Source organism: Agrobacterium sp. Ap1, from assembly GCF_017313375.1.
Taxonomy (GTDB): domain Bacteria; phylum Pseudomonadota; class Alphaproteobacteria; order Rhizobiales; family Rhizobiaceae; genus Neorhizobium; species Neorhizobium cellulosilyticum.
In genome coordinates this window covers 452,106-506,778 of sequence record NZ_JAFLMY010000002.1, presented here as the reverse complement: position 1 = coordinate 506,778, position 54,673 = coordinate 452,106, and the positions used below count along the sequence as shown (strand labels likewise).

The window sequence follows — 54,673 nt, the reverse complement described above, 5'->3', positions numbered from 1 at the left end:
AAAGACGAGATCAGCAGGACTTCGAACCAGACATAGAGGTTGAAGATATCGCCGGTCAGAAAGGCGCCGGAGACGCCGGCCATCAGCAGCAGCAGGAAGGCGAAGAAGCCGTGGCGCAATCCGCTCGCATCGATATCGCGCAGCGAATAAACCGCTGCCGAGAGAGCCGCGAGCGCCGAAACGAGCGCCATGACGGCTCCGAACATGTCGGCGGTGAAGGATATGCCGAAAGGCGGCAACCAGCCGCCCATGGTCATGGTGACCGGCCCGCTTGATGAAACCTGCCAGAGCAGGAGCGCGTCAATGAGGACGAGCAAGGCCAGCGCTGCGATGGCAATGACCGCATGAAGGCGGACCGACTTGCGGATCATCATCAGAGCCGCACCTGCAAGAATCATCAGCGCAGTCGGCAGGATGACGAGCCAGTCGGCGAGCGCCGGGACCGTCGTGACCATGGCGGCGGCAAGATCTACGGTGGTTGATGGTGAGGCCATCAGGGCTGGCCTCCCTGTATCGGCAAATGTCGGCGGGGAGCGAGTTGGGGCACATACATCAAATCAATACCCCGTCGGCGGAAGCGGTTCATCGCGTGGTTCTGCGAGCCGCATTTCGTCGGTGCTATCGGTGCCAAGTTCCTCGAAGGCGCGCCAGGTCAGCACCAGAAGGAAGGCGAAGAAGGAAAACGAGATGACGATCGCCGTCAGGATCAGCGCCTGCGGCAGAGGGTTGGCGGCGACGGAACCGAGCGTCGACGCATCTGCGGGGATGATAGGAGGAATTTCGCGGGTGATGCGGCCGGCGGTAAACAGGAGGAGATTGACGCCGTTACCAAGGAGCACGATGCCGAGCAGGATGCGAATGGTGAATTTCGACAGCATGAGATAGACGGCAGCGGCGAAGAACAGGCCTATGAGCCCGACGAACAGGATTTCCATCAGCCGCCCCCCTCGCCTTCGCCTGCGCCGCCATCCGGCTCGGTCTCAAGTGCCACGGCAATGGCGGTAACCGAACCGACCACGACGAGATAAACGCCGATATCGAAGGACATGACCGTCGAGAGCGGCACTTCTGCGCCGAGAATATCCGGATAGATCCACAGCCCGCTCATGAAGGGAACGCCGGCTGCGATCGAAACGAGGCCGGAGATGGCCGCAAGGACCAGGCCGGCACCGGCGATCGCCATCGGATGAAACCGGATTGCCCGCTGCACCGCACCCGGTCCATGCGCGATGCCGAAAATTGCCAGCCCCGAGGCCGCGATCAGCCCGCCGATAAAACCGCCGCCCGGCTCGTTATGGCCGCGCAGCAGGACGAAGACCGAGAAAAGCAGCATCAGGGCGGTGATGACGGGCGCGACCGTGCGCAGGATAAGGGTATTCATGAGGCGCGCCTCTCTGCCCGCAACTTGATCAGCGCCAGAACCGCAAGGCCGGTGACCATCACCACGGCGATCTCGCCCAATGTGTCGGTGCCGCGGAAATCGACGATGATGACGTTGACCACATTGGCGCCGTGGGCGATCGCCTTTGAATAGGTGTTGAAGAAATCCGTCATGAACGGATCGAAGGGCGTGCCGACCGCCTTCAGCAGCATCAGCGCGAAACCGAGGCCGCAGGCAATTGCGATCGTCCCGTCCAGCAGGATCTGCCCTGGCGGGCGGTGATCGGTGACCGACAGCCTGAGCCGCGTCATCACCAGGGTCAGGATGACGACCGACAGCGTTTCCACCATAAACTGTGTGAAGGAGAGATCCGGCGCACCGAACAGCAGAAAGATCACCGCGACCGCAAATCCCTGGATGCCGAGTGAAACGATCGCGGTCAGGCGGTCGGCGGCGCGCAAGACGGTGACGATGCCGAGTGCTGCAATGACGAAAAAAGCGATTTCCTGCACGAGGGCTCCGGCCGGCCATGACGGCATGGCGGGGAGTTCGTCAAAAAGGAAAAGCGGCACAAGCAGGGTTGCCGCCACGGCGATGAAAGTTGCGGTGATATAGATTTCCAGCCGACCCGGCTGGATGATGCGGACGAGGCGCGCGGAAAAACGGACAAGGCCGCTGACAAACTGATCGAACCAGCGATCCGGGCCGGGGCCGAGGCCTTCCAGCATCTGCGCAGCCAGAGCGCGAGCCCGGTCGAGCCCCAGATAGATAAGGATGCCGAGCGCCACGGTGAGCAGCGACAGGCCGAATGGCAAGCCCAAATGCGGCATCGTGCCGATCGTGATCACCGTCGGTTCGTCGATGACCGCGCTTGCCATGGGCGATGTCAGGTAAGCGTGAAGCAGCGGCGAAAATATGCCGAAGACGAGGCCGAGCGCGGCCAATATCACGGGGCCGAGCCAGAGCGCGACCGGTGCCTCATGCGGCGTCAGCGGTGTTTGATTGCCTTTTCCGACAAAGGGTTTCAGGCCGACGGCAAGGGCGATGGCAAACATCAGCGCATTGCCGACAAGCGCCGCAGCCGTGAAGAAGACGGCGCGCGGATTGCCGGTGGCAAGGGCTGCGTAGATTTCTTCCTTGGCTAGAAAACCGGCGAAAAGCGGCAGCCCTCCCATCGAGCAGGCCGCCAGAAATGCTGCTGCGAAGGTGATCGGCATGGCGCGGCGAAGACCGCCCAGAAGCGGCAGCTCTCTCGTACCCGTCCCGTGATCGACCGCGCCCGCAACCATGAACAGGGCGCCCTTGAAGAGCGAATGAGCAACGAGATAGAGCACCGCCGCCTCGATGGCATGCGGCGAGCCGAAACCGGTCAGCATGGTGAGCAGGCCGAGCGAGGCCATGGTCGTATAGGCGAGCATCAGCTTGAGATCGGTCTGGCGAATGCCGATCAGCGCTCCCGCAACCAGCGTTACGCCGCCGAAAAAGGGAAGCAGGATTTCCCAGGCCGGCGTGCCGCCCAGAACAGGATTGAGCCGCATCAGCAGGTAGACGCCGGCCTTTACCATGGTTGCCGAATGAAGATAGGCGGAGACGGGTGTGGGCGCCTCCATGGCGTTCGGCAGCCAGAAGTGGAACGGGAACTGCGCCGATTTGGTGAAGGCACCGCCGAGCACGAGAAACAGGGCCGGCAGATAGAAAGGGCTCATCCGAAGCGCATCGCCGAGATGGACGAGCAGCGACAGTTGGGTCACACCGGTGACGTTCCAGAGAAAAACGAGGCCAGCCAGCAGCGACAGTCCGCCTGCCCCGGTGACCACCAGCGCCTGCAGCGCGGCACGCCTTGCGGCCTCCCGCTCATGATCGAAACCGATCAGCAGGAAGGAGGCGATCGAGGTCAGCTCCCAATAGACGAAGAGCATCAGGAAACTATCAGAGACGACGAGGCCCAGCATCGCACCCATGAACAGGAGGATGAAGGACAAGAACCTTCCCAGATGCCGGTGCCCCTTCAGGTAACCGCCGGAATAGATCACGATCAGGGTGCCGATGCCGGTGATCAGCAGCGCGAAGGTCAACGACAGGCCATCGATGAACCAGGAGAACGACAGGTTGAGGCTGGGCGCCCACGCATATCCGCCGGTCGCGACCTCACCAGCCGAGATTTCCGGCAGAAAACCGCAGAAATGCAGAAAGGACAGTGCAGGCGCGAGCGCAACGATCCAGGCGGCCCTGTCGCCGAGGCGCGAAACGAGGAATGGTGCCAGAATGGCGGCAAGGAACGGCAGGAAGAGCGCAATAAACGTCCATGCCGGCGCTGCTGCGGCCATAATCTCTCCTACCCCCACCCGGTCGATCATCGAACGCGTGTGATCGTCTTAAGTGAAACGGACGATTGCCTCAAGCTCAACCGGGCACAAGGCTGTGACATGCATCTTTATTCACAGCATCACGACGCCTATCTAGGGAGCAAACGAAAGGAACGGCCATGTCCTCGACCAGCACCCCAAAGACCTCAAAGAGCGACGCCGAGTGGCGTGAAGAACTGACGCCGGAACAGTATTACATTCTGCGGCAGGCGGGCACCGAACGCGCCTTTACCGGCCCCTACTGGAATTCCAAGGAAAAGGGCGTTTACAGCTGTGCCGGCTGCGGCGAAGACCTGTTCGTCTCCGACACCAAATTCGATTCCGGCTGCGGCTGGCCGAGTTATTTCGAGGCGGTGAAGCCGGATGTCATTACCGAAATCCGCGACACGTCGCATGGCATGGTACGCACCGAAGTGCGCTGCGCCAATTGCGGCGGCCATCTCGGCCACGTGTTCCCCGACGGTCCGCCGCCGACCGGCCTGCGCTACTGCATCAACGGCCATGCGATGAATTTTACTCCGGTGGAATAAATCAGGGATAATCCTGATGTAGAACGGCGGCTCAAAAGGCCGCCGGTTTGCGTTCATTTGTGTTTTCAGCCGATAATCTCGACCGTGAAAGCAAACTGTGCCTTCTCGCCCGGAGACAGGATTGTCGCATAGGGGCGTTTTGCCATTTCGGCCGAACCTCCCGCCTCTGCCGCAGTGCCATGCCAGGGTTCGACGCAAAGAAACGGCGCGCCGACCTTTTGCCAGAGCGCCAGGTTAGGCAGGTTGTCGAACGCGAATTTGAGGCTCGGGCCGCCCTCGGCTGCATAGGTCAACCCCTTGCCTGCACCTTCGGCAAAGATCATCGCATCGGCTTCGAAAAGGTCATGGGAAAGGGTGAGATGCCCTTTCGAAAAGGGTGACGGCAGCTTGTCCCTTGTGACGAGGCCGTCTTCAAGCCGGGTCAGGAGCGGCTCTGCGCCATTGTCGAGCGTTATCGTATGTGGCTTGCCTTCTCCACCCGGCAGCGGCCAGAGGAAGGCCGGATGATAGCCCAGGCCGAAGGGCATCGGACGACTGTCGCGGTTTTCGACTTCGGCCGTTACCGTCAGGCTGTGGCCTTCGAGTGAATGGGTGAGCGAAAGCAGGAACGCGAAAGGATAGGTTTTCAGGGTGTCCTGTGAGCTTTCAAACTCAAAACGGCAAGTGGAGGTGCTGGCGTCGGCCAGCACCCATTCGGCCCTGCGGGCAAAGCCGTGCTGACCCATTTCGTAGGACACGCCATCGACGGCAATGTGATTGCCGGGTGCCTTGCCGACGATCGGGAACAGGATCGGGGAACGGCCGGTCCAGAAGGCAGCGTCGCCGTTCCACAACCAGTCCCGGCCATCGGTCGTCTGCAGCGACTGCATTTCCGAACCGAGCGAAGAAATCTCGGCGACGAGTTCATCGCTGGTTATACGGACGATATCGGGCATGCTGCTGTTCCTCCGGCACGCTAAAACACGTCGCAATCTTTCAGATTTGCCTGCCGTGTTTTAGCTCTTTGTTTTTGCGCATGTCTTCTTCCCGAAACCGGTGACCGCTTTCGGGAGACATGCCGTGGAATCGGTGCGACATATTTGCCCGACATGCGTTGAGGTTCAATGACGACTTGAACATCCGGATCGCTTCATGCCGATTAGTCGGTAAAATCCATGGCAAGTGTCGTCGCCTTATGCGCCTCCAGCTCAGCGAGACGCCCCTCAAGCGCTGCCTTTATCGACGGATAGGTGGCACCGCCAAGGGCCAGGCGGAGCGGCGGATTTTCATGGCCGGCATAGTCGATCATCGCTTCCGCCATCCTGTCCGGGTCGCCCTTGATATCGAAACCACCGTTGAAGATGGCGTGACGAACCTGGCCTGCAGGCGTATCGGCGTAGATATCCATTGGCGCGGCGATGGACAGACCCTTGGCGAAATCGGTGCGCGTCGGCCCCGGTTCGACGATCGTAAACCTGATGCCAAAGGGTGCGACTTCCTTGGCAACGGCATCGACGAAACCTTCGATACCCCATTTGGTGGCGTGGTAGAGGGAGAAGCTGGGATAGGTGATCTGCCCGCCTTCGGACGCCATCTGCTGGATCAACCCGCCGCCCTGGGCGCGAAGATGTGGCAGCGCCGCGCGAATGATCTGAATCGAGCCGATCAGGTTGGTGTCGATCTGGCGGCGAATTTCCTCGTCACTCAACTCTTCCGCCGCACCGAACAGGCCATAGCCGGCATTGTTGACGACGACATCGATAGGGCCGAGTTCGGCGAATGCGCGGTCGACGGTGGCGCGTATCGCATCCTGATCGGTGAGATCGAGCTTTGCGATCCACAACCGGTCGCCATAGGTTTGGCGCAGATCGTCCAGCGCATCGATGCGCCGCAGGGTGGCGGCGACACGATCGCCTCGGGCGAGAAGCTTTTCGGTGAGCAGGCGGCCGAAGCCGGAGGATGTGCCGGTGATGAACCAGGTTCTGGACATGATCTTTCTCCTTCGTTCTGCGGCTTGCCGAGTTTTTGGAAGCCGGAGTTTCTGCAGGGAAGATAGCCCTTGCCAATTCATGCTATAAGCAGTTCAATCCTGCATAAGCTGGTGAAATTTCCCCATGAATGAAAAGCCGACGCTCAATGACCTTGCGGCCTTCACGGCGATTATCGCGCATCGCAGTTTTCGCAGGGCGGCAGAGGAACTGGGGCTTTCGCCCTCGACGCTGAGTCACATGATGCGCGGGCTGGAGGCGCGGATGGGCGTGCGCCTGCTCAACCGAACGACACGTAGCGTCTCGCCTACCGAGGCAGGTGAGCGGCTGGCGGCAAGACTCGGGCCGGCGTTGCGCGAACTCGATGCGGCACTGGAAGCGATCGATGATTTTCGCGGCGGGCCGAGCGGCACGGTCAGGATCAACACCAGCAGCATCGTCATTCGCAGGCTCCTGGACAATGCGGTTCCGGCATTTCTCGCCCGTTATCCGGACGTGGCGCTGGATCTGGTCAGCGACGGGCGGCTGGTCGATATCGTAGCAGACGGGTTCGATGCCGGGATCAGGCTGCGCGAGAGCGTGCCGCAGGACATGATCGCCATCGCGTTCGGCGGCCCTGCCCGCTTCATCACGGTGGCCTCGCCGGATTATATCGCCACCCGCGGCGAACCACTCGTGCCGCAGGACCTTTTACGACACGACTGCATCCGGCTGAGGATGCCGAGCGGCAAGCTCTATAGGTGGGAATTCGAACGGCGCGGCGAAGAGAGTGTCGTGTATGTTTCCGGTCAACTGACGCTCGACGATACCGAGTTGATGGCAAAGGCTGCCGCGGCGGGTCTCGGCATCGCCTATGTACCGCAGCATGTGGCGGAAGACTACATCCGGCAAGGCAGGCTGGTTGCCGTACTTTCCGACTGGTGCCCGGAGATCGACGGCCTTTGCCTCTATTATCCGGGGCACAGGCATGTGCCGGCCGGATTGCGCGCCTTCATCGACATATTGAAGGAGACCGACGGAAAACTCAGTCCTTCCCAGCTGAAAGGGAATAATCCTCGTCGCTGACCGGCTCCAGCCAGTCGGCGGTGACGCCATCCTGCGCCTCCTGGATGGCGATATGGGTCATGGCCGTTTCGACGCCTGCGCCATGCCAGTGTTTTTCGCCCGGAGAAAACCAGACGACATCGCCCGGACGCAATTCCCTGACCGGGCCGCCTTCAGTCTGGGCGCGGCCGAAACCTGCGGTGATGATCAGCGTCTGGCCGAGCGGATGGGTGTGCCAGTTGGTACGGGCACCGGGTTCGAAGGTGACGCTTGCGGCGCGCACCCGCGCCGGTTCCGGCGCCTCCATCAGCGGGTCGAGCCGCACCGTGCCGGTAAAATAATCCGCCGGCTGTTTCTTCGAGGCCTGTGAGCCGCTGCGCCTGATATCCATTTCGTGTGTCCTTTGCTTCCAAGTATCGCCGGCAATGTAGGGTGTTGGATGGAAACGCAGAATACGCTGGACAGTTCAGACCTTAGTGAGTTTCAGCTCCATGCAGGTCAGGTCCAGCCAGCGGCCGAATTTTGTGCCGACCTCGGAGAATTTGCCGGCGATGCGGAAGCCGAGCGCGTTGTGGAGCGCGATGGAGGCCTGGTTTTCGGCTTCGATTGCAGCGATCATCACATGCACGCCGTTCGAGGCGGCGCGGGCGATCAGTTCTTCCATCAGCGTGCGGCCAAGACCATGGCCGCGGAAGGACTTGTGGACATAGACCGAATGTTCGACGGTGAAACGATAACCGTCGAAGGCACGCCAATCGCCATAGGAGGCGTAACCGGCAACCTCGCCATCGAGCTGCGCGACGATAACCGGAAAACCCTTCGCCTTACGGGCATCGAACCATGCGCGGCGGTTTTCGATATCAACCAGCGTCTCGTTCCAGATCGCCGTCGTATTGAGAACCGCGTCGTTATAAATCTCCATGATGCCGTGCAGGTCGGCCTCATCTGCGTCGCGGATGATCGGGGTATTGCTCATTGCCTTGTCCACTATATTGCAATTTCATCCACCTTAGCAGACGGCATCTATCTGTCGAGGGCTGTCAGCGACAGGGCTCACTGTTCAGATGCTGCCGGTCAGGCTGAAACAGGTCATCACGGCACCATAATGGACCGCGGCGGCGGCAACGACAAAGCCGTGCCAGATTGCGTTCTGGAAACGCAACTTTTCCCAGACATGGAAGATGACGCCGAGCGAGTAGATCAGCCCGCCGATGACGATCAGAAGCGTCGTGACCGTCGGGAGATATTGCGAGACCTCTTCCATCACCACCACACCGCTCCAGCCCATTGCAAGGTAAAGCAGAATGGCGAGCCTGTCGTAGCGGCCGGGGAAGAGGCATTTCAGCGATACGCCGACGATGGCGGTGATCCATATGGCCGCCAGCATTGCGGCAATCCAGGGATCGTGAGCCGCACCGCGCTGCAGGAAAGGCGTGTAGGTGGCGGCAATCAGGATGAAGATCGCCGAATGATCAAGCCGGCGCAGTATCCATTTGGTGCGCGAATGCGGCCAGATATTGTAGGTGAAAGAGACCGACAGGCAGAGGATCAGCCCCAGCCCATAGATCCAGGCTGCGGCGAGTTCGCCATAGCTCGACCAGACGGTGGCATAAAAGATCAGGGCTGTGGCACCAACGAGGGCAAAAACTATCCCGATCCCGTGGACAATACCGTCCGCGATGACCTCGTGCAGATCGTAACGCCGTCCGAAGTTGAAGAGTTCACTCATTCCAAAAGCCGTCTCCGTCCGACGACAGAATGCGTGGCGTCGCCGGTTAAGGCAAGACTTGTGAGGCGAGTACCGCCTCACATTCGGTTTAAAGCCGTAAGATCGGAGTATCCGTCTATCCGTGCGACGTCACGATTTCAGCGGTCGATCAGCACCGAGCATTTTGCGTGGCGGACGACGCGGTCGGCAGTGGCGCCGATAATGTAGTTGCTGAGATCGGGAACATGCGAGGCAACGATGATGAGATCGGCCTTTGCGTCTTCGGCGGCGGCCAGTATTTCGCGCGCCGGCGCGCCCTGGCGGATTTCGATATCGGCCTTGACTCCGGCCGTGTTGCGAAGTTCGGTCAGTTCTGTTTCAGCCCGCTTGCGGGCATCGACGAGCATGTCGATGGACAGATCCGACACGACGTAGGCGGGCAGTTCCTCGACGACGTTGATCATCAGAATGCGGCCACCTGCAGCAGACAGCTGTGCGGCCTGCTTCAATATACGCTCAGCCTTTTCCGCCTGGGCTATATCGACTGCTACAAGGATCGTTTTGTACATTTCAATCTCCTTCAACTTTCCAGCATTTTTGCCCAGCTTACACCTACCGCCTTGATTCGCATCAAGCTTCATTGTTCACCTTTCAGGAACGAAGCTTCTCTCATTTTTCGACTTTCGTGAACGATGGGAATGGGCGATATTTCGGCATCGCGGCTTTGCCGCCGCAGACGTCTGCGGCGATGCAAACTCGCCCCGGAGAGTATCAATGAGCAATTCTTCTGAAGCAGCTTTCGCCCTGACACGCCCGGCTCATGTGGACCGCGCGCATCTGGTGGTTACCGATCTCGATACCACATCGAAATTCTATCATGAGATCATCGGCCTGTCGGTGTTGGAAAAGAGTGCCAGCGGCGTGCTGCTTGGCGCCCATGGCCTGCCTCTGTTGCAGCTTACGACCGACAGCACTGTTACTCGCGCACCGCGCCAGGCTGCAGGTCTTTTTCATACCGCGTTTCTGATGCCGAACCGTCTGGAACTTGCCCACTGGCTGGCGAATGCGGCGCACAAGGGCGTGCAGCTCGACGGCGCGTCGGACCATCTGGTCTCGGAAGCACTCTATCTGTCGGATCCGGAAGGCAACGGCATCGAGATCTATCGTGACCGCACGCCGGATGAATGGACCTATTTTCCGGATGGAACGGTGCAAATGGCAACCGACCGGCTGAACCTCCAGGCGCTTTACGACTCGGCGCCAAAGAGCGACTGGAATGGCATGGCACCGGGCACATCCGTTGGTCATATCCACCTGCAGGTCGGCGACATTCCGCAAGCGGACGCATTCTATCGCGACGTGCTGGGGTTGAAAATCATGGCGCGCTATCCGGGTGCGAGCTTCTTTGCCACCGGCGGCTACCACCATCATATCGCGGCCAATATCTGGAACAGCCGGGGCGCTCAGCCACGCCAAGACAACATGACCGGCCTTTCCGATTACACGGTGCGCTTCAACGACAAGGAAGCACTTTCCAAGGCACTCGCAGCGCTAAAAACCCAGGAAATCTCAACGACGAAGACAGCCGAAGGACATGCGCTGAAAGACCCGTGGGGTATCGGCCTGACGTTGGCAGCTTAAGGCCTCCAGTATCGACCTGTTTGGCAGGATTACCAGAAAGCTAATAAACACTCGGCGCTCCGGAACCGGAGTGCCGTTTTTGCGTTTTGTCGCAGGCTCGGGGCACTCAGGAAACACATGACAACGACCAGCGCGCGCGGCAGCGGCAAGCCGAAGAAGCATTTCGTAGATTTTTCGTCGCGTCGGCGCGAGGCATTCGCTGTCGTCGAGGAAGAAGATCTGAGCTCGGCCGAGGATGTCCCGCTGGGACGTGACGCACTCAATGTGGCCATGGCCTGGGCCGTGATCGGCATATTTGCGATCATCTTCTTTGCCATCCTTCATTATATGGCGCTGATCCTCATCCCCATCACACTTGCAGTCGTGGTGGGACTGATCCTCGGGCTTGTGGCAGACAAGCTCGGCCGGGCGGGCGTGCCGCGTTTCGGCATTGCCGTAATCCTGTCGACCCTTGTGTTTCTCGTACTGTTCGTGATCGCCAATGCGCTGGCGGAACCGGTTGCAACGCTCATGCGGGAGGGGCCGACATTCGTCGAACGCTCCTACGATCGCCTCATGCCTTTTCTGGAACGTCAGCACTGGCTGAACATCTCGCCGGCTAGGTTCCAGACCGGTACGATGTCGATGGACAAGCTGTTGGAAAACTCCACCAACATTCTGGGCGTGGTAACGGCCAGCCTGACGCCTGCGATCATTCAGGGGATGATCTTCTTTGCTGCGCTGCTGCTGTTCCTTTATGGACGTCTGAGGCTTCGCAGAACCGTGATCATGGCGTTTCCCAACCGCCGACAGCGTCTGATCACAATCCGGATACTGAACTCGATCGATGAGGTTCTGGGCTATTATTTCGCGACAGCCAGCGTGATGTATTTCTGCCTCGGCATCGTAATGACGATAATCGCCTGGCTGTGCGGACTGAGCATGCCGGTGCTATGGGGCATGTTCGCGTTTCTCTCAAGCTTCATCCCGTTCCTCGGGATCACGCTGATGACGATCTCGGTGGCGATTGCCGGCATTCTCACCCATGACGCCATTCTCCTGGCGCTGCTGCCGGCCTTCCTGTTTTTCACCGTGCATCTCGCGATGGAAAACCTGATCTTTCCGGCGGTGATGGGGCGTCAGTGGGAGATCAATCCCTTCGTCGTCTTCCTCGCCATCCTGTTCTGGACCTGGATGTGGGGAGCTGTCGGCGCGATGCTGGCACTGCCACTTTCGCTGATCCTCATGACGGTGCTGGCGGAACTGTTTCCCGAGCGTAAGGCAACGCCAAACCTGCCGGGTTGAGGCTGGAGAAGCACCGCAGCATTATCGATGCTGCGGCGACACAGGATCAGTCGTAGAGGTAATATTTGTCCCAAAGGTCACGGGTAACCTTGGAGCCGATCGTATAGTCGAAGGACATGATCTTCAGGCCGGCCTCACCGGTTTCGCATTTGAACTTGAGGCGGTACCAATCCCCCGCGCTGCGGAAGACGGCGCCTGGTGCCTTCAGTTTGTTTCCGTCCTCGATCGTATCGGAAAAGGTGTAGGCGATGACCTTGTCGGGGCGGAATTCGCCGGTTTTGCGAATCTGGTCCATCGCTTCCATGTCGCAACGCTGCTCGCGACGTTCATCGGGGTCCAGGGCGTTCAATTGCCTGGTAACGCGCGCATCCAGCGCATGTGCCGCAGACGCGGAAAACAGGACAAGAGCCATCACCGACAGCTGTTTCTTCATGTGATCCCTACTCATATCGACTTGGATAGCGCGGAAACTAGGAGACGTGCAGTCAATTGGCCACCAACCAAGGCGCGAAATACCATGATGTGAACAGACGAGGCGGTGAGCGGAGAAAAATGGCTGAACAGGTGCTTTCGGATGCAAAGAAGAAGTAACGCGCGGCTTCATCACTGCTTGCCTCTCAGGCGCCCACAACCTATCTCTGGCACTCCTTCCTTTCATACCGGAGTGCTCCCTTGGCCCCCTCCCCTAAATCGCCTTTCGCCAATCTCCCTACAGCCCCTGTAGCGCCCAAGAAGCCGGTCAGCGACACGCGTCACGGAATTACCCGCTCGGACGATTATGCCTGGCTGCGGGCTGACAACTGGCAGGCGATGTTCAAGGATCCGTCGATCCTCGACCCTGAAATCCGCAAGCATCTGGAAGCCGAAAACAGCTATATGGAAGCAGCACTCGGCGATACGGAAGAGCTGCAGAAAACCCTGTTTTCCGAAATGCGCGGCCGCATCAAGGAAGACGACAGTTCGGTGCCGACGAAGGACGGACCTTACGCCTATGGTTCCCTGTTCGTGACCGGCGGCGAGCAGCCGCATTATTTCCGCACGCCGCGTGACGGCGGCGACAAGCAGACGCTTTTCGACGGTGACAAGGAAGCGGCGGGCAAGGATTATTTCCGGCTGGCCGGCATGGACCATTCGACCGATCATAGCCACGGCATCTGGGGTTATGACGACAAGGGGTCGGAATATTTCACCCTGCGCATCCGCAATCTTGAAACCGGCGTGGACCTCGATGACCTGATCGAGAACACTGCTGGCGACGGCGTGTGGGCCCCCGATGGCAAGAGTTTCTTCTACACCCTGCAGGACGAGAACCATCGCCCGTCGAAAGTCTTCCACCATATCGTCGGTGAGCCGCAGTCTGCCGATCGGCTGGTGTTCGAGGAGACTGATCCGGGCTTCTTCATGGGTGTCGGAGGCTCGCTGCTCGACGACTTCATCTATATCGACATCCACGACCACGAGACGTCCGAATACCGGCTGATCCCGACTTCCGATCTGACTGCCGAGCCGAAGCTGGTGGCGGAGCGCGAAGAGGGCATCGAATATTCGATGACCGAGGGCGGCGACGTTTTCTACATCATGACCAATGATGGCGACGCCAAGGATTTCAAAATCGTCGAGGCGCCGATTTCCGCTCCCGGCAAGGAGAACTGGAAGCCCGTCGTGCCGCATGAACCGGGCCGGCTGATCATCTCGCACATGGCCTATGCACGCCATCTGATCTGGCTGCAGCGCAAGGACGGTCTGCCGCAGATCGTCATCCGCGACCGGCGGACGGGCGAAGAACATGCGATCGCCTTCGATGAGGAAGCCTATTCGCTCGGTCTTTCGGGCGCAGCCGAATACGATTCCGATATGATCCGGTTCTCCTATTCGTCGATGACCACGCCAACCCAGCTCTATGACTACGACATGGTGACGCGCGAACGGGTGCTGCTGAAGACCCAGGAAGTGCCATCGGGGCATAACCCGGATGATTACGTCACCCGCCGGGTGATGGCACGGGCGCATGACGGCGAACTGGTGCCGGTCTCGCTGCTCTACAAAAAGGGTACGCCACTCGACGGCTCATCACCCTGCCTGCTCTACGGTTATGGCGCCTATGGCATAACCATCCCGGCGTCGTTCTCGACCAATGCGCTTTCGCTTGCCGACCGCGGCATCGTCTATGCCATCGCCCATATCCGCGGCGGCAAGGACAAGGGCTTCGCCTGGTACGAAAACGGCAAGATGGAGAACAAGCAGAACACCTTTAAAGACTTCATCGCGGCGGCCGACCATCTGGTTGCGACCGGCTTTACCTCATATGACCGGATCATTGCCGAGGGCGGCTCCGCTGGCGGCATGTTGATGGGCGCGGTTGCCAACATGGCGCCGGAAAAATTCGCCGGCATCATCGCCGCAGTGCCCTTCGTCGATGTGTTGAACACCATGCTCGACGACACGCTGCCGCTCACTCCACCGGAATGGCCGGAATGGGGCAACCCGATCGAGTCCGAGGAGGAATATCGCTGGATCGCGGGTTATTCGCCTTACGACAACGTCACGGCCCGAGCCTATCCGCCGATCCTGGCGATCTCAGGCCTTACCGACCCGCGCGTAACCTATTGGGAGCCGACCAAATGGGTGGCCAAGCTGCGCGAGCATACGTCCGGGACGGCACCGATCCTGCTCAAGACGAATATGGCGGCCGGCCATGGCGGCAAGTCGGGCCGTTTCCAGAGGCTTGAAGAAATCGCGTTCGAATATGCATTCGCGATCAAGGTGGCGGGCAAGATGTAAGCGAATACGGGTACCCACCTTATCCGGATAATTGACAATCGGGCCTCGCCTTGCATGATTCTTCAGACCATGCCGCCCCACACTGACGGAGAGGCGGAAAAACGGTGCGCTGATAATCAGGGCGCGCCGTAACAGTTAAATTCCAGACATGGGTTCATATTTTCCTGGCAGCGGCGAAGCTGAGCGAAATCGCGCAAGCTTGCGCTTTTACGGGCGTTTTACCTATTCGAACAAGCAGGTTTCAGCCTGTCAAGCCCTCTTCAGTCTCCACGCCAGCCCGACGCAAGCTTCGCGCAAGGTTCCAGCGTTAACCCTTCGTTAACTAATTGGACGTGGACCAAAGCGATGAAGATCGATAGCGGCCTGAGTGGCTATCAATATCCGAACCGAACCGTTGAAGTGGAGCGCACGGCTGAGGAAGCACCTCAAGCTGCCACCGTTTCCTCAACACGTTTCGCGGATGCCTTGACCGGCAGCAGCACGCAGCTTTCCAGCTCGCTTGCAAGCGCGCTCTGGACAATGGACGCGGAAGACGCCGGCCCAAGCTTTAGCGCGGCCGCAGCACCGCAAGCCTGGGTGCAGAACCTCTACCAGGAATTTGCCTGACCGGCATTGCAACACCAGATACAAAAAAGGCCCGAACCGGATCCGGTTTCGGGCCTTTCTTTTTTGGTCTGCCGGAACCTGGTTGAGGCAATCAACCGAGAGCGGTTACCTCTACCGTCACATGCGACAGGCCGGGGATGGATTTCAGCTTTTCCTTATAGGACGCAGGCGCCTTGGGGACTGTCGTCGCGACTGAAACGATCGCTGCATTGTGCCCAGGACCAAGCTGCCAGACATGCAGATCCATGACCGTATCATCGGGCGTTTCCATGACCTTCCTGATCCTGATCGCCAGATCCCCGTCATCCGGCTGCGCATCGAGCAGCACGCGGGACGTGGCGCGGAGAAGCCCGAAGGACCAGCGCGCTATGACAATGCCGCCAACGATGCCCATGATCGGATCAAGCGCATTCCAGCCATAGAGCCGACCGAGGATAAGTGCGGCGATTGCCAGTACCGAGGTCAGCGCATCAGCGAGAACATGGAGATAGGCGGCGCGAAGATTGTTATCTTCGGTGCCAACATGCGCGTGATGACCAGAATGAGCGTGATCGCCATGATGACCGGCGTGACTATGGCTGCCATGATGTCCATGGTGGCCGCCGTGATGATGATCGTGGTCATCGCGCAGCAGCCAGGCGCTAAGCAGGTTTACGGCCAGGCCGATGACGGCCACGAAGATCGCCTGATCGAAATCGATCGCCACCGGATTTGCCAGGCGCACGAAGCTTTCCCAGGCGATGAACAGCGCCACCAGCGCCAGCACCACAGCACTGGCGAAACCGGCGAGATCACCTAACTTGCCGGTCCCGAAGGTGTAACGCGGGTTCTTCGCATTGCGCCTTGCATACATATAGGCCAGCGCCGAGATCAACATGGCTCCGGCATGAGTGGACATGTGCCAGCCATCGGCCGTCAACGCCATAGACCCGAAGATCGAGCCGGCGACGATTTCCGCCACCATCATCGAGGCGGTCAGCGCAATGACCAGCCAGACCTTCCGCTCGTTGCGCTCATGATCCGCGCCGAGAAACATGTGCTCATGCTTCAGACTATCGATACTGCTTGCCATGACAGGCTCCATTTCCAAACATCAACGGCCGAAGCCGCATTCAAACTGTGAGCGGCCGTTCTCACCGAATGTAGGTACGCAGGACATCGGCGAGTTCGGCGGCCGCCTTGTCCCGCTCGGCATCGTTTTCGGCATGCACCACATGCTCGTGCAAATGGCCCTCTATGACCTCGCCAGTCAGGCCGGCCAGCGCACCGCGGATAGAAGCCAGAAGCTGCAGGACGTCGCCGCAGGGCGCCTCCGCCTCCAGCGCGCGCTCGACGGCTTCCATCTGCCCCTTCATACGGCGCACGCGCGCCAGGAGTTTTGCCTTGTCTCGAACGGTGTGCGACACGTCTCACCTCAAATATAGTATAGGGGGGTATACTATCATAAGATCACAAAGGTGCAATCTACCCATTGAGCCACCTTGCCGCAGGTCAGCTCTAGCCCCGAGCAAGCCCCGCTTTCTAAGCCCTAGTCAGAAAGCTGAGGAGACAACCATGATCGTTACATCAAGTTCGAGTTCCAGTGCCTATGCAGGCTATACCGACAGGTCCGCGAAGAGTGGGACCGACATGTTCGTGCTGGATGAGAATCGGCAGCAGGGAAGCGTCAGCAACAGTCAGGGCAATGCCTTGACCAGCGGCGACACATCGTTCAGCGCCAAGCTGGCAGCCATGTTCCTGGTACCTGAAAGGCCAGAAGCAGAGACAGCCAAGGATGCGAGCGAAACGGGAACCGAAAAGAGCGCCTACAGCCAATACGAACAGGAATTCATGGATCTTGCCGACAAGACGCTCGCTGAACGGATCCGAGAACAGTACCTGAAGGATAACGACCTGACCGAAGATGATGTCAATGCGATGTCGCCCGAGGACCGCAAAGCGGTAGAAGACGATATCCGCAATGCAATTCTCGAGGCGATGGGCGTCAACGAGGACAAGCAGGCGATAGCGGTCACAATCAACGTCCCGAATGCAACCGACTTCGTTGCAAAAAGCGCGGAAGACGAGACGCAGTTGTAACGGCACAGGCTGCGACCCGAGCGTTCAGATCGGGTGTGCGCAACCTTGAACAGCAAGGGATCGCCGATTAGATATCTCCAGAGACTATAGGTTTGGAGTGTGTCATGCTGTCGATTGGCGATCTTTCGAAACGGACCGGCGTAAAGGTTCCGACTATCCGCTATTACGAGCAGATGGGCCTGCTTGCCGCGGCGGAACGATCCGAGGGCAACCAGCGACGTTATGAGCGGCAGGATCTCGAGCGGCTCGCCTTCATCCGCCATGCGCGCGATTTGGGGCTCGACATTTCCGCCATCCGCGAGTTGATCGCACTCAGCCAGCATCCGCACCAGCCCTGCGGCAATGCCGACCGGATCGCCAGCGATCACCTGAAAAGCGTGCGCGACAAGATCGAGAAACTGAAGAAGCTAGAACAGGAGCTGGCACGCATCGTCTCGCATTGCGACGGCGATCACGCAATCGAGGACTGCTACGTAATCCGATCACTCTCCGACCACGGGCTTTGCGACAGCGAGCATTGAACTGAAACAATGCGGCTGTATGGACAACGCGATTACTGCCGCTCGGATTGCCTATGACCAACCTATTTCCCAGCCTCTCCCCTTATCAGACGGGCTTTCTCGAACGCACCGACGGCAACCGTATCTTCTTTGCAGTGTCCGGCAACCCTGAAGGAAAGCCGGCAGTACTTTTGCATGGCGGGCCGGGCTCGGGCCTTTCGGAAGGTGCAAGGCGGCAATTCGACCCCGCATTGTGGCGCATCGTCCAGCTCGACCAGCGCGGATGCGGCAGAAGCATGCCGAGTGCGGCTGATTTTGCTAACACTTTGGCCGACAACACGACGGACCACCTGCTTGGCGACATCGAGGCGTTGCGCGACATGCTGGGCATCGATCGCTGGCTGGTTTACGGTACATCATGGGGCGCAACTCTGGCGCTCGTATATGCCCAGGCCTTTGCGCATCACGTCGAGGGTATCGTGCTTGCCGGTGTCACCACAACCCGCTGGGAGGAGATCGACTGGCTTTACAATGGCATGCGCCTTTTCCTGCCGGAAGCACATCAGCGCTTCATCGCCGCCATCCCCGCGCAACTGCGCGAATACCATCCGGTGACGGCCTATCATGCACTGCTCAATGACAGCGACCCGGCAGTGCGCCAGAAAGCTGCATTCGACTGGCATCTCTGGGAGGCCGGGTCGATTTCTGCGGAAATACAGGGTGGCGGGATGACTGATCTGCCGGAGCGCTGGCGCGATCCTGGATTCGTACTGGCCCGGGCCAGACTTTGTGCCCACTATTTCCACCATCAGGCATGGCTTGCCGACAGGCAGATTGTCGACAATACCTCGAAGCTCGCCGGTATAGCCGGCGTATTGATTCAAGGACGGCTGGACCTGCAGGGGCCACCGAAGACCGCCTATGAGCTTTCCCGAGCATGGCCGGCAAGCGAGCTGGTAATGCTTGACGAAGCCGGACACTCGACCGGCGACCGCGGAATGGCCGATGCAATCATGTCGGCGATCGATCGCTTCGCAAAGACGGCTTGACAAGTTTTTCGGACAGGCGCATGAGAGCTGCCATGATCAATACGCGCCTAACCACCGCCGCAACGTATTTTTGGGCCTTCCTGTAAAGGGCGGCTCGACAGATCATCATGTCAACAAGCCGCCGTCAGGCGGCTTTGTTGTTTCAGACGGCACCTGACGGCACCACAAGATCAAAGGATGCCGAAATGCCGCAAGTTCTTCTCGAAGACAGCGAAATATCCCTTCCCCGCCCGGCCGTGCTGACCATCCGTCATGCCAAGCGCCACGACCTGCCCGAACTCAACGAGATGATCGCGGCACTTGCAGCGCATCACCATGATGCTTCGGCCATGACGCCCGATATTCTCGAACGCGACCTGTTCGGCGACCGGCCATGGATCACCGTGCTTGTGGCCGATACAGGTTCGGAACTGATCGGATACGCCATTCTCGTGCCGCTCTACCGCGCCCAGGAAGGCACCCGCGGCATGGACCTGCATCATCTCTTCGTGCGCGACGGCCAGCGTGGGCACGGCATCGGCCAGCATCTGGTGGCGCGCGCCCGCGACATCGCCAAAGGCGCCGGCTGCGGTTACCTCTCCGTCAGCGCCACGACGGGCAATTCGGCCGCTCACCGTTTCTACGAACATCTGGAATTCAAGCCGCGGCCGGTGACCGGCATGCGCTATACACAGGCGCTCACCTGAGCGCGCAATCCGACCCTTGGCGGCCTTGAAAGGACCGAAAGATGACAGCGATCGTGGTAGCGCTAACACCGGAATTCGCCGATTGGGAATGCGCGCTGCTGATGGCGGTGGCACGCAGCTATCTCGGAGTGATAGTGAAGACTGCGACAGGTGATGGCAGTCCCGTGACTTCGATGGGCGGACTGAACGTGACACCCGATCTTTCTTTTGCGCAGGTAAGGCCGGAAGATTTCGATGCGCTCGTGGTGCCCGGCGGGCTCGCCTGGGAAAACAAGCGCGTGCCCGCAGACCTGCATGATCTTGTGCGGTCATTCCGCGACAAGAACAAGATGGCGGCCGGCATTTGCGCTGCCGCCAGCATGCTGGCCGGCGCCGGCGTGTTGAACGACGTGAAGCATACCGGCAACCGGGTTGCCTCGCATCAGGAATACCCGGGCTATAGTGGCGAAAAGCTTTATGTGGACGGCCCGAAGGCGGTGTCTGCCGATGGCGTGGTGACAGCTGCTGGAACCGCACCCTTCACATTCACGGTCGAAATCCTGAAAGGTCTCGGACTGTGGGATGCGACGGCGCAAGAGGAATTATTGCCGTTTTCCGCCGAGCATAGGTAATATTCGAGACCATCAAGGCGCTGGCACGGCTTTCAGATAGGCCGCAATGGCTTCCAGGTCGCTTTTCGGCAGATGAGCCATGTTCTTCTGGACTTCGACCATCGCGCCACCAGCGGAATCGTATTCCGGGGTAAAGCCAGTTTCGAGGTAATTGACGATATCGGCTTCGCTCCACGAGCCGATCGGGCCTGACGGGGTGATGCCGGGCACTTTGCCCTCGCCTTCCGGATTGGGACCGCCGGCGAGCCATTTGCCTGACTCGAAGCCGCCAAGGGCGTTGCGCGGCGTATGGCATTCGCCGCAATGTCCCGGGCCTTCGACGAGATACTGGCCGCGACGGATCTTTTCGTCGGCTGACGCGAGTTCAACCCGGGGTGCCTCGCTGAAATAGAGGAGCTTCCAGCCGCCGACCGCCATGCGGATATTGAACGGGAAGCCCAGCTCATGCGGCCGGGCAACATTGGAGCTTGCCGGCAGGGTCTTCAGATAGGCAAAGAGATCGCCGATATCCTTCGGCGACATGCGCGCATAGGAGCCATAGGGGAAAGACGGATAGAGATGTTCGCCATTCGGCCCGACGCCGCGGGTCATGGCATTGCCGAACTGAGCCAGCGTCCAGCCGCCGATACCGGCATTCGGATCGGGAGAAATATTGGGAATATGGAAGGTGCCGAACGGGCTTGGCAGCGCCCTCCCGCCGGACATGACCTTCAGCGCATCGCCTTCGGCCCCGGTTGCAGCATGGCAGCTGGCGCATCCGCCGGCCCAGAACAACTGCTCGCCATGGGCCAGATCCGGCGTGCTTGCATTCGCCCAGAAGTTTTCCGGATGCGGCTCAGGTTTTGTCAGCGCCCATGCGGTGACGGCTCCCAAACCTATTACCGCGACGCCAGCCGCCGCTATCTTCGACCAGGTCGAGGCCATGGCAAGTCTCCGGAAATCCGCTCTTCAGGTTCATGAAGCGGATCAGCGCAGCCGAAACTGCGCCGATCCCTCAACCGGTTCGCTTATCGCTTCAGGCGGTAAGTCTGATGGCAGGTACCGCAATTGGCACCGAGCGTCTGCACCGCCTGCTGCACGCCGGCCTGATCCGCCGGCATGGAGGCGAGAAGCGTATCGGCATCGCTGGCGAGCTTCATGGACTTTGCCTTGAAGTCATCCATGTTGTCCCAGATTGCCGGGGCAGCTGCAGAATTGACTTCGGAACCGGCCGGGAAGTGATCCGGGAAGACCTTCATGTCGGTGCTAATCGTCGTCAGAGCGGCCTTGACCGCCCCCGCGTCATAAGGCTTTTCACCCTTGGCGATAGCGCCAAGTGCGCCCACGGAGGCGCCGACCTGCTTCATCATCTGCTCGCGCTTGGCGACAGGATTGTCCTGAGCGACGGCTGCAGCCGCCAAGCCAAGACAGAGTGCGGCAGTGGTGATGGCGGTCATCCTGATCTTCATGAAGAAGTCTCCTCGTTATGCGGCAAGACAGCCGGCAATTGCGCGAGGATATTGGACCGGCTTATCCGTTTGAAAGAAATCACGTTCCTGTCAGGATTGCGGAATGCTGTGGACCCTGCGTTGAACACAGTGTTCACAAATACAGCACAGTGACAGACAGATTACAGCTGCCGATGCAGTGCTTCCCATAAAGCAAGGGCGGCGATCAGCAACAAGATCCCGCCACAGCAGCGGCCGATCCATACTGTGCCTGTGCGATTTCCGACGAGCATGTTTCTTGCCCGACCGGCCGCGACAGCGATTGCGCCATAAACAGCCAGCTGGGTTGCCGCGGTCATCGCGGCCATGACGAGGGCCTGCGGCGCGAGCGGACCGAATTCGGGCTTGAGAAACTGCGGATAGACGGCCAGCATGAACATATAGGCCTTGGGGTTGATGAGACAGGTAATGGCGCCACGACGAAAGGCCTCCCAATTGCTTTTCGTATCGGCACGCCCGACATCATCGACGACGATTGCGCTTCTGATCAGGGTGAGCCCGATCCAGGCCATATAGAGCGCGCCGACCAGCATCAGCGGCGTAAACAGGACGGGCAGGAGTTTTGCCAGCAGACCAACGCCCAGGGCGCCATAGGCAGAATGGACCAGGCCGCCCAGCATCATGCCTGCTGTGGCGGCCAGCCCTGCCGCCCGGCCACGGGCAAGCGAATTCGCCAGGACGAATATCATATCCATGCCCGGCAGGATGATGATACCGAAGAGAAGGGTGAAGAAGAGCCAGAGGTTTTCGCCGTAACTCATGTCAGTTGTCGCGCCATCCCGTTTTTGAAAATTCGCCGGTTACCCTTGTTTTTCAGGCCGGCAGCAGGCGCTATAAGCCAGTGCAACTGACAGCGTTCTGTCAGTTGAATCGATGATGACGGAGAAATCTCATGCGCAAGGCGTCGCGGCTGTTCGAGATCATCCAGATCCTGAGGCCGGCTAGAAAGCCGGTGACGGCGGCGGCAATCGCCGCGCAACTGGAAGTCACGATACGGTCGATTTATCGGGACATTGCAGCGCTTCAGGCCATGCGTGTGCCGATCGAAGGCGAGCGCGGCATCGGCTATATCTTGAGGCCCGGCTTCACCCTGCCGCCGCTGATGCTGTCGATCGAGGAAACCGAGGCAATCGTGCTGGCTCTGGCGCTTCTCGACCGCACCGGAGATACCGAGTTGAGACGCGCCGCGAAGCGGGTGAACCGCAAGATCGCAGCGGTCGTTCCTGAGCCGCTTGCACGAACATTTTCGGCAGATGCACTGCACGCCTGGGGAACGGTTGCCCCTTCGCCGGACGCGGTGGATCTGGCCCTTGTGCGCCGTGCGATCCGTGACGAGCAGAAGCTGCTGATCGATTATCGTGACGAGCCGGGCAATCTGACGAATCGGGCGATCCGGCCGATTGCACTCATCTATTATTCGCAAACTGCCAACATCGTCGCCTGGTGCGAATTGCGCAACGCGATCCGCAATTTTCGTGCGGACCGCGTGACGCATTGCGAAGCGAGGGACGATTTCTTTCCGGGGCAAGGCGACCGGTTACGCCAGGTCTGGATCGACGGATGGCAGCAACCGATCGCCTGATACCCGAATGCATGGGGCGTTTTGGCACCTCTCATGCATCCGGTGCCGCATTAAGGCTCAGTCTTTTTTCGGCAGCATGGCGGTCAGCGTTTCGTCCTTGTCGATGAAGTGGTGCTTCAGCGCGAAGGCGGCATGGCCGGCGACGACGAGGCCCAGCGCCCAGGAGAGGTAGAAATGGGCAGAGACGAGATAGGGCGTCAGTTCCGGGTTCTTTCCGCCGAGGCCGGGAATGGTGAAGAGACCGGCAACCGGGATTGCATAACCGGCAGAAGAACTGTTCCACCAGCCGGAAACAGGAACTGCGACCATCAGGAAGTAGAGGGCGAAGTGGCCGAGATGGGTGGCCGTCTTCATGATTGCCGGCATGTCCGTCAGTTCAGGCGGGCGGTTATAGGCGCGCCAGATGATACGCCCGACGATGAGGAAAAGCGTCGTGGTGGCGATCGATTTGTGCAGGGTGATGGCCCAGATCTTCTGTGCCGTCTCGCCGTCGCTGACACCGTAATGCAGCATGGCGCCGCCGTAATATCCCACGCCCCAGGCGACCACGATGATGGCCGCCATAAGCCAGTGAAGAAATTTTGAGGTTGCGTTGAAATTCCGCGATCCGGGTCGCGTCAGGGTTCCCGTGTCTGTTGTGCTGGCCATGTCGTTTCGCTCGTTCCCAGTTGAATACACTCGCGAAGACGGCCCGAACATTTCCTGCGGAAAATCAATAAATAGGTTTTGGATGAATCTTCAAATCAGTTCAAAAATTGACAAATAACATAAGTCATTCGGGCCGTTACTTGCGATTGTGAGGAAACAGATCGAAGTCAGTTTATCCAAGTACACAGAGTGTCGCAGAACGCGCGAAGATATCCCTCGTTACCTCAACGAGAGGCAGGGAAAACCGGCTTAAACCGTTTCCAATGAAAGGCTTTCTGTTTTAACTGCGTCTGTGGCGCCATCTTCAATCGCGGCGCTTTGCCTCACCCAGGGTTGAGCCGGCAATTCACCGAGAGGCGTTTCCGCCTTAGCCGGAATTACTCAGAGAGCCAAGCTGCGGTTTTCCTCGCGGCCGTAGCCGATCACCTCGATACGGTCCTTATAGACCTCGACGACGGCAAAGGTGTTTTCCGTCTCGGTATCGACCATGCCCTTGAAATTGACATACCAGGTGGAGCCAGTGCGTCCGAGATTACCGACATGGTTATGGCCGTTCAGATAGGCGATGACGTTGCCCGAGCGCTCGAACAATTCCGTAACCCGCTCGCCATTCCAGAGATTATGCGGGTTCTCGGGATAGAGCGGATAGTGCCCCATGACGATGACCGCCTCGCCGCGTTCTCGCGCGTCGGCAAGCATCTGCTCCAGCCAGGCGAACTGCCCATCGCCGATGCCGCCATTCCACGGCATGGCATTGATGGCGCCGGCAGCTTCCAGTGCGGCCAGACGACTGCGTGCCTCGGCGTGACGCGCATGCCCCTCCGAAGTGGAGAACAGGCTCACCTCGTTGCCGTCGATGACTACGAAGCGGATGCCGCCGCGCAAGAAATGATGCCAGGGGGCAGGCATGCCGAGACGCGCATGAACCTCTGTCAGCCGCTGCGGCGCAATGGAAAAATCGTGGTTGCCGGGAAGCAGGATGCTCTCGTGGCGCAGCCCTTCGTAGACGGAAAGAATAGGGTCGAAGCTTTCCCAGTCGCGATCAATCAGATCCCCGAGCGTCACGACGAAAGCGAGATCCTCGCCGTTCAGCGTATCGATCGCTTCCGCCAACTTCTTCGGGCTGTTGCGGTAATACCGGTCGTATTCCAGCCTCGGTTCGACATCTGCATACTGGGGATCGGCGATGACGCCGAAGCGGAGGAGAGGTTTTTCAGAAGACATGGCGCGCAGTTAGGCTCGATCTGTGACAGGGGTGTGACGGACGGCATGCAGATTGGCTGCTCACCCGCGATAAAGACGACGTGAACATAATCGTCGGCATTGTGATCCGGTCTCGCGGTCATTGCGGGTAAGAGGAACTGCATGCGCGTCATCGCGAAGACACGCTCTTTTGCCTGATTATTCCGGAAGAACGATTTGCCAGCAATCACCCGCCGAACCCTTCTTATCGCAACTCCCCTGTTCGTGACAGGATGCGCAACATCAGCGGTGCAGCCCATCGCCCTCAAGCCGTCCGTCGACCCTCACTATACGGCCATGTATGCCGCGATCGAGGGGGAGCAGTTTCCGATCAAGGCCGCGGACCTGAAACGCGTCGATCCGCAATATTATCGCCGCGAGGTAGCCTATCCGACGCGCGAACGACCCGGAACGATCGTCGTCGACACTAGAAACCGGTACCTCTACCTCGTTCAGGAAAACGGCCAGGCGCTGCGTTATGGCATTGGCGTCGGCAAGGCCGGACTGGAATTCGAAGGCGTCGGCAGGGTTCAATACAAGCGCCAGTGGCCGCGCTGGACGCCGACACAGGACATGATTGCCCGAGAGCCGGAACGTTACGGTCCGCTTGCCGCCGGCATGGAGCCGGGCGTGCTCAATCCGCTTGGGCCGCGAGCGCTCTATCTTTTCAAAGACGGTCGCGACACGCTCTACCGCATTCACGGCACGACGGAGGACTGGACGATCGGCAAGGCAGTTTCGAGCGGTTGCATTCGCCTGCTCAACCAGGACATCATCGACCTTTATCGCCGCGTTCCAGATGGAACCCGCGTCGTCGTTCTGCAGGATGGTCCACGAGACAGCTTCATGCCCGAAACCGTCTAAAACGGCGGTGAGGGGTAACCTGCCAAACACAAAAGAAAACACCCGGCGCCGCGAGACGCCGGGTGTTTCCGATGACTGAAACGGCTGAAGCTTACTTGGAAGCGGCTTCGTACATTTCCAGCACGTAATCCCAGTTGATCAGGCTGTCGACGAAGGCTTCGAGATACTTCGGACGGGCGTTGCGGTAGTCGATGTAATAGGAGTGTTCCCATACGTCGACGCCGAGGATCGGGGATGCGCCGTGAACCAGCGGGTTTTCGCCATTCGGGGTCTTGGAAATGGCGAGCTTGCCGTCCTTGACCGAAAGCCAAGCCCAGCCGGAGCCGAACTGCGTGGTGCCGGCTGCGATGAAATCAGCCTTGAACTTGTCGTAGCCGCCGAGATCGCTGTCGATTGCAGCCTGCAGCTTGCCGGGCAGCTTGTTACCGCCGCCGTCCTTCTTCATCCACTTCCAGAAATGGATGTGGTTGTAGTGCTGGGCAGCGTTGTTGAAGAGACCCTGATTGGTGCCGAAGGACTTCTTGACGACTTCCTCGACCGAAAGGTCGGCAAGGCCAGCTTCCGCTGCGAGCTTGTTGCCGTTGTCGACATAGGCCTTGTGGTGCTTGTCGTGGTGATACTCGAGCGTCTCCTTCGACATGAAGGGAACGAGCGCTTCGTAATCATAGGGAAGTGCGGGAAGTTCGAAGGCCATTGGTCTACTCCTTTTAGGCAAAACCTTGGGTAATCGTCGTGCGGGAACATAGGAGCGGACCGGAGAAGAGGCAACGCCCCCTATGCCAAAATTATGGCAAAAATCAAAGCTGCAGCGCAGCAGCTTTGCTTGGTAACGCCATGTCGTGGAACATCGTTCCAGCGATCCGGAAATTGCTCCGCCAATACCTGAATTTAGCGGCGCGTCACAGGACTGCCGCCAATCGGTGGCAATCGGAACATTCCAAAAGGAGGATTTGATTCGATGACAATCACGACCGCGCCGTTTGCCGCGCTGAGCATCTTTCTCATCACCGGCAGTGTTGCTCATGCATCCTCGGATGATGCCTGGGCAAAGTTCCAGACGGATGTTTCCAGAGCCTGCGTAAAGGCTTCCAAGGGACTGATCGAAAAAGGCAATACAGTCGTTGATCCCTATGGCAGCCAACATTACGGGATGGCCGTCGTGACCGGGAAGGCTGTCGGTGCGAAAACCAGGATCAGCACCATCTGCGTCTACGACAAGCAGAAAAAAACGGCCGAAATCGGCGGTGAGATCAGTGCAGAAAAGCTGGCGGTGAAGCCGTAAGCCAAAATGCGATCAACAATCAGCTTCGCGCAGGATTGCATTTCTATGGTTGGTCATTGTTTGCGTTTCCGTTTGCGATTTTGACATTTGACCGATGAGAGCAATGTGATCACCAACGATATTCCAGCAGTTCCGCAATTTTTGATGCGCGAAACCGATCATCATATTCTTCAGGCCATGGTGACCGATGAATTGGACAGGCGAGCTTCCGATATCGCCTGTCTGGACGATGCAAATGATACGGCTACACCCTTGCCCGCCCTCGACCTCTCTTCGGTCGATCTGTTCGTGCCGGATACCACTGAGGTTTCCGACACGACAGACAAGGCGGGTTCGCCCCCGATTGCGCTCAATGCGACCGCTGCCGCATCTGGAAGCGGGTATTCTACAAGCGAACTAATCCTCTTCCGCACGCTTACCGGCTATCGCCTGGATACGCATACGCCGATATGGCGGGCTGTAGACGATAACGGGAACCGCGTCTCAACGGCCGATCGGCTTTTCACCACATTGGCTGAAGAAGCGTTTCGTTTTGCCGACAGGCAGCGGCGCTTGGACGGCTCTGCTCAAGGAAATCTGGCGATCGAGGATCTTGCCCTGACGCTATCGTCGATCCGTCGTGCAGCAAGCTCGATCGGGTCGCGGGGACTGGTCGCATTCGAGCGATTGGAGACGGCAATCATGAGGGTAAAGGAAGAGACCAGCGCACAAGCGTTTGGCGCCTCGTGAACTACTCCGCCGATATTGTCGGATTTGATATATTTTGATTATCTAATATTTAAGCCGTGAGGCCTACAGTTTTCCGGACCACGGGAGCAAGGCATGACCACGGCAAAGACACGCGGGTTTGCAAACGACAGGGCAATGCTGCAGGCGGTGATGGCGGCAATGGACAACCTGCCGGTCGCCGTCGGCATTTTCGAGCTGGAAGGCCGGCCGCTCTACGCCAATCGTCGCTTCCAGGAATTGCATGACCTCGACAGCCGATGGCACAACGAGGACGAGACTTTTGCCGATGTCGTTGCCGATGGCCGGATGGCCGACTGGAAAGAAGACCCAATCGCCTATTTCGAGCGTCTTATCCGCAAGCTGCTCGAAGAAGGCTCTTCCGTGACGCAGGTGGAGATCGGCGACAAGATCATCGACGTCCAGGATGTGCTGCTTGACGGGAAATATCTGCTGAGCACACAGCAGGATATTACTGCGCGGGTGACGGCGGAACAGCGGGTTTCCTATCTCGCCCATCACGATCCGCTCACCGACCTGCCCAACCGCATGCGGTTTGCGGCGGAGCTTGCCAAGCTGATTGCGGAAAGCCGGGTGCTGCGCCGCCAGTTTGGCGTGATGAGTTTCGATATCGATCGTTTCAAGGATATCAACGACGTGTTCGGCCATGCAGCCGGCGATACCGTGCTGGCGGAACTGGCCAGGCGTCTCAAGAGCGTGATCAATGAAGACGACGTGGCTGCACGCCTTGGCGGTGACGAGTTTACCGTGATCAGCGTTGGTGACGACCAGCCGGAAACGATGACACGGCTTGCCGAGCGGCTGACGCGGGTGATGGAAGAGGAAATTGAAGTAGACGGGCGCTCGCTTCGGGTGAGCCTCAGCATCGGAATCGCCATGTTTCCGCAGGATGGCGCCGATGCTGCGACATTGCTTGCCAATTCGGATGCGGCGCTCTATCGCGCCAAGGCAGAAGGGCGCGGTCGCTTCTGTGCGTTCAACTCCCGCATGGACCGCCGAATGCATGACCGGCGCGTGCTGCAGCAGGACCTGCGCCATGCGATCAAACGTGGCGAACTGATGCTGCATTATCAGCCACAGGCCGCCGTTACCGGCGAGATCTTTGGCTTCGAGGCACTCTTACGCTGGCATCATCCAACCCGCGGCCTGATCACGCCTGACGAATTCGTGCCCTTGGCTGAGGAAAGCGGCCAGATCGTTGAAATCGGCCGCTGGGTGCTTAACGAAGCCGGGCGTGAAGCTGCAAGCTGGCCGAACCGGCTCAAGATCGCCATAAACATCTCGCCGATCCAGTTTCGCCAGGACAGCCTCGTTAGCGACGTTCATACGATGCTTCTGGAAACGGGGCTTTCCGCCGACCGGCTGGAACTTGAAGTCACCGAGGGCGTGCTGGTACAAGATTTCGCCCGGGCGCTGCAAATCCTGCGAGGCCTCAAGGCACTTGGTGTGCGGATTGCCATGGACGACTTCGGTACCGGATATTCGTCGCTCTCCTATCTGCAATCCTTCCCCTTCGATACGATAAAGATCGACAGGTCATTCACCTCCAAGCTGGTGGCCGACTCAAGCGCCGACGAGATCGTGCGCGCGGTGATCGGGCTCGGGCGCGGATTGAACATTCCGATCGTGGCGGAAGGTGTGGAGACGGAAGAACAACGCGCGTTTCTGGAAGACGCGCAGTGCCAGAACCTGCAGGGCCACCTGATAGGCCGGGCAGGCCCGATCGCGCAATATGCCGGCCTGACCGGGGCGGAGGACAACCCGTCTCTTCCGCAGATCGACACCGATGGATTTCACGTAAAGCAGACATCACGGCGGCGCTGAAACGCTGCGGGATCACTATGCCTCAGGGCATGACATAAGTCGGATCATCCAAGCCACGCGAACCGATCGTCATCCAGATGTGCTATCGGTGAACGGAGCGGTCACAGGCTGCGGCCTAGCTCCTTTCCGGTTCCTGTCGTAGACCGATCTTCCTGTGATACGGACGATCCGTGTCCCTTGCGCATAAGGTATTGTCATGACCGCCCTGCAGAATTCCCTTCTTGTCATCCTGCTTCACGGTGTCGGATCCAACGGCGCCGATCTCGCGCCGCTCGGCGAAAACTGGAAAGCGCGCCTGCCGGATGCCGTCTTCGTTTCACCGAATGCACCGGAGCGGTCGAGCTTCGGAACAGGTTACCAGTGGTTCAGCGTTGCCGGCGTGACCGAGGAAAACCGCCCTGCCCGCATTACCGCGGCCCGCCCGGCGTTCGATACGGTAATTTCCGACATCATCGAGGAAAATGGTTTCAACGGGCGTCTTGACCGGGTGGTGCTCGTCGGTTTTTCACAAGGCACGATCATGTCGCTTGATGCTGTCGCGAGCGGCCGCTGGCCGGTCGCAGCCGTTGTCGGTTTTTCCGGGCGGCTGGCGACCGAAAAGCCGCTCGCGCCATCGGCAGCAACCAAGGTTCTGCTGGTGCACGGCACGTCCGACCCGGTCATCCCTTCCTGGGAAACAGAGAAGGCGGAAACCGAACTCAAAGCGGCAGGTGTGGCCATCGAGACGGTCATCGAGCCGGGCCTCGGCCATACGATCTCGATCGGCGGCGTCGATCGCGCTGCGGATTTCCTGGAAGGAATCGCCCGGAATTGAGCGCCGGGCGGCTTATTTCCTGATAATCGGCTCGCCGTGGAAACGGCGGCGGGACGGTTTGGATACGCCGAAGCCGACTTCCATCATCAGCCGCGGCTTCGTTACCGGTACCGTGCCCATGTGGAAGCCGAACGGATCCTCGACGAAACCGGAGCCGGCCGGGCCAGTCAAAGTGACGGCCTGATCGGCACCGTAATAATCCAGCACTTCATCCGCCGGATGACCGACGAGCAGCGTGTACTGGTGCTTTGCCTTGCGCCGGTTGTGACTACCCTTGACGAAGACATGCGGACCGGTGCCTTCATCGACATCCACGAGGTTGAAGAAGAATTTCAGCATTCGCCAGTCGTCGAGATCGAAATGGAACTTGTCGAGCGACGCAAGGCTGCGGTCGGCTTCAGAAGAGGCCTGGGTCGGGAAACTCCACCAGATGCGAGTGGTTATAAGCCGGGCGCTGGCGCCGAGATAATGTTTTGCGACATCCATCAGCAAAGGGTCGGCCTGGATGGCGCGTACACCCTGGCTTTTCAACGATCGCTCGAAGAAATGGCCGCTCAGCAGCGACCGACCGAAACTCTGCTCAGCCTCGTTATGCCGGGGCGCGACAAATTCGAGAGACCGGTCGAAATTGCCGAAACACGGCATCATCAACGCAAAGCGGCCGATCTCCTGCTGGATCTCGGCAGGCATCTGCAGGCCGGTGAAAATACCGTCGCCGCGCAGGGCATCAGCAATCGCGGCTGCATCCAGCCTACCGAAAAGGGATGGCTGCGGCTTACCCGAGGGCTTGTATTTTGCCGACAGGGCCCAATGGGCACGACGGCCGGGCATCGTGCGGGCAAGCATGAACATCGGCAACCAGGCCGGATTTTCCTTCACGTCCGCAAGATAGGTTGGAATTCTAACCGCCATCCGGCGAAACCGGCTGCCATTTCGGGCGATTGTCTCAAGGTCGGTGGGCTGCGATGCACTCGATGATGATACGTCTACTGACATTGCCACTCCTAAGGGGCCTGTATTCCCAAGGGGGAGAGAGGATGCAGATACTACCTGACCTCATTTGGCATATTTTTGCTGCAATGCGGCAAAAATACGAGGTCAATTCAGCATATACTTTCTACGCCGCAATACAATTGACAGAAATAACTATATAATACTCTATCTTATTCGACAAATAATACGGCAAATAATATCAATGCCCGAGCACTATTATACCCGAGCATTGGCGATATCCGACTTGGATTATTTCAACTGCAGGCACAATTGACTTTAAAACTCTAAGTCTTTGTTTCCATGAAAGCCTATACCTATAACGATCTCAGCTTTCATTGGTTTTCCGGACGATCAGGCGTCGTTGCGACCGCCTGATCGAGCCCAGTCCATGTAAAGCTCCAAAGCCTTGCGGGCGACCGGTCCTTCCTGCAGTGAGCGTTCCTCGAACTTCGTGACAGGTGCGATCTTGGAATAGTTGCCCGAGGTGAATATCTCGTCGGCAGTTTCGAAATCCTTTACCGTCAGCGTTACTTCGCGAACGTCGAAACCGGATTCACGCAGCAGGCCAATGACACGCGAGCGGGTGATGCCGGCAAGGAAGGTGCCGTTGGCGATCGGCGTCATGACTACGCCGTCCTTGACCATGAAGATGTTCGAGGACGCGGTTTCCGCGACATTGCCGTTCATGTCGAGCGCGAGCGCATTGTCGAAGCCGCGCGAATGGGCCTCGATGATCATGCGGCCGCTGTTGGGATAAAGGCTACCGGCCTTGGCAATGGTCATGGCGACTTCCGGGCTGGGGCGACGGAAGGGCGACAGCGTCAGTGAAGAGGGCTTTGCGGTTCCCATCGGCGCCTCGAACAGGCAGAGCGCAAAGCGGGTCGATTCCGCATCAGGCGCGACGACGCTGTAGGATGTGCCATGTTCGGCCCAATACATCGGCTTGATGTAGATCGCCGTCTTGCCGTCGAATTTCTTGACGCCTTCGAGTGCGAGCGCCTCGATTTGTTCCGGGGTCATCGTCGGCTTCATGCCCATATTGGTGGCGGAGCGGTTGACGCGCTGGCAATGCAGGTCAAGGTCCGGCGAGATGCCATCGAACCAGCGGGCGCCATCGAAGACTGTCGAGGCCAGCCACATGGCGTGTGAGGTCGGGCCAATGAGCTTCGGATTGCCATCAATCCATTCCCCGTCCACATAGGTCCAGGTGATCGAGCGGGGGGATGTATCGACGGCCATGATCAGTCTCCTTCAAAGCAGGCACGAAAAATGGCGCGAATGAAGGCTTCAGACGACGGAAGGTCAAGCGATAATCTGAGATGAAACATCACAAAAATTGATGTTTCATCGTCAATTACCGATCAGGGATTGGCGCCGGGCTGGCTGGGCGTGGGAGGCTGCCCGGTCAAAGGGTTCTGCTGTGTCGGGTCTGCGCCTTGCAGATGGCCGCCAGCAGGAAATCGATTGGCATCATTCATCCAGATAATGCTCAGCACGCATGCAACCAAAAGGCCAAGAACAAGGATAAACAGCCAACGCAACGGGACACCTCTTCATTTCGTTCACGGATCTATATCGACCGACATGATCCGTGATCTTTCACCAGAACAATCGGGCGTCTATGCGGCAACACGAATAAACATGGGGCGGCACTGCGTTGACAGGCCTGTAAAGGCGGCGCAATTTCGAGCTTCGCTGCTATCCCGCAAGTCTAGACACTATAAACGCCATATAAACGCCATGCCCAAATCATCTCCAATGTCACTGACCCAGCAGATGGTCGACCTTTGCTTTCGCGAGGAGGAAGATCCGGGGCTGCCCGCGGCCTGGACCCCGCTGACCGACGCCGACTATACGGCGCTGACCCAGCGCCTGGTCGAGGAAATCGGTGACGAGCCGTTGTGGATCTTCGCTTATGGCTCGCTGATCTGGAAACCGGGTTTCGCGTCCATCGCGTGCCAGCGTGCAACCGCCTATGGCTGGCACCGATCGTTTTCGCTGCGTATCGAGCGCGGACGCGGTTCTCCCGCTCAGCCTGGGCTGATGATGATGTTATCGCGCGGTGGACGTTGCGACGGGTTGATCTACAGGGTGGCCGACCACGACAAGCGCGAGCAGATCGAAAGCGCGCTTAGGCGCGAACTCAGCAACAAGGACAGCTTGTCGACGTTTCGTTTTCTTCCGGTCAGGACGGAGGATGGCGGCACGATCCCGGCCCTGACATTCTGGGCGGGAGGAGACAGTCCGCGGATCGTCAAGCCGCTGCTGCCGCTGGAAGAGGTGGCCCCCATTCTGGCGCGTGCCTGCGGGCATCGCGGTTCCTGCGCCGAATATCTCTATAATACCGTGGTCCATCTGGCGGAATTCGGCATTCGCGACCGCAATCTCTGGCGGCTGCAGGAACTGGTGGCGAAGGAAGTGGAAGCAGTACACGGGGCCTCGGCCTCCCAGGCCCCCACCAATGCGGCCGGCGCCCTGTCGCCTTACACATCTGCGCGCCTTACCTGACGGCAGAGGTTCCGCTCTTCGCATCGAGGCTCATCGCACTGTGCATCCCGGCGTACTATCCCTCAAATGGGTGAAGACCTCACGCTTCGATCGTGATTGAACGCTTGAGGGGCCTTGTCAGCCCTTGACTGAAATGGCTGGCTCCCTCGACAAACCTGTTCGGGGCACTCCACGAGAGGGCCAGCCATACGTATACATGAAGAAAGAATGGCAGAAACTGTGACGACGACGGCGCTTATCCTCTATTTGCTGATTGCGAAAATCTTCTTCGTCATCACCCTGATCGAGGGCGCGTTGCGCAACCTTCCGTGGACGGCGGCTCGGTTTTCGGGGCTATTGCTGACCACCGCATGGCCCTTTCTCATACTCGCAGTCGCCATCGCCAGCCGCCGGAGCAGCAAGAAGACAGCGCAAGACCCCGATCCTCGAAACACCGCCAGCTGCCCATAGAAGACCTGTGCCATCGCCCTATATGCGCCCGTCGATATCAATTGACGGCGGGCAACGGGGCAGATGCAGAGCATATTGAAGGAAGGCGAGACCTGCTGGCGGATCGCACAGGCAGACAGGCTTTCGATCATCATCGACGCCGCCGACTTCTTTCGTTACGCCAAGAGCGCCATGGCAAAGGCGCAACGCTCTATCTACCTGATCGGCTGGGATTTCGACACGCGGATCGACCTGATACCTGGCAATGGCGACGACAGGCAACGGAACCGGAAGGCCTCCGACGAACTGCCCGACCAGCTCGGCAAGTTTCTCAACGCGATCGCCGCGCGCAATGAAAATCTCGATATCCGCATCCTGAAATGGGATATCGGGCTGATCAATTCGATCACACGCGGCGAGACGCCGTTCTACATTCTCAAATGGATGTTCGACAAACGCATCAACCTGAAGCTGGACGGCGCGCATCCATCGATCTCATCGCATCATATGAAGCTGCTGGTGATCGACGACGAAGTGGCATTCTGCGGCGGGATCGACATGACGGTCGGGCGCTGGGATACGCGCGACCATGCGGATAAAGAACCGTTGCGCAAGTCTCCCATGGGCTTCGCGCAAGGCCCCTGGCATGATGCAACAACGTGTCTTTCCGGCGAGGCGGCACGGGCGCTCGGCGAAATCGCGCGGATGCGATGGAAACGCGCAACGGACGAGAAACTGCCTGAGCCGCGTGATCTGGCGCAGAAAGATACGCCCTGGCCGGAGGGGCTCGATGTCGGTTTCCGCGACATCGCCATCGGTATTGCGCGTACCGCACCGGAATATGACAGTCGCGAACAGGTCGTCGAGATCGAAACCGCCAAGCTTGCGATCATCGCCGCGGTGAAAAAGACGCTTTATGTGGAAAGCCAGTATTTCGCTTCCCGGCGGATCGCGGAAGCCATGGCCGAGCGCCTGAAAGAACCGGACGGCCCGGAGATCGTGCTGATCAATCCGGAAGGCTGCGAAGGGTTTCTGGAAGCGAAGGCAATGGACGGCGCACGTATCCGGCTGATGAAGCTGGTCAGAGAGGCGGACGTCCACAATCGGTTCCGCCTCTATTATCCGGTCAATGCGGCGCGCACGCCGATCTATGTCCATGCCAAGATGATGTTTGCCGACGACCGGATCGTGAAGATCGGCTCGGCCAATCTGAACAACCGGTCAATGGGCTATGACACAGAATGCGACCTCATTCTGGAGGCTTCTGAAGGGCAGACGGATCTCACGGACAAGATCATCGCCACGCGGGACGACCTGATTGCCGAACATCTGGGGCGCGATGCATCGGAGGTTTCGGCAGCGATTGCGGCGCATGGCGGGTCGATTATCGCTGCGATCGAAGCGCTGAACCGGGACAGTGGACGCGGGCTTGTATCCGTGCCGATGCGCGACTTGACGGCGGACGAGGAGCTGATTGCCGAATCCGACATTGCCGATCCAGAGCGGCCTGCCGGCGTGCGTTATCGGACTTCCAGCTTCCTCAAGCGGAAGTTCGGGCACAAGGTGAAAAAAGCGCTCTGAACGCCATCGTGCAGGATGCGTTCAGAACCGTTCCGCGAGAAAATCGATGAAAGCGCGGATGCGCACCGCCAGATGTTCATGCCCGGCGTAAACAGCGTGGATGTCTTCGATATCTTCCGGGTTGAAATCCTCCAGTATGGGAACGAGGCGGCCGGCCTGGATGTCCGGCTCCACATGGAAGCGGCCGACGCGACCGATACCGAGACCATCAACGCAGAACTGGCGGATGATCGAACCGCTTGACGCTTTAAGGCTTCCTGATACGGGGCGCAGATCGATCTTGCCGGTCAGCGGATCGCGGAACGGCCAGCCTTCGACCGATCGGCGGAAATTGAAGTTGATGCAGTTGTGCCCTTCAAGGTCGGCCGGCGATTGCGGCAAGCCGCGCTCGGCAATATAGGCGGGCGAGGCAATCACCACCTGGCGGGTCTGACCGAGTTTTCGCGCCATCAGCGAGGAGTCGCGCAGCGGTCCGTGGCGGATGGCGATATCCACCCGCTCGCGGATGAGATCGACCGTATCGTCGGTCAGCGTGACATCCAGCTGGACATCCGGAAAGAGCTGCAGAAATTCCCGGGTCATCGGCAGGATGTAGAGTTCACCAAAGCCGACGGAGGCATTGACCGACAGCGGACCGCGCGGCAACGCCCGCCCGCCGCCGGAAACGATCTCTTCCGTATCGGCGATCTCGGCGAGGATGCGCGAGGCGCGCGCCAGATAGGTTTCGCCTTCCGGCGTCAGTTGCAGCAAACGGGTGGAACGCACGACGAGCCGCGTACCCAACCGGTCTTCCAGACGGGTGACGAGCTTGCTGACTGCCGAGGGTGACAGCTTCAGCCGTCGGCCTGCCGCCGAAAAGCTCTTCAGCTCGGCGGCGAGGACGAAGACTTCCATTTCTCCGGCGCGGTTGTCCAAAGGAACCTCTCAACTTGCCGATGCTAAACACAGCATCTTTCTCTGTGCCTGCTTTGCTTGGATTCAGCCGCACGAAATCAAAACAAATCGTTCGACGTCTCAGCTGTGATTTCATTTCACAGATGATTATCAATTTATGTCGCTACACAGGCAAGTGTCCAGCAACGATATTGCGGCACATCGAATGATCTTCCCTTGGCCCCCTCCTCCCAAGGGATCAGGACAAGGATACCCCAAATGCCTCTCGCTCTTTATGCGTTGACGGCCGGTGCGTTTGGCATCGGCGTCACGGAATTCGTCATCATGGGTCTGCTGATCGATGTCAGCAAGGATCTCGGTGTCTCGATCTCGGCTGCCGGTCTGCTGATTTCCGGTTATGCGCTCGGCGTCGTCATCGGCGCGCCGATCCTCGGTGCCATTTCCGGAAAATGGTCGAAAAAGACCCTGCTGATGGCGCTGATGGTGGTGTTCACCATAGGCAATCTCGCCTGCGCCATCGCGCCCCACTACTGGACACTGATGGCAGCCCGCGTACTGACAGCCTTTGCCCACGCTTCCTTCTTCGGTGTCGGTTCGGTGGTTGCGACCAGCCTCGTCGCGCCGAACAAGAAGGCATCCGCCATCGCCATCATGTTCACCGGCCTGACCGTCGCCAATATCCTCGGCGTGCCGTTCGGTACCTGGCTCGGACAGGCCTATGGCTGGCGTTCGACCTTCTGGGCCGTAACGCTGATCGGTGTGGCGGCCTTTATCGTCATCGCGCTTCTGGTACCGAAGGACAAGGCATCCGACACACAGGAAGAAGCCTCGCAGGGCGTGCTTGCCGTGCTCGGCCGCCGCGCGGTTCTGCTCGGCCTTCTGACCACCGTGCTCTCCTGGGTAGGTGTTTTTGCCGGCTTCACCTATATCGCGCCTATCCTCACACAAATTACCGGTTTCTCTGAAGCGGCAGTCTCGCCGATCCTGCTCGTCTTCGGTGGCGGCCTCGTGATCGGCAATCTCGCCGGCGGCTGGCTGGCGGACCGTCACCTCATGCCGACCATTGTCGGCAGCCTGATCGCGCTTGCCGTCGTGCTTCTCGCCATGACTGCCGTCATCCACCAGCCGGTGCTTATGGTGATCGCGATTGCCCTGTTCGGTGCCGCTGCCTTTGCCACCGTCGCACCGCTGCAGATGTGGGTGCTTGCCAAGGCCGAAGGTGCCGGCCAGGGCCTCGCTTCGTCCTTCAACATTGCCGCCTTCAACCTCGGCAATGCGATCGGCGCATGGCTCGGCGGCGCCGTCATCGACCATGGCCCCGGTCTCGGATCGGTTACCCTGGTTGCCGGCCTCGTTCCGATCGCAGCCCTTGCAGTCGCCGTTATCGCGATCCGCATGGACAAGAGCCGCAGCGGCAATGCCGCCCAGCTTTCACCGGCAGAATAACAGTTAGCAAGGATGACGGTCATGGATTATCGCACACTTGGAAAATCCGGTTTGAAAGTGCCGGTTCTCTCCTTCGGCGCCGGAACATTCGGCGGGTCCGGCCCACTGTTCAGCGCATGGGGGAATACGGATGTCGAGGAGGCCCGACGCCTCGTCGACATCTGCCTCGAAGCCGGCGTCAACCTGTTCGATACGGCGGACGTCTATTCGAACGGCGCATCGGAAGAGGTGCTGGGACAGGCGATCAAGGGCCGTCGTGACGAGCTGCTGATCTCCACCAAGGCTAGCCTGCCGTCCGGCGATGGGCCAAATGACTGGGGCTCGTCGCGGTCCCGGCTGATCGGAGCCGTCGAGAAAGCGCTCAAACGGCTCGGCACCGACCATATCGACATTTTCCAGCTGCATGCCTTCGATGCTTCGACCCCGGTGGAAGAAGTGGTATCGACGCTCGACCGGCTCGTTCAAGACGGCAAGCTGCGTTACATCGGCGTGTCAAACTTCTCCGGCTGGCAGATCATGAAATCGCTGGCGGCGGCGGAAAAGAACGGCTGGACGCGTTATGTCGCCAATCAGGTCTATTATTCGCTGATCGGTCGCGATTACGAATGGGACCTGATGCCACTCGGCGAAGACCAGGGCCTTGGCGCGCTGGTGTGGAGCCCGCTCGGCTGGGGCCGGCTGACTGGCAAGATCAGCCGTTCAAAGCCTATCCCGGCGGGAAGCCGGCTGCATGAGACAGCAAGTTTCGGCCCGCCGGTGGAGGACGAACATTTCTACCGGGTAGTCGACGCCCTGGAGGACGTGGCCGCCGAAACGGGAAAAACCGTGCCGCAGGTGGCGATCAACTGGCTGATATCCCGTCCGACCGTTTCTTCGGTCATCATCGGCGCCCGCAACGAGGAACAACTGAGGCAGAACCTCGGCGCAGTGGGCTGGTCACTGACGAAAGAGCAGATCGCAAAGCTGGACACGGCAAGCGCCGTGACGGTGCCCTATCCGCATTTCCCCTATTACAGGCAGGACGGGTTCGCGAAGCTCAATCCACCACTTGCCGGGTGATTACCACCGGACGGATCTGTATCCGACAAAATCTCGCAGTTGATCCGTCCGTCAAACAGCCCATGTAGAGTGGGCTTCATTTCTGGCTCGGCCACTTTTCGTCTAGTCTCGGCCGGGCTTCGCTTTTCAAAGGAGTTTTCATGTTCGACGTCAGCGCAAACGGCGCAAACATCCCCGCCCTCGGTTTCGGTACTTTCCGCATGCCCGATGCCGATGTGCATCGCGTCCTGCCGGAAGCCCTGAAGCTCGGCTTCCGCCATGTCGATACCGCTCAGATCTACAAGAACGAAGCCGCCGTCGGCGATGTTCTGAAGTCTTCGGGCATTGCCCGGCAGGACATCTTTCTCACCACCAAGGTCTGGGTCGATCGTGTCGGCCACAAGGATTTCATCGCGTCGGTGGATGAAAGCCTGACCAAGCTGAAGACCGATCATGTCGATCTTCTTCTGCTTCACTGGCCGCAGAGCGAGATGCCGCTGGCTGACCGGATCGGAGCGCTGAACGAGCTGCGAAAGGCCGGCAAGGTCAAGAATGTCGGCGTCTCCAACTTCTCCACCACGCTGCTGGCGGAAGCGGTAAAACTGTCGGATGCACCGATCGTCAACAACCAGATCGAATATCACCCCTATCTCGACCAGACCAAGGTTTTGGCGGAAGCGGCAAAGACCGGCATGTCGGTGACAGCCTATTACCTGATGGCCGACGGCGCCGTGCCGAAGGACGAGGTGCTGAAGGATATCGGCGCCAAGCATGGCAAGACCGCCGCACAGGTGGTGCTGCGCTGGGCCGTGCAGCAGAAGGGCGTGATCGCGCTGTCGAAGACCGCCACGGAAAGCCGTCTGCCGGAGAATTTCGACATTTTCGACTTCGCGCTTTCGCAAGACGAGATGGCAGCAGTTCACAAACTTGCCCGCCCGGACGGCCGCATCGTCAATCCGGGGCACCTCGCGCCGGAATGGGATAAGTAGTCTTCGATCCCGGTTTTCTGTTGAATGATTGGAGCTCCGGAGAGAATATCTCCGGAGCTTTTTCGTCGGAGTGATCGTGAGTGGTAGACCTTGAATAAAAACGAAAATCCGGGCAGCACGCATCCGCTCCTGCGTCGGGTGGAAGGCCGCTTCTTTCGTTCGGTCCCGACGCCCCGGCTGGACAAGGTTCTTGATCCACCCGCCCCCAACAGCGCCGGCCGTTACCATCGTCCAGGCGAGCGTATTCTTTACACGAGCGCGACGTTCGAATCGGCTGTCGCGGCGGTCTCCGGCTATATGCATCAGGATGGTTTGCCTCGCATGATGGTGCCGCTCCAGATCAGTGAGGTCTTCGTGCTCGACCAGCATGACGAAGAGGCCTGCAAGGCATTCGGCATCAAAAGGGATCATTCCAACGAAGCTTGGCAGGCAGCGATTGCGGAAGGTCGCGAGCCTGCTTCCTGGCGCAACGCCGATATCGCCCGCGCCGCAGGTGCGGGAGGGATTATCGATCGATCCCGCAAGATGCCGGGCGGATGGCATCTCAACCTGTTTTACTGGAATGAAAGCGGTGGTCCGAAGGTGGAGATATGCGGCGAGCCAGTGGAGATCGTTCTCCTCGCCGGAGAGCCAACATGGGACCGGAGCCGAACCGACTGAGGACAGGATGGGTGGGGAAGCACCCGTTCCGTTTCGCATTTGGGAAAGAAATCACTCATCCGGGCAAGTAGAGGCCATCATTGTGCCAGACTGTTTCGGTCAACCATTGCCTCCCCCGGCCATCGCCATAGTTTTCCAAGCGGGCTGGAGAAGGAGGAATTTTCCATGCTTTTCAGAACCTTATTGCTCTCTGCGGCGGTGATCGCCACAACAAGCCTGCCTGCTGCGGCACAACGGCGAGGTGATGAACCAACACCGAAGGATTGCCCCGAAAGCCTGCCCGCCGGCACCGAGTGTTTCGCAGGCCGGGATATGCGCGGCGCCTATTACTGGATCGCCAAGCCGAAGAACTGGAACGGCGTGCTTGTCGTCCATGCCCATGGCGGGCCGCGGACGGCCACGCCGAAACCCGACGATCCGGTAGAGGATCTGGAGCGTTTCGCCGTGACGGTTCAGGAGGGTTATGCCTGGGCAGGGTCCAACTATCGCCGACAGGGTTATGGCGTGCGGATGGCCGCCGCGGACACCGACAATGTGCGGCGCATCGCCGAGCGGCTGCTGGGGGAGCCGAAGACCGTTCTGCTGCACGGCCAGTCATGGGGCGGCAATGTGGCCGCCAAGACCGCCGAACTTTATGCGCTCGACTGGCGTGGCCACAAGAATTACGACGGTGTGGTGCTGACCAGCGGGCTGCTTGCAGGCGGAAGCCGCGGCTATGACTTCCGCGCCGATCTGCGCGCCGTCTACCAGTATTACTGCAAGAACCATCCGCGTGCCGACGAGGTGCAATATCCGGTCTGGCAGGGCCTGCCCAAGGGTACCTCTATGAAGCGCGACGAGCTGGAAAAGCGCATCGATGAATGCACCGGCCTGTCGCTTGCAAAGGACAAGCGTTCACCGGAGCAGGCAAAGAACCTCGCCAATATTCTCGCCGTCACCCATGTGCCGGAAAAGACCCTTGTGGCGCATCTCGCCTGGGCGACGGGGATGTTTCAGGACATCGTATGGTGCAGGCTCGACGGGAAGAACCCGTTCGACAATTCCGCAGTCCAGTACAAGGGTTCGGATGATGATGCGGCGCTGAACAAGGGCGTCGAACGGTTCAAGGCCGATCCGGAGGCACGCCGGGCGATGGTCTACGACGCCGACCTTACCGGCCAGATCATGCTGCCGACGATCACGCTACATGCCAAGGACGACCCGACGGTGTTCGTTGACCATGAGGCGATCTATCGCCAGACTGTGGAAAAGGCCGGCAATGGCGACCTGCTGCAACAGAATTTTTCCGACGAGGCGGAGCATTCGAAACTGTCTACGCCACAATATGCGGCACTGTTTTCCGCCATGCTGAGCTGGATTGACAGAAACGAAAAGCCGACCAAGCAGTCCGTCGCGGCGCTCTGCGAGGAGAAGCGCAAGACTTATGACGAGGCATGCAAGCTGCTGCCGGAATTTGAGCCCGCGGTGGAATAAGCAAACAGGAGCCTGCCAATACCCCTCTGCCCTGTCGGCCAGAGGGGGCCGGCTTGCACTTGCGCCGAATGATCTAGTCAGTCCTTGGCAAAGGTCGTCGCCGTCTGCGAGGTGGTGACCATGGTGTTGTAGTCCGAGACGATCCACTCGATGTCGTTGCCGCCGGCCTTGCGGGCGTCGCCCTTGAATTTTCGGAGTTGTTCGTCGAGATCACGCAGTTTGGAAAGAAGCGAAGCCGGGCGGCTTTCGAAGACGTGGAAACTGTCCGGGTGATCGATGGCATAGTCGTCGAATTCGCGCACCGCGCTTGCATAGGCGTCGAGCTCACCCTTGAAAACGGCCATGTCGACCACCGGTCTTTCGTTGTCCGGCATCAGGTCCATCATCGCTTCGGCGCGGATCATGACGTTGCGGACATGCCAGCGGGATTTGCGCCCTTCGGCCTGTTCGAGAGCCTTAAGCGACGCTAGGTCGAGCTTCACCTTTTCCGCCCGCAGCGTCGCGGCGCTCCCCATAGGTCGGAGCAAGTGCTGCGATATCCTTATGGTAGGCCTTGGCGCCTTCCATCTTGTCGGACTTGTAGTCCAGCCGCTCGTAATATTTGTTGGCTTTTTCGATCACCGGCGCGAGCTTCTGGTAGGTCTCGACATAGGCGAGCATGGCTGCATCGAGTTCCGGCATTTTCGGATCGGCCTTGGCTGCCTGCTCGACGGCTGCGATCTCATCGCGCACGTCATAAAGCGAGTAGAGGCCGTAAATGACCCTTTCCTTGCCGGTCGGCCCCTTCTTCATATCGACCCAGCTAGCGTAACGCTCGAGCGATTCCGAGGCGCGAATGGAGCGGTTCAAGAATTCGACATAGGCATTCATCTTGACGATCGCCGCGTCGGAAACGTCAACCTCCGCTTCAGGCCCTGTGGAGGATTGGGCAAAAGCAGGCGTGCCGGAGAGAACCGGCGCCATCGTCGGCACCTGCAGCAAAAGCGAAATCGCGGCTACGGCAAACGCCCTCGACGTGAAAATGCGCATTCTGATTACCCCCGAAAGACATAGAATATTAACTGACTGAATTTGAGGCTCAAGCCGAGAACGTCAACTGCAAAAATTCGCACTTACAGCGGATCTACAAGACAATGAGTGCCGTCAATCCGAAGCGAAGCTGCGCATATCAATCTCAATTTGCATCGCTGCGGAATTTCAACTTTGTTTCCTGACAAATATTCAGTTTCGCAACATTTTTTTCGCTTCATGCGCATTTGATTAAATTGCGATTAAGCAACCTTGCCATAGCGTGCGGCCAAGCCCATGACAGGCCTGCATGAAAGCCCAGCCCGTGCCTCCCCGGCCTCGATAGCTTCCACTCGTGCCTTCCCTCCCCTTTCCGATCGTCCCAGGCGACCTGCGTCCACGCGGTCCATTCTCACGGTGCATGCTATGAGTTTTCTTTCAAACGCGACAATTAGAACCAAGGTACTGTCCCTGATCGTGCCGGTCTGTCTGATCGGTGTGGCAGGTATCGGTGCCGCAGCCTACAGCTTCAAGCAGGCAGACAAGCAATATACGGCCTTCATCGCAGAAGACAGCGTCGCTGCGACCCAGGTATCGCGCGCCTCGACCTTGATGAATTCGGTCGCCTACAGCGCCTATCAGCTGACGGTCTATCCGCAGGGCTCCACCTTCCGCGCCGTGGCGCAGAAGAATTACGAAAGCGGCAAGAAAGTCATCGGCACGCTACTCGCATCTGCCAAGCAGCTTATTCCCGGGCAGGCGAATGACCTGTCGGCGTTCGAAACCCGCGCGGCTGCAATCACCGCGATGACGGACAGGGCGGTTGCCTTGACCGAACAAGGCCAGATGCAAGATGCGCAATCCGTTCTTGCTCAGGTCGACCCGGATATCGCCAAGATCCGTGACGACTTCAAGGACTGGAATGTCGCGAATACGAAGAGGGTTCTGGACAATAGCGCCGGGATCACTGCGCAAATCAATTCAACACTCATCACCCTGATCACGACGCTCGGCGTGCTGTTTGCCGCTGCGATCGCCGCCTCGCTGTTCGTTGCCTCGCGCGGCATTTCCAGTCCAATCGACATGCTGCGCCAGCGCATGGCGTCACTTGCCGGCGGTCAGACGAACCAGGAGGTTCCGGGGCTCGGCCGCAAGGACGAAGTGGGCCATATGGCCGAAGCAGTCGCCGTGTTCCGCACCAATGCGATCGAGCGCGCCAAGCTCGAGGAAGAGGCCCGCGCCAACCGCAGCCTTTCCGAACAGGAACGCGCCGCCCGCGAAGAGCAGAAGGCGAAGGAAGCTGCCGACGTGAAGTTTGCGGTCGACAACCTCGCAAATGGCCTTTCGCATCTGGCAGACGGAGACCTCGCATACCGGATCGGCAAGCCGTTCACCGAAACGCTGGATGGCGTACGCCACAATTTCAACGCCTCTGCCGACAAGCTGCAGGCAGCCATGCGCGGCGTTGCCCAGAATGCCCGCGGCATCGATGCCGGTGCCAACGAGATCAAGTCGGCCGCCGACGACCTGGCCAAGCGCACAGAACAGCAGGCCGCAGCGCTGGAAGAAACGGCCGCGGCACTTGAACAGATTACGACCACTGTAAAGGATGCCGCCAAGCGTGCTTCCGAAGCCGGTGCCCTTGTCGCCCATACCCGTCAAGGTGCTGAGAAGTCCGGAGAAGTCGTCCAGACTGCCGTGAAGGCGATGGAGGAGATCGAAAAGTCGTCCGGCGAGATCGGCAACATCATCGGCGTCATCGATGATATTGCCTTCCAGACCAACCTGCTGGCACTGAACGCCGGTGTGGAAGCAGCACGCGCCGGTGAAGCCGGCAAGGGCTTTGCCGTCGTCGCACAGGAAGTTCGCGAACTTGCGCAGCGCTCGGCCAATGCAGCCAAGGAAATCAAGGCGCTGATCACAACGTCGAACGAGCAGGTTCGCAATGGCGTGGAACTGGTCGGAGAGACCGGCAAAGCACTGAAGAACATCGTTTCTGAAGTTCAGGAGATCAACCGCAACGTCGCGGCGATCGTCGAATCCTCGCAGGAACAGTCATCCGGTCTCCAGCAGATCAACACCGCCGTCAACCAGATGGACCAGGACACGCAGAAGAATGCTGCGATGGTCGAGGAATCCACTGCCGCCAGCCATAGCCTGGCCCGCGAAGTCGCGTCTCTGAATTCGCTGCTGGCGCAATTCAAGCTGGCCGATGGCCATGCTCCGGCAGCCGTTCGCCCGGCGGCAAGAAACGATGCACCGGCCGCTTCGCCGGCCCGGTCACTCGCCCGCAAGGTCGCAGGCGCGTTTTCCGGCAATGCAGCCGTGGCGCAGAACTGGGAAGAATTCTAAGCCTCACGGTTCAGCATAATCCAGACGACAGGAAGGCGGGACAGCGATGCCCCGCCTTCTTTCATTTCAAGGCCGGCGTTACAGCCAGCCTTTTCGCTTGAAATAGAGATAGGGCACGGCCATCGAGAAGATCATCATGATGATCGCCGAGTGATATCCGTAATGCCATTGCAGTTCCGGCTGATAGGCGAAGTTCATGCCGTAGACGGAAGCGACCAGCGTCGGCGGCAGGAACATGACCGAGGCGACCGAGAAGATCTTGATGATCTGGTTCTGCTCCAGATTGATCAGGCCGAGCGTCGCATCGAGCAGAAAATTGATCTTGTTCGACATGAAGGCCGAGTGATCGCCAAGCGAGGTGGCATCCCGCTGCAGCAGCTTAAGCCGCTGGCGGACTTCCTTTGAAAGCTTGCGGTCAACGCCATCAAGCGCCGCATAATAGGCGACCACACGGGAAACGCTGACAAGGCTTTCGCGCACCACGGTGATGAACTCGCCCTTCTGGCCGATGGCGCGGATCAGTTCCTGCAGGTCACGTTGCTTCTTGTTGGCCTTCGAGGCTTTGGCTTCGAAGACGTCGCGGGAGATCTGGTCGATATCGGCGCCGAGCCTTTCCAGCGTATCGGCCATGCGGTCGATGATCGCCTCGACCAGACCGCTCATGATCAGCTCGCCCGTGGCCGTATGCGTGCCGAGGCCGTTTGCCTTGCGGGCACGCGCCATGAAGGCATCGAACGGACGCGGTTCGGCATGACGGACGGTGACGAGGATCTGCCCCTTGATGATGAAGGTGACCGGCACCTTGATCGGCGTGCCGGCATCCGGGCGTATCAGCACGGTCATGGTCATGAACTCGGCGCCGTCCTCCTGATAGAGACGGGCGGAAAGCTCGATATCCTCCATCTCGTCCATGGTCGGTATGACGAGGCCGAGACATTCTCCGACTTGGCGTTCTTCTTCTGCGGTCGGGCTGATCAGATCATACCAGACGACGGAGGCGCTACGTTCAGCGGATTGGATTTCGGTCTGCGCAACAGCTTTTTCGCCTTCGAACGATTGGTCGAAGACTGCAGGTACAAGGCGGTCAAGGTCATAGGCGTGGATGCGCAGCATGACGGCTCCTTTTCGGACCATCTGGTCCCCGGAGCGCATCACCGAGAGAACGGATCAGAGCCCCGAAGCGGCAGGTCTATCTATTGACGTCGAACTTCGACTGTCGGGGTTCATCTCGGTTTGTCCTTTGAAAGAGCGACGCCCGGACGGGCAGCCGCTTTGAGGCTCACATGGGCCTGTCGCACCGGAAAGTCAATGGGAATGATGGCGGTCGAAAAATGGCAAGGATGCGACCTCGCTGCCAGCAATCATCACTTGTAAATTAGGCTAATCTAATATAAATTAATCTTGTCGCCATTTCCCAGATCAACCGGCGATGGTCCGAAGCACAATCTTCGGCCGGGCACACCCCTGCCCTATTCGGCTTGGCATTCCCCCGATTGGCCACCCGACAAAAAAGCCGCCGGAACAGGAACCGGCGGCCTTTTTGTTTATGCGATCCGTCTATCGAGCTGATCCGGCTGGCTCAAACGAACTGAGACAGGCCCGGCACCGAGGCGATAACCGTGTCGACCACTTCATCGCCGGCATGTTCGCGGGCAACTGCCATAGTTTCCTTGGCAAGTGCCGTGATTTCGCCCATGCCGAGACCCTGGGACATGAGCTGCTGGCCGAGCGCCATGACGCCGCCGCCGAAGCTTGCCATCAGGCCTCCAAGCAGGCCGCCGCCGCCAGCGCCTTCGCCGTTGAACTGGGCCACCAGTTCGGGAGCGCCCGGGATTGCTTCAATCATCTTTGCTACCGCGCCATCATCGGCCTCGCGCTGCAGGAAGCCGAGCATCATGCCGATCGCCTTTGCGGCTACATCGGGCGTGATGCCGACGCTGTCGGCGACGCGGGAAACCAGTTCGTTCATCAGGATGTCTCCTCAAAATTCTGACGTTGACGTCAAAGTAATACACATTCAGCCACGGCAAGACCAGCCATGACGGGAGATTGGAACATTGTTATTCGCGATCCGGGGATGGCAGCGCAAGTGCTTAATCGCCGCCACCGATCAATCCCGCGTTTCTCCCAGTGTATCGGCCATGTAGGCACCGCGTTCTCCCATGGGCCGCGGCGTGCCGGTGGTCGAGTCGCGCGTCGTCTGGTGCTCCAGTTCAGCGTTGATCTCGGCCCCGACGATCACGATGATGGCTGATATCCATGTCCAGACCATGAAACCGATCAGCGCGCCCAATGTACCATAGGTCGCGTTGTAGTTGGCGATATTGGAGAGATAGAAGGAGACGCCGAGGGAGGCGGCGAACCAGAGGAGCGTGGAGAAGACAGCGCCCCATGTGAGCCAGCGGACCTTGGCGGGCTCGCGGCTGGGGCCGAACCGATAGAGAGCCATGATGCCAAAACCGACGAATACCATCATGATCGGCCAGCGGGCGACGCGAATGATGAGTTCGGCCCAGCGATCCAGCCAGAAATAGTTCAGCACCGCCGGCACGACGCCCATCGAAAACAGGATGACGATGGCGATCAGGAAGGCGCCGAAGGTGAAGGCGAGCGAGACGAGATTGAGGCGGACGATGCTGCGTTTTTCCTTTTCGCGATAGGCAACATTCATCGCATCGAACAGCGCCTTGATGCCGTTATTGGCGCTCCACAGGGCCAGCGCCAGACCGCCGACCAAACCTGCCGACAGGGTGGCGCCGCGCTCTGCCGACAGCGCCCTCACCTGATTGAGAAAGATGTCGAGCGCGTCCGCGGGCATGACGGAGCCGAGCGAAGCGATACGGTCGGCGATCGCCGCGGGATCGGCCATAAGCCCATACAGAGAGACGAGCACGCTGGCGGCTGGAAAGAGAGCCAGAAGAAGATAATAGGTGACGCCGGCCGCAATCAGCGTGACCCTGTCTTCCATCACCCCGGAGACAATCCGCCAGAAGACATCCTTCAGACCACGAGCCGGAATTTCGGCCGGCTTATCGGCGTCGCGCCCTCGTCCGTGAGGCGGACCAGAAATATTGTCCTTGTCGATATGTCCGGTGCCGTTCTCCAGCAGGTTGCCGCTCGTCGTCATATGGCCCTCGCCTTCGCGTGATCTGATCGCTCGGGGCCTCGGGAAATCGTTGCCGCCCGCCAAAGCCCGCCGTATAAGCATTTGAGAACAAACGCCGCGAGGGAGCGCAGAGTTGCATGACGGACGAGACGGGTAAGCTCTTCATCGGCGGCAGCCGCAAGCCGGACGACACGCTGAACAAGGCGGAATATCTGGACCTGAAATTCGGCAACCGCCACGGTCTGGTGACCGGGGCCACCGGCACCGGCAAGACGGTGACGCTGCAGGTTCTGGCGGAAGGTTTTTCCAAGGTAGGCGTTCCGGTTTTCGCAGCGGACATCAAGGGTGACCTTTCCGGTGTCGCCGCCAAGGGAGAATCCAAGGATTTCCTGCTGAAGCGCGCCGAACAGATCGGTTTTCAGGATTATGACTTCGAACAGTTTCCGGTGATCTTCTGGGACATCTATGGCGAAAAAGGCCATAGGGTGCGCACCACGATCGCCGAAATGGGACCGCTCTTGCTCGCCCGGCTGATGAACGCGTCCGAGCCGCAGGAAGGTGTGCTCAACATCGCCTTCAAGCTGGCCGACAAGGCCGGCCTGCCGCTTCTGGACCTCAAAGACCTCACCTCGCTTCTCAACTACATGGCAGAGAATGCGACCGAGCTTTCCAAGGAATTCGGCCTGATCTCCAAGGCTTCGGTCGGCTCGATCCAGCGGGCGCTTCTGGTGCTGGAACAGCAGGGTGCGGAGCATTTCTTCGGTGAACCAGCCCTGAAGATCACCGACATCATGCGGGTGAACCCGAATAACGGTTACGGCCAGATCTCCATTCTGGCCGCCGACAAGCTGATGATGAACCCGCGGCTTTACGCGACCTTCCTTCTGTGGCTGCTTTCCGAACTGTTCGAGGAACTGCCGGAAGTGGGCGATCCGGACAAGCCGAAGCTCGTCTTCTTCTTCGACGAGGCGCATCTTCTGTTCGATGAGGCGCCAAAGATCCTGATCGACCGGGTGGAGCAGGTGGTACGCCTTATCCGCTCCAAGGGCGTCGGCGTCTATTTCGTCACGCAGAACCCGCTCGACGTGCCGGAAACGGTGCTGGCACAGCTCGGCAACCGGGTGCAGCACGCGCTGCGCGCCTATACGCCGCGCGAGCAGAAAGCGGTGAAGACGGCGGCCGATACGTTCCGCCCCAACCCGGATTTCGACTGCGCAACCGCGATCACCCAGCTTGGCACCGGCGAGGCGCTGGTCTCGACGCTGGAAGCAAAGGGCGCACCTTCGATGGTGGAGCGCACGCTGATCCGCCCGCCGTCGGGCCGTATCGGGCCGCTCACCGATGCCGAGCGTCAGGGGATCATGGACCGCAGCCCAGTTCTTGGGCTTTATGACGAAGATATCGATCGCGAAAGCGCCTTCGAGATCCTTGCCTCTCGCGCCAAGCAAGCCGCCGATGCGGCTGCCGCCAGAAACGCACAGGACGAACTCGACCCCGCGCCGCCTGCCGGTTCCGGCGAGACGACCGGCTGGACTTTGCCGGGCTTCGGCGGTGGTGACGACGATCAGGACCAGCAGCGTGGGCGCAAGACCGTCGGCCGCTCGGGCTACCAGCGCGAGACGATCGTGGAAGCGGCGATGAAGAGCGTGACGCGCACGGTTGCCACGCAACTCGGCCGGGCTATCGTGCGCGGGATTTTGGGGAGCTTGAAGCGGTAGGAACGGAGGCGCTCATTACAACGTCAGACGTGATGGCGCAGGACAATTCCCCCTCTGGCCTGCCGGCAATCTCCCCCACAAGGGGGGAGAAAATCCGCGACAAACTTCTGCCCTGATTTGGCTTCAACGTCTCGGCTGGGTTAAGCCCTCCCCCTTGTGGGGAGGGTTGGGAGGGGTCTTTGATTATCTACCTTCCCGGTGCCACCAGGCAGAAGAACGCACCCTGTGGGTCCGTCGCCTGGACGATCCAGCTGCCGCCGGGCACTTCCTGCGGGCCAAACACCACCGCGCCGCCATTTGCCTTGATCCGGTCGATCGCTGCGTCGATCGCCTCGACATTGAAATAATAACTCCAGCAGGCCATCGGCACGGTTTCGGGCCTCGTCATCATGCCACCGATGGCTTTGCTTCCATGGGCGAAGATGCGGTACGGCCCCATCGCGCCCATGTCGAAATCATGGTCCTTGGTCCAGCCGAAAACCTTGGCGTAGAAGTCGAAAGCCTCGTTGACCTCACCGGCGTAAAGCTCGCGCCAGCCGACATTGCCCGGGTCTTCCGGTCCCAGTTCGCGTGGCGGATTTTCCGGTGGGATCGGCGTCATGATGCAAAGCACTGCGCCATGCGGATCGGCGACCACGGCAAACCGGCCGATGCCTGGAATATCGTCCGGCTCGCGCTGAACCCGGCCACCGAGTGAAACATATTCCTTCGCCGTCTCATCCACGTCATCGACCGCGACGTAACCCGTCCAGTTCGGCGGCAGCTTGCCTTCCAGTTCGGGCGGGAAATTCATCATGCCGCCGATGCCGGGGCAGTTTTCTCCCTCCCCCATTTCGAACAGATAATAGGACGGCAAATCCGGCATCTGTATGGAATTCACCTTCCAGCCGACAACGGCGGAATAAAAATCACCGGCGGCCCTGGTGTCGGAGGTCATCAGCTCGCACCAGATGAATTTTCCATGAGTGGCGGAACGCGTGTTGGAAGCAGTCTGCAGCATGGCACTATCCTCGTGATCGGTTAGGGAAAGGAAGGCTCTCAGCCTTTGCGGCGATAATGCGCTTCCATGAACTGTTTCCAGCTGCCATCCGGTTGCCTGGCGCTGGAGGTGAAAGTGCGGTGGTCATCGGACAGGAAGGTGACCTGCTCGCGGTAATCGGCCATGCCCTCACCGCTCATCGTCGGCCCTGTCGTATAGAGACTGAGCGTCTTGCCATCCGGCTCGACCTCGCCTTCGTAGACCCAGAGATAATCCATCATCGAACCAAACCAGGTGCCGACATATTTGCCCTTGGCGGCGTCATGTCCGAGCGTGAGCATGGTGGTTGCGGGTTCCCCTCCTTCGCCGCCGTCTCCTTTCGGCATCATGCCGGTGCCTTCGGCGATAATCCAGATTCCCTGAAGCGAACGGACGTTTTCGACCCATGGCATTTCGCCGCTCATATCCGAGGTGACATCCCAGGTGCCGACCATCTTCTCCAGAAACCCGTGCTCGGGGCGCGGTTTTGCCATGACCATCGTCATTGTCTTTTCCTCCCTGAATATGAAATCTGCACCGCCTCAATGGCAGCAGGATGAACCCTTCTCCTTTGGCGCCGTTTCATATTCATCGTGGCGCTTCAGGAAACTCATGGTCGAGGTTTCGTTACGACCGAGCGGCGCACGGTCGAGCAACATCAGCGTGCCGCAGACCTCTTCGCCGCCGCGGGCGTAGGTCGAATAAGTGTGAAAAATCTCGCCCGCCTCGTTGCGGTAGAAGGAGGACATACCGTGTTCCTCGTCGGCGATCTCGCTCGTCGGCACCTTGCGGTAATTGTATTCGACGGCACCGGATGCCCGCTCCTCATCCGAGAAGGAGACGTTGTAATCGTAGTTGAAATCATCACCAAAGGATGAGACCCAGGGGAAATTCCAGCCCATGCGCTTGCGATAGGCCTCGATCTTTGCGAGCGGTGCGCGAGAGACCGCCACCCAGGTGACATCGTGATTGTTCAGATGCGGTAGCGCGCCTTCGACATGATCGCAGAAGAAGGAGCAGCCGACACAGCCCTCGTCCCAATCCGGGCCGAGCATGAAATGATAGACGAGCAACTGGCTGCGGCCATCGAAAAGCCCGGCAAATGTCTTTCGGCCGGCAAGCGTCTCGAAGGCATACTCCTTGTCGACCTTCACCCAAGGGAGCGCCTGGCGCGCCGCCCGCACTCTGTCGCGCAAGCGGGTTTCTTCCTTCTCCAGTTGCAGAAGCTTCAGGCGCGCATTGCGCCATTCACTCGTTTCAACGATCGGATTGTCCGGGGCGTTTTTCGCGGATGCGGTGATATCCATGTCTTGGACCTCCTCTTCCTTGACAGATTACGTTGATATCAACATGATTATTGCATGCTGTCAAATTCCGAATCAATTCCATTCTCCACGACCCTGCATGTACGGGACACCTGCCTGTGCCTGCATGTGCAGCGGGCGGCACGGGCGCTTGCCCGGCGTTTCGATGTGGCGATGAAACCTATCGGGCTGAATAACGGGCAGTTTTCGCTGATGATGTCACTCAACCGCCCGGTGCCGGCGACGATGAAATCGGTCTGCGATCTGCTCGCCATGGACCGCACGACTTTGACGGCGGCGCTCAAGGTTCTGGAACGGCGCGAGCTGGTCAAAACCGAGACCGACCCGAAAGATCGCCGCGGGCGACTTTTGACGCTGACCGAAGCGGGGATGGCGATGCTTTCCGCAGCCTTGCCGATCTGGACACGGGTTCATGCGGAAATCGATGCTGAACTGGGTGCTGGCGGATCGGATGGGGTGCGGCAATTGCTGGCAGGATTGAAACAAGCCTCCTAGACACGTTTCGCGTTCAGAGTGCCGTCAGAAAACGGTTCTAAGTCTCCGGCGGGATAAACCTGAGGAGATCCATGATGCGCAGACATTTCCTGGCACTAGGCACAATCGCATTTATGTCGCTGGCACCACAGGCCTTCGCGGCCACGGCTATCAATGTCATCGAAGACGGCGAAGGCGGTGGCCCCATGAGTCTCAAGCTGGACAAGTCCATCATCAAGGCCGGTGAAGTCGTGTTTTCGGTGCACAATGCTGCGATGACCGAGGAACACGAGATGGTGCTGGTGAAACTGAAGTCTGCCGGCCAGAAGCTTCCCCTCATGGAGAGCCGACATCGGATTGATGAAAAGCAGCTTAAGAACCTTGGCGAGGTCGCAGATCTCAAACCAGGCGCGAACGGTTCATTGAAAGCCAGACTTTCACCCGGCCATTACATGCTCTTCTGCAACATCATGGGCCACTATGAAGCGGGCATGCACGAGACGCTGACCGTCACGAAGTAAAGCAGTCGCCGGACGACCAGTTCTGCCAAATCGAAAGCGAATTCAGATGACATCGCCGATTACCTATTCTCTGCCGCAGCGTATTCTCCACTGGCTGACTGCTGTACTCGTGTTATTCAACCTGCTTTTGCCGGACGGCATGAATGCCTGGCAACACGCCATGCGGCGAACCGGAGCCGCCACCGTGGATCAGATCGCCTCGGCCAATATCCATGCCTATGCCGGTCTTGCGGTGCTGCTTATGGTGTTGTTTCGGCTTTTATTGCGCAATACCCAGGGCGTTCCTGCTGCGCCGGTGAGTGAGCCTTCGATATTCAGGCTCGGGGCAAAAATCGCGCATGTTCTGCTTTACGGATTGCTGCTTATGATGCCCTTGACGGGTATCGGCGCCTATTATCTGGGCTGGGGCAGTGCCGG

60 protein-coding genes (2 of these 60 only partly in view) are annotated in these 54,673 nt (G+C 59.2%); 30 read left to right on the top strand and 30 right to left on the bottom strand.

The genetic code is table 11. The features are described 5' to 3' along the window. The 4 genes from JZX87_RS05805 to JZX87_RS05790 all read right to left on the bottom strand — a co-directional run. On the bottom strand, positions 1-494 hold the beginning of the coding sequence (locus JZX87_RS05805) for a Na+/H+ antiporter subunit D (RefSeq protein WP_206824434.1). Its footprint begins 1,078 nt before the window's first position; only the first 494 of its 1,572 coding nucleotides appear in the window; the start codon lies at positions 492-494; its stop codon lies off the left edge, out of view. A 63-nt stretch (positions 495-557) separates the two neighbouring features. Next, positions 558-935 (bottom strand): Na+/H+ antiporter subunit C, encoded by a 378-nt coding sequence (locus JZX87_RS05800; protein ID WP_206824433.1) that lies wholly within the window; start codon positions 933-935, stop codon positions 558-560. Next, entirely contained in the window at positions 935-1,381 is a 447-nt protein-coding gene (locus JZX87_RS05795; protein ID WP_206824432.1) for a Na(+)/H(+) antiporter subunit B, read from the bottom strand. Before JZX87_RS05795 ends, JZX87_RS05800 begins: the two co-directional genes overlap by 1 nt. Further along, positions 1,378-3,708, bottom strand: a complete 2,331-nt coding sequence (locus JZX87_RS05790) for a putative monovalent cation/H+ antiporter subunit A (RefSeq protein WP_206824431.1) — start codon at positions 3,706-3,708, stop codon at positions 1,378-1,380. The genes JZX87_RS05795 and JZX87_RS05790 overlap by 4 nt, the downstream gene beginning before the upstream one ends. A 158-nt stretch (positions 3,709-3,866) precedes the next feature. On the opposite strand from JZX87_RS05790, the gene msrB reads away from it, so the two are divergent. Then, entirely contained in the window at positions 3,867-4,277 is a 411-nt protein-coding gene (gene msrB, locus JZX87_RS05785; protein WP_206824429.1) for a peptide-methionine (R)-S-oxide reductase MsrB, read from the top strand. Between the two features lie 65 nt (positions 4,278-4,342). Here msrB and JZX87_RS05780 read toward each other — a convergent pair whose 3' ends face one another. Both JZX87_RS05780 and JZX87_RS05775 read right to left on the bottom strand, forming a co-directional pair. After that, positions 4,343-5,212, bottom strand: coding sequence for an aldose 1-epimerase family protein (locus JZX87_RS05780; RefSeq protein ID WP_206824427.1), 870 nt, complete (start codon positions 5,210-5,212; stop codon positions 4,343-4,345). Positions 5,213-5,415: 203 nt separating this feature from the next. Then, positions 5,416-6,246, bottom strand: coding sequence for an SDR family oxidoreductase (locus tag JZX87_RS05775; protein ID WP_206824426.1), 831 nt, complete (start codon positions 6,244-6,246; stop codon positions 5,416-5,418). A gap of 124 nt (positions 6,247-6,370) precedes the next feature. Between JZX87_RS05775 and JZX87_RS05770 the strand changes: the two genes are divergently transcribed. Beyond that, positions 6,371-7,309, top strand: a complete 939-nt coding sequence (locus JZX87_RS05770) for a LysR family transcriptional regulator (RefSeq protein ID WP_206824425.1) — start codon at positions 6,371-6,373, stop codon at positions 7,307-7,309. On the opposite strand, the gene JZX87_RS05765 is transcribed toward JZX87_RS05770, so the two are convergent. The 4 genes from JZX87_RS05765 to JZX87_RS05750 all read right to left on the bottom strand — a co-directional run bounded on the left by JZX87_RS05765 (position 7,269) and on the right by JZX87_RS05750 (position 9,565). Beyond that, complete coding sequence (locus tag JZX87_RS05765; RefSeq protein ID WP_206824424.1) at positions 7,269-7,679, bottom strand: (R)-mandelonitrile lyase; 411 nt, start codon at positions 7,677-7,679, stop codon at positions 7,269-7,271. The genes JZX87_RS05770 and JZX87_RS05765 overlap by 41 nt on opposite strands. A gap of 75 nt (positions 7,680-7,754) precedes the next feature. Then, on the bottom strand, positions 7,755-8,264 hold the full coding sequence (locus tag JZX87_RS05760; protein ID WP_206824423.1) for a GNAT family N-acetyltransferase: 510 nt from the start codon (positions 8,262-8,264) through the stop codon (positions 7,755-7,757). 84 nt (positions 8,265-8,348) lie between these two features. After that, complete coding sequence (gene trhA, locus JZX87_RS05755) at positions 8,349-9,017, bottom strand: PAQR family membrane homeostasis protein TrhA (RefSeq protein ID WP_148143941.1); 669 nt, start codon at positions 9,015-9,017, stop codon at positions 8,349-8,351. Between the two features lie 137 nt (positions 9,018-9,154). Then, positions 9,155-9,565, bottom strand: a complete 411-nt coding sequence (locus tag JZX87_RS05750; RefSeq protein ID WP_148143942.1) for a universal stress protein — start codon at positions 9,563-9,565, stop codon at positions 9,155-9,157. A 205-nt stretch (positions 9,566-9,770) separates the two neighbouring features. Here JZX87_RS05750 and JZX87_RS05745 point away from each other — a divergent pair, with 205 nt between their 5' ends. Both JZX87_RS05745 and JZX87_RS05740 read left to right on the top strand, forming a co-directional pair. After that, entirely contained in the window at positions 9,771-10,637 is an 867-nt protein-coding gene (locus JZX87_RS05745; RefSeq protein WP_206824420.1) for a VOC family protein, read from the top strand. Positions 10,638-10,754: 117 nt separating this feature from the next. Next, entirely contained in the window at positions 10,755-11,921 is a 1,167-nt protein-coding gene (locus tag JZX87_RS05740; RefSeq protein ID WP_206824419.1) for an AI-2E family transporter, read from the top strand. Between the two features lie 46 nt (positions 11,922-11,967). Here the strand turns inward: JZX87_RS05740 and JZX87_RS05735 are convergent, their stop codons facing one another. Beyond that, the gene (locus tag JZX87_RS05735) at positions 11,968-12,354 is read right to left on the bottom strand and encodes a DUF930 domain-containing protein (RefSeq protein ID WP_148143945.1); all 387 of its coding nucleotides are present in this window, start codon (positions 12,352-12,354) and stop codon (positions 11,968-11,970) included. A 239-nt stretch (positions 12,355-12,593) separates the two neighbouring features. Between JZX87_RS05735 and JZX87_RS05730 the strand changes: the two genes are divergently transcribed. Further along, complete coding sequence (locus JZX87_RS05730) at positions 12,594-14,702, top strand: S9 family peptidase (protein WP_206824418.1); 2,109 nt, start codon at positions 12,594-12,596, stop codon at positions 14,700-14,702. Positions 14,703-15,047: 345 nt separating this feature from the next. Beyond that, positions 15,048-15,308, top strand: coding sequence for a hypothetical protein (locus JZX87_RS05725; protein WP_206824417.1), 261 nt, complete (start codon positions 15,048-15,050; stop codon positions 15,306-15,308). Positions 15,309-15,399: 91 nt separating this feature from the next. On the opposite strand, the gene dmeF is transcribed toward JZX87_RS05725, so the two are convergent. After that, positions 15,400-16,380 carry a CDF family Co(II)/Ni(II) efflux transporter DmeF gene (gene dmeF / locus JZX87_RS05720; protein WP_206824416.1) on the bottom strand — a complete coding sequence of 327 codons (981 nt, stop codon included), beginning with the start codon at positions 16,378-16,380 and terminating at the stop codon, positions 15,400-15,402. A 61-nt stretch (positions 16,381-16,441) separates the two neighbouring features. After that, positions 16,442-16,714, bottom strand: coding sequence for a Ni(II)/Co(II)-sensing transcriptional repressor DmeR (gene dmeR / locus JZX87_RS05715; RefSeq protein ID WP_148143949.1), 273 nt, complete (start codon positions 16,712-16,714; stop codon positions 16,442-16,444). A 148-nt stretch (positions 16,715-16,862) separates the two neighbouring features. Between dmeR and JZX87_RS05710 the strand changes: the two genes are divergently transcribed. The 5 genes from JZX87_RS05710 (at position 16,863) to JZX87_RS05690 (ending at position 20,233) form a co-directional block, all read left to right on the top strand. After that, positions 16,863-17,387, top strand: a complete 525-nt coding sequence (locus JZX87_RS05710) for a hypothetical protein (protein WP_206824414.1) — start codon at positions 16,863-16,865, stop codon at positions 17,385-17,387. Positions 17,388-17,491: 104 nt separating this feature from the next. Continuing rightward, a complete protein-coding gene (locus tag JZX87_RS05705) occupies positions 17,492-17,908 on the top strand; it encodes a MerR family transcriptional regulator (protein WP_183822754.1) in 417 nt (138 codons plus the stop codon). Positions 17,909-17,961: 53 nt separating this feature from the next. Then, a complete protein-coding gene (gene pip, locus JZX87_RS05700; protein ID WP_206824413.1) occupies positions 17,962-18,936 on the top strand; it encodes a prolyl aminopeptidase in 975 nt (324 codons plus the stop codon). 107 nt (positions 18,937-19,043) lie between these two features. Beyond that, a complete protein-coding gene (locus JZX87_RS05695) occupies positions 19,044-19,622 on the top strand; it encodes a GNAT family N-acetyltransferase (RefSeq protein ID WP_148143952.1) in 579 nt (192 codons plus the stop codon). Positions 19,623-19,663: 41 nt separating this feature from the next. Further along, positions 19,664-20,233: a DJ-1/PfpI family protein gene (locus JZX87_RS05690; RefSeq protein WP_206824412.1), complete on the top strand. Its 570-nt coding sequence runs from the start codon at positions 19,664-19,666 to the stop codon at positions 20,231-20,233. Between the two features lie 12 nt (positions 20,234-20,245). Here JZX87_RS05690 and JZX87_RS05685 read toward each other — a convergent pair whose 3' ends face one another. From JZX87_RS05685 to JZX87_RS05675, 3 genes are all read right to left on the bottom strand, one after another. Next, positions 20,246-21,157 carry a cytochrome c gene (locus JZX87_RS05685; RefSeq protein WP_206824410.1) on the bottom strand — a complete coding sequence of 304 codons (912 nt, stop codon included), beginning with the start codon at positions 21,155-21,157 and terminating at the stop codon, positions 20,246-20,248. 83 nt (positions 21,158-21,240) lie between these two features. After that, complete coding sequence (locus JZX87_RS05680; protein WP_206824408.1) at positions 21,241-21,681, bottom strand: c-type cytochrome; 441 nt, start codon at positions 21,679-21,681, stop codon at positions 21,241-21,243. Between the two features lie 161 nt (positions 21,682-21,842). Continuing rightward, entirely contained in the window at positions 21,843-22,481 is a 639-nt protein-coding gene (locus JZX87_RS05675) for a LysE family translocator (protein WP_148143956.1), read from the bottom strand. Positions 22,482-22,612: 131 nt separating this feature from the next. Here JZX87_RS05675 and JZX87_RS05670 point away from each other — a divergent pair, with 131 nt between their 5' ends. Next, positions 22,613-23,302, top strand: a complete 690-nt coding sequence (locus tag JZX87_RS05670) for a helix-turn-helix transcriptional regulator (protein ID WP_206824400.1) — start codon at positions 22,613-22,615, stop codon at positions 23,300-23,302. A gap of 57 nt (positions 23,303-23,359) precedes the next feature. Here the strand turns inward: JZX87_RS05670 and JZX87_RS05665 are convergent, their stop codons facing one another. Together JZX87_RS05665 and JZX87_RS05660 are read right to left on the bottom strand one after the other, a co-directional pair. Further along, positions 23,360-23,950 (bottom strand): cytochrome b, encoded by a 591-nt coding sequence (locus JZX87_RS05665; protein ID WP_148143958.1) that lies wholly within the window; start codon positions 23,948-23,950, stop codon positions 23,360-23,362. Between the two features lie 381 nt (positions 23,951-24,331). Next, the gene (locus JZX87_RS05660; RefSeq protein ID WP_206824398.1) at positions 24,332-25,174 is read right to left on the bottom strand and encodes a metallophosphoesterase; all 843 of its coding nucleotides are present in this window, start codon (positions 25,172-25,174) and stop codon (positions 24,332-24,334) included. A 267-nt stretch (positions 25,175-25,441) separates the two neighbouring features. Here JZX87_RS05660 and JZX87_RS05655 point away from each other — a divergent pair, with 267 nt between their 5' ends. Beyond that, entirely contained in the window at positions 25,442-26,056 is a 615-nt protein-coding gene (locus tag JZX87_RS05655) for a L,D-transpeptidase (protein ID WP_502711296.1), read from the top strand. Between the two features lie 91 nt (positions 26,057-26,147). On the opposite strand, the gene JZX87_RS05650 is transcribed toward JZX87_RS05655, so the two are convergent. After that, positions 26,148-26,750 (bottom strand): superoxide dismutase, encoded by a 603-nt coding sequence (locus JZX87_RS05650; protein WP_148143961.1) that lies wholly within the window; start codon positions 26,748-26,750, stop codon positions 26,148-26,150. Between the two features lie 264 nt (positions 26,751-27,014). Between JZX87_RS05650 and JZX87_RS05645 the strand changes: the two genes are divergently transcribed. The 4 genes from JZX87_RS05645 (at position 27,015) to JZX87_RS05630 (ending at position 30,723) form a co-directional block, all read left to right on the top strand. Then, on the top strand, positions 27,015-27,338 hold the full coding sequence (locus tag JZX87_RS05645) for a hypothetical protein (RefSeq protein WP_148143962.1): 324 nt from the start codon (positions 27,015-27,017) through the stop codon (positions 27,336-27,338). 105 nt (positions 27,339-27,443) lie between these two features. Next, positions 27,444-28,067, top strand: coding sequence for a hypothetical protein (locus JZX87_RS05640; RefSeq protein WP_206824397.1), 624 nt, complete (start codon positions 27,444-27,446; stop codon positions 28,065-28,067). Between the two features lie 93 nt (positions 28,068-28,160). Then, positions 28,161-29,909, top strand: coding sequence for a putative bifunctional diguanylate cyclase/phosphodiesterase (locus JZX87_RS05635; protein ID WP_206824395.1), 1,749 nt, complete (start codon positions 28,161-28,163; stop codon positions 29,907-29,909). A 196-nt stretch (positions 29,910-30,105) separates the two neighbouring features. Continuing rightward, positions 30,106-30,723: an alpha/beta hydrolase gene (locus tag JZX87_RS05630; protein WP_206824394.1), complete on the top strand. Its 618-nt coding sequence runs from the start codon at positions 30,106-30,108 to the stop codon at positions 30,721-30,723. A 12-nt stretch (positions 30,724-30,735) separates the two neighbouring features. Here the strand turns inward: JZX87_RS05630 and JZX87_RS05625 are convergent, their stop codons facing one another. Together JZX87_RS05625 and JZX87_RS05620 are read right to left on the bottom strand one after the other, a co-directional pair. Beyond that, on the bottom strand, positions 30,736-31,719 hold the full coding sequence (locus JZX87_RS05625) for a phytanoyl-CoA dioxygenase family protein (RefSeq protein WP_148143965.1): 984 nt from the start codon (positions 31,717-31,719) through the stop codon (positions 30,736-30,738). A gap of 348 nt (positions 31,720-32,067) precedes the next feature. Continuing rightward, positions 32,068-32,955 (bottom strand): branched-chain amino acid aminotransferase, encoded by an 888-nt coding sequence (locus tag JZX87_RS05620; RefSeq protein ID WP_148143966.1) that lies wholly within the window; start codon positions 32,953-32,955, stop codon positions 32,068-32,070. A gap of 501 nt (positions 32,956-33,456) precedes the next feature. Here JZX87_RS05620 and JZX87_RS05615 point away from each other — a divergent pair. The 3 genes from JZX87_RS05615 (at position 33,457) to JZX87_RS05605 (ending at position 36,234) form a co-directional block, all read left to right on the top strand. After that, positions 33,457-34,224: a gamma-glutamylcyclotransferase gene (locus tag JZX87_RS05615; protein WP_206824392.1), complete on the top strand. Its 768-nt coding sequence runs from the start codon at positions 33,457-33,459 to the stop codon at positions 34,222-34,224. Positions 34,225-34,431: 207 nt separating this feature from the next. Next, positions 34,432-34,674, top strand: a complete 243-nt coding sequence (locus JZX87_RS05610; protein WP_206824387.1) for a hypothetical protein — start codon at positions 34,432-34,434, stop codon at positions 34,672-34,674. 63 nt (positions 34,675-34,737) lie between these two features. Next, entirely contained in the window at positions 34,738-36,234 is a 1,497-nt protein-coding gene (locus JZX87_RS05605) for a phospholipase D-like domain-containing protein (RefSeq protein WP_206824386.1), read from the top strand. A gap of 21 nt (positions 36,235-36,255) precedes the next feature. Here JZX87_RS05605 and JZX87_RS05600 read toward each other — a convergent pair whose 3' ends face one another. Further along, on the bottom strand, positions 36,256-37,149 hold the full coding sequence (locus JZX87_RS05600) for a LysR family transcriptional regulator (protein ID WP_206824385.1): 894 nt from the start codon (positions 37,147-37,149) through the stop codon (positions 36,256-36,258). A gap of 237 nt (positions 37,150-37,386) precedes the next feature. On the opposite strand from JZX87_RS05600, the gene JZX87_RS05595 reads away from it, so the two are divergent. The 5 genes from JZX87_RS05595 to JZX87_RS05575 all read left to right on the top strand — a co-directional run bounded on the left by JZX87_RS05595 (position 37,387) and on the right by JZX87_RS05575 (position 42,734). After that, a complete protein-coding gene (locus JZX87_RS05595; protein ID WP_206824384.1) occupies positions 37,387-38,574 on the top strand; it encodes an MFS transporter in 1,188 nt (395 codons plus the stop codon). Positions 38,575-38,595: 21 nt separating this feature from the next. Then, entirely contained in the window at positions 38,596-39,633 is a 1,038-nt protein-coding gene (locus tag JZX87_RS05590; RefSeq protein ID WP_206824383.1) for an aldo/keto reductase, read from the top strand. Between the two features lie 140 nt (positions 39,634-39,773). Then, a complete protein-coding gene (locus JZX87_RS05585; RefSeq protein ID WP_206824382.1) occupies positions 39,774-40,601 on the top strand; it encodes an aldo/keto reductase in 828 nt (275 codons plus the stop codon). A 90-nt stretch (positions 40,602-40,691) separates the two neighbouring features. Further along, positions 40,692-41,261: an RES family NAD+ phosphorylase gene (locus JZX87_RS05580; RefSeq protein WP_206824381.1), complete on the top strand. Its 570-nt coding sequence runs from the start codon at positions 40,692-40,694 to the stop codon at positions 41,259-41,261. 165 nt (positions 41,262-41,426) lie between these two features. Further along, the gene (locus tag JZX87_RS05575; protein ID WP_206824380.1) at positions 41,427-42,734 is read left to right on the top strand and encodes an alpha/beta hydrolase family protein; all 1,308 of its coding nucleotides are present in this window, start codon (positions 41,427-41,429) and stop codon (positions 42,732-42,734) included. Between the two features lie 77 nt (positions 42,735-42,811). Here JZX87_RS05575 and JZX87_RS31240 read toward each other — a convergent pair whose 3' ends face one another. Together JZX87_RS31240 and JZX87_RS31235 are read right to left on the bottom strand one after the other, a co-directional pair. Next, entirely contained in the window at positions 42,812-43,216 is a 405-nt protein-coding gene (locus JZX87_RS31240) for a DUF3829 domain-containing protein (RefSeq protein WP_353654164.1), read from the bottom strand. Continuing rightward, positions 43,191-43,763, bottom strand: a complete 573-nt coding sequence (locus tag JZX87_RS31235; RefSeq protein WP_286194167.1) for a DUF3829 domain-containing protein — start codon at positions 43,761-43,763, stop codon at positions 43,191-43,193. The genes JZX87_RS31240 and JZX87_RS31235 overlap by 26 nt, the downstream gene beginning before the upstream one ends. A 405-nt stretch (positions 43,764-44,168) precedes the next feature. Here JZX87_RS31235 and JZX87_RS05565 point away from each other — a divergent pair, with 405 nt between their 5' ends. After that, a complete protein-coding gene (locus JZX87_RS05565) occupies positions 44,169-46,094 on the top strand; it encodes a methyl-accepting chemotaxis protein (RefSeq protein WP_206824378.1) in 1,926 nt (641 codons plus the stop codon). A 78-nt stretch (positions 46,095-46,172) separates the two neighbouring features. Here JZX87_RS05565 and corA read toward each other — a convergent pair whose 3' ends face one another. The 3 genes from corA to JZX87_RS05550 all read right to left on the bottom strand — a co-directional run bounded on the left by corA (position 46,173) and on the right by JZX87_RS05550 (position 49,221). Next, a complete protein-coding gene (corA, locus tag JZX87_RS05560) occupies positions 46,173-47,207 on the bottom strand; it encodes a magnesium/cobalt transporter CorA (RefSeq protein ID WP_206824376.1) in 1,035 nt (344 codons plus the stop codon). A gap of 466 nt (positions 47,208-47,673) precedes the next feature. Then, on the bottom strand, positions 47,674-48,063 hold the full coding sequence (locus JZX87_RS05555; protein ID WP_148143979.1) for a hypothetical protein: 390 nt from the start codon (positions 48,061-48,063) through the stop codon (positions 47,674-47,676). A gap of 141 nt (positions 48,064-48,204) precedes the next feature. After that, on the bottom strand, positions 48,205-49,221 hold the full coding sequence (locus tag JZX87_RS05550; RefSeq protein WP_206824374.1) for a YihY/virulence factor BrkB family protein: 1,017 nt from the start codon (positions 49,219-49,221) through the stop codon (positions 48,205-48,207). A 116-nt stretch (positions 49,222-49,337) separates the two neighbouring features. Between JZX87_RS05550 and JZX87_RS05545 the strand changes: the two genes are divergently transcribed. Further along, entirely contained in the window at positions 49,338-50,918 is a 1,581-nt protein-coding gene (locus JZX87_RS05545; protein ID WP_206824371.1) for a helicase HerA-like C-terminal domain-containing protein, read from the top strand. Between the two features lie 187 nt (positions 50,919-51,105). Here JZX87_RS05545 and JZX87_RS05540 read toward each other — a convergent pair whose 3' ends face one another. From JZX87_RS05540 to JZX87_RS05530, 3 genes are read right to left on the bottom strand one after another with little or no spacing between them, the layout of a single operon-like run. Further along, positions 51,106-51,918 (bottom strand): VOC family protein, encoded by an 813-nt coding sequence (locus JZX87_RS05540; RefSeq protein WP_206824370.1) that lies wholly within the window; start codon positions 51,916-51,918, stop codon positions 51,106-51,108. A gap of 38 nt (positions 51,919-51,956) precedes the next feature. Beyond that, positions 51,957-52,436 carry a DUF1579 domain-containing protein gene (locus JZX87_RS05535; RefSeq protein WP_148144097.1) on the bottom strand — a complete coding sequence of 160 codons (480 nt, stop codon included), beginning with the start codon at positions 52,434-52,436 and terminating at the stop codon, positions 51,957-51,959. Positions 52,437-52,478: 42 nt separating this feature from the next. Continuing rightward, on the bottom strand, positions 52,479-53,243 hold the full coding sequence (locus JZX87_RS05530) for a DUF899 domain-containing protein (RefSeq protein WP_206824368.1): 765 nt from the start codon (positions 53,241-53,243) through the stop codon (positions 52,479-52,481). A 57-nt stretch (positions 53,244-53,300) separates the two neighbouring features. On the opposite strand from JZX87_RS05530, the gene JZX87_RS05525 reads away from it, so the two are divergent. From JZX87_RS05525 to JZX87_RS05515, 3 genes are all read left to right on the top strand, one after another. Next, entirely contained in the window at positions 53,301-53,756 is a 456-nt protein-coding gene (locus JZX87_RS05525; protein WP_206824594.1) for a MarR family winged helix-turn-helix transcriptional regulator, read from the top strand. A 74-nt stretch (positions 53,757-53,830) separates the two neighbouring features. Beyond that, entirely contained in the window at positions 53,831-54,256 is a 426-nt protein-coding gene (locus JZX87_RS05520) for a sulfocyanin-like copper-binding protein (protein WP_286194166.1), read from the top strand. Between the two features lie 40 nt (positions 54,257-54,296). Continuing rightward, a protein-coding gene (locus JZX87_RS05515; RefSeq protein ID WP_206824592.1) for a cytochrome b crosses the window boundary here: on the top strand, positions 54,297-54,673 show its 5' portion. It continues 124 nt past the right edge of the window; only the first 377 of its 501 coding nucleotides appear in the window; its start codon is at positions 54,297-54,299; its stop codon lies beyond the right edge, outside the window.

What these genes read in the sequence shown, in the direction of transcription:
- JZX87_RS05610 (WP_206824387.1), top strand. Translation starts at nt 34,432, where the DNA reads ATGGCAGAAACTGTGACGACGACGGCGCTTATCCTCTATTTGCTGATT.
- JZX87_RS05675 (WP_148143956.1), bottom strand. Translation starts at nt 22,481, where the DNA reads ATGAGTTACGGCGAAAACCTCTGGCTCTTCTTCACCCTTCTCTTCGGT.
- JZX87_RS05670 (WP_206824400.1), top strand. Translation starts at nt 22,613, where the DNA reads ATGCGCAAGGCGTCGCGGCTGTTCGAGATCATCCAGATCCTGAGGCCG.
- JZX87_RS05555 (WP_148143979.1), bottom strand. Translation starts at nt 48,063, where the DNA reads ATGAACGAACTGGTTTCCCGCGTCGCCGACAGCGTCGGCATCACGCCC.
- JZX87_RS05800 (WP_206824433.1), bottom strand. Translation starts at nt 935, where the DNA reads ATGGAAATCCTGTTCGTCGGGCTCATAGGCCTGTTCTTCGCCGCTGCC.
- JZX87_RS05585 (WP_206824382.1), top strand. Translation starts at nt 39,774, where the DNA reads ATGTTCGACGTCAGCGCAAACGGCGCAAACATCCCCGCCCTCGGTTTC.
- JZX87_RS05745 (WP_206824420.1), top strand. Translation starts at nt 9,771, where the DNA reads ATGAGCAATTCTTCTGAAGCAGCTTTCGCCCTGACACGCCCGGCTCAT.
- JZX87_RS05660 (WP_206824398.1), bottom strand. Translation starts at nt 25,174, where the DNA reads ATGTCTTCTGAAAAACCTCTCCTCCGCTTCGGCGTCATCGCCGATCCC.
- JZX87_RS05645 (WP_148143962.1), top strand. Translation starts at nt 27,015, where the DNA reads ATGACAATCACGACCGCGCCGTTTGCCGCGCTGAGCATCTTTCTCATC.
- trhA (WP_148143941.1), bottom strand. Translation starts at nt 9,017, where the DNA reads ATGAGTGAACTCTTCAACTTCGGACGGCGTTACGATCTGCACGAGGTC.
- JZX87_RS05630 (WP_206824394.1), top strand. Translation starts at nt 30,106, where the DNA reads ATGACCGCCCTGCAGAATTCCCTTCTTGTCATCCTGCTTCACGGTGTC.
- JZX87_RS05575 (WP_206824380.1), top strand. Translation starts at nt 41,427, where the DNA reads ATGCTTTTCAGAACCTTATTGCTCTCTGCGGCGGTGATCGCCACAACA.
- JZX87_RS05650 (WP_148143961.1), bottom strand. Translation starts at nt 26,750, where the DNA reads ATGGCCTTCGAACTTCCCGCACTTCCCTATGATTACGAAGCGCTCGTT.
- JZX87_RS05535 (WP_148144097.1), bottom strand. Translation starts at nt 52,436, where the DNA reads ATGGTCATGGCAAAACCGCGCCCCGAGCACGGGTTTCTGGAGAAGATG.
- JZX87_RS05775 (WP_206824426.1), bottom strand. Translation starts at nt 6,246, where the DNA reads ATGTCCAGAACCTGGTTCATCACCGGCACATCCTCCGGCTTCGGCCGC.
- JZX87_RS05695 (WP_148143952.1), top strand. Translation starts at nt 19,044, where the DNA reads ATGTCAACAAGCCGCCGTCAGGCGGCTTTGTTGTTTCAGACGGCACCT.
- dmeF (WP_206824416.1), bottom strand. Translation starts at nt 16,380, where the DNA reads ATGGCAAGCAGTATCGATAGTCTGAAGCATGAGCACATGTTTCTCGGC.
- JZX87_RS05735 (WP_148143945.1), bottom strand. Translation starts at nt 12,354, where the DNA reads ATGAAGAAACAGCTGTCGGTGATGGCTCTTGTCCTGTTTTCCGCGTCT.
- JZX87_RS05725 (WP_206824417.1), top strand. Translation starts at nt 15,048, where the DNA reads ATGAAGATCGATAGCGGCCTGAGTGGCTATCAATATCCGAACCGAACC.
- JZX87_RS05790 (WP_206824431.1), bottom strand. Translation starts at nt 3,708, where the DNA reads ATGGCCGCAGCAGCGCCGGCATGGACGTTTATTGCGCTCTTCCTGCCG.
- pip (WP_206824413.1), top strand. Translation starts at nt 17,962, where the DNA reads ATGACCAACCTATTTCCCAGCCTCTCCCCTTATCAGACGGGCTTTCTC.
- JZX87_RS05765 (WP_206824424.1), bottom strand. Translation starts at nt 7,679, where the DNA reads ATGGATATCAGGCGCAGCGGCTCACAGGCCTCGAAGAAACAGCCGGCG.
- JZX87_RS05760 (WP_206824423.1), bottom strand. Translation starts at nt 8,264, where the DNA reads ATGAGCAATACCCCGATCATCCGCGACGCAGATGAGGCCGACCTGCAC.
- JZX87_RS31235 (WP_286194167.1), bottom strand. Translation starts at nt 43,763, where the DNA reads ATGCGCATTTTCACGTCGAGGGCGTTTGCCGTAGCCGCGATTTCGCTT.
- JZX87_RS05685 (WP_206824410.1), bottom strand. Translation starts at nt 21,157, where the DNA reads ATGGCCTCGACCTGGTCGAAGATAGCGGCGGCTGGCGTCGCGGTAATA.
- JZX87_RS05665 (WP_148143958.1), bottom strand. Translation starts at nt 23,950, where the DNA reads ATGGCCAGCACAACAGACACGGGAACCCTGACGCGACCCGGATCGCGG.
- JZX87_RS05795 (WP_206824432.1), bottom strand. Translation starts at nt 1,381, where the DNA reads ATGAATACCCTTATCCTGCGCACGGTCGCGCCCGTCATCACCGCCCTG.
- corA (WP_206824376.1), bottom strand. Translation starts at nt 47,207, where the DNA reads ATGCTGCGCATCCACGCCTATGACCTTGACCGCCTTGTACCTGCAGTC.
- JZX87_RS05595 (WP_206824384.1), top strand. Translation starts at nt 37,387, where the DNA reads ATGCCTCTCGCTCTTTATGCGTTGACGGCCGGTGCGTTTGGCATCGGC.
- JZX87_RS05680 (WP_206824408.1), bottom strand. Translation starts at nt 21,681, where the DNA reads ATGAAGATCAGGATGACCGCCATCACCACTGCCGCACTCTGTCTTGGC.
- JZX87_RS05635 (WP_206824395.1), top strand. Translation starts at nt 28,161, where the DNA reads ATGACCACGGCAAAGACACGCGGGTTTGCAAACGACAGGGCAATGCTG.
- JZX87_RS05780 (WP_206824427.1), bottom strand. Translation starts at nt 5,212, where the DNA reads ATGCCCGATATCGTCCGTATAACCAGCGATGAACTCGTCGCCGAGATT.
- JZX87_RS05590 (WP_206824383.1), top strand. Translation starts at nt 38,596, where the DNA reads ATGGATTATCGCACACTTGGAAAATCCGGTTTGAAAGTGCCGGTTCTC.
- JZX87_RS05690 (WP_206824412.1), top strand. Translation starts at nt 19,664, where the DNA reads ATGACAGCGATCGTGGTAGCGCTAACACCGGAATTCGCCGATTGGGAA.
- JZX87_RS05565 (WP_206824378.1), top strand. Translation starts at nt 44,169, where the DNA reads ATGAGTTTTCTTTCAAACGCGACAATTAGAACCAAGGTACTGTCCCTG.
- JZX87_RS05705 (WP_183822754.1), top strand. Translation starts at nt 17,492, where the DNA reads ATGCTGTCGATTGGCGATCTTTCGAAACGGACCGGCGTAAAGGTTCCG.
- JZX87_RS05530 (WP_206824368.1), bottom strand. Translation starts at nt 53,243, where the DNA reads ATGGATATCACCGCATCCGCGAAAAACGCCCCGGACAATCCGATCGTT.
- JZX87_RS05545 (WP_206824371.1), top strand. Translation starts at nt 49,338, where the DNA reads ATGACGGACGAGACGGGTAAGCTCTTCATCGGCGGCAGCCGCAAGCCG.
- msrB (WP_206824429.1), top strand. Translation starts at nt 3,867, where the DNA reads ATGTCCTCGACCAGCACCCCAAAGACCTCAAAGAGCGACGCCGAGTGG.
- JZX87_RS05615 (WP_206824392.1), top strand. Translation starts at nt 33,457, where the DNA reads ATGCCCAAATCATCTCCAATGTCACTGACCCAGCAGATGGTCGACCTT.
- JZX87_RS05740 (WP_206824419.1), top strand. Translation starts at nt 10,755, where the DNA reads ATGACAACGACCAGCGCGCGCGGCAGCGGCAAGCCGAAGAAGCATTTC.
- JZX87_RS05550 (WP_206824374.1), bottom strand. Translation starts at nt 49,221, where the DNA reads ATGACGACGAGCGGCAACCTGCTGGAGAACGGCACCGGACATATCGAC.
- JZX87_RS05605 (WP_206824386.1), top strand. Translation starts at nt 34,738, where the DNA reads ATGCAGAGCATATTGAAGGAAGGCGAGACCTGCTGGCGGATCGCACAG.
- JZX87_RS05620 (WP_148143966.1), bottom strand. Translation starts at nt 32,955, where the DNA reads ATGGCCGTCGATACATCCCCCCGCTCGATCACCTGGACCTATGTGGAC.
- JZX87_RS05750 (WP_148143942.1), bottom strand. Translation starts at nt 9,565, where the DNA reads ATGTACAAAACGATCCTTGTAGCAGTCGATATAGCCCAGGCGGAAAAG.
- JZX87_RS05520 (WP_286194166.1), top strand. Translation starts at nt 53,831, where the DNA reads ATGCGCAGACATTTCCTGGCACTAGGCACAATCGCATTTATGTCGCTG.
- JZX87_RS05625 (WP_148143965.1), bottom strand. Translation starts at nt 31,719, where the DNA reads ATGTCAGTAGACGTATCATCATCGAGTGCATCGCAGCCCACCGACCTT.
- JZX87_RS05540 (WP_206824370.1), bottom strand. Translation starts at nt 51,918, where the DNA reads ATGCTGCAGACTGCTTCCAACACGCGTTCCGCCACTCATGGAAAATTC.
- JZX87_RS05770 (WP_206824425.1), top strand. Translation starts at nt 6,371, where the DNA reads ATGAATGAAAAGCCGACGCTCAATGACCTTGCGGCCTTCACGGCGATT.
- JZX87_RS05710 (WP_206824414.1), top strand. Translation starts at nt 16,863, where the DNA reads ATGATCGTTACATCAAGTTCGAGTTCCAGTGCCTATGCAGGCTATACC.